This is a genomic window from Klugiella xanthotipulae (genome assembly GCF_006716695.1).
Lineage (GTDB): Bacteria > Actinomycetota > Actinomycetes > Actinomycetales > Microbacteriaceae > Klugiella > Klugiella xanthotipulae.
The window spans coordinates 1-57,671 of sequence record NZ_VFPN01000001.1 but is presented as its reverse complement, the minus strand read 5'-3'; the positions used below and the strand labels follow the sequence as shown (position 1 = coordinate 57,671).

At 58.2% G+C, this 57,671-nt stretch carries 46 protein-coding genes (1 of these 46 running past the window's edge); 21 read left to right on the top strand and 25 right to left on the bottom strand.

The window, feature by feature from the left end:
- The 4 genes from FB466_RS00230 to FB466_RS00215 form a co-directional block, all read right to left on the bottom strand.
- On the bottom strand, nt 1-742 hold the 5' portion of the coding sequence (locus FB466_RS00230) for an ABC transporter ATP-binding protein (protein WP_141914921.1). It extends 86 nt beyond the left edge of the window; 742 of the gene's 828 nt are visible here — the first part of the coding sequence; the start codon lies at nt 740-742; its stop codon lies off the left edge, out of view.
- Between the two features lie 23 nt (nt 743-765).
- Complete coding sequence (locus tag FB466_RS00225; RefSeq protein WP_141916695.1) at nt 766-1,128, bottom strand: DUF1048 domain-containing protein; 363 nt, start codon at nt 1,126-1,128, stop codon at nt 766-768.
- A 2-nt stretch (nt 1,129-1,130) separates the two neighbouring features.
- The gene (locus tag FB466_RS00220; protein ID WP_141914917.1) at nt 1,131-1,496 is read right to left on the bottom strand and encodes a PadR family transcriptional regulator; all 366 of its coding nucleotides are present in this window, start codon (nt 1,494-1,496) and stop codon (nt 1,131-1,133) included.
- Nucleotides 1,497-1,659: 163 nt separating this feature from the next.
- The gene (locus tag FB466_RS00215) at nt 1,660-2,826 is read right to left on the bottom strand and encodes an ROK family transcriptional regulator (RefSeq protein ID WP_141914913.1); all 1,167 of its coding nucleotides are present in this window, start codon (nt 2,824-2,826) and stop codon (nt 1,660-1,662) included.
- A gap of 153 nt (nt 2,827-2,979) precedes the next feature.
- Between FB466_RS00215 and FB466_RS00210 the strand changes: the two genes are divergently transcribed.
- The 4 genes from FB466_RS00210 to FB466_RS00195 are packed head-to-tail and all read left to right on the top strand — an operon-like array spanning nt 2,980 to nt 8,541.
- Complete coding sequence (locus tag FB466_RS00210) at nt 2,980-4,281, top strand: ABC transporter substrate-binding protein (RefSeq protein ID WP_211344722.1); 1,302 nt, start codon at nt 2,980-2,982, stop codon at nt 4,279-4,281.
- Nucleotides 4,281-5,279 (top strand): carbohydrate ABC transporter permease, encoded by a 999-nt coding sequence (locus FB466_RS00205; protein ID WP_141914910.1) that lies wholly within the window; start codon nt 4,281-4,283, stop codon nt 5,277-5,279. The genes FB466_RS00210 and FB466_RS00205 overlap by 1 nt, the downstream gene beginning before the upstream one ends.
- Nucleotides 5,279-6,160 carry a carbohydrate ABC transporter permease gene (locus FB466_RS00200; protein WP_211344721.1) on the top strand — a complete coding sequence of 294 codons (882 nt, stop codon included), beginning with the start codon at nt 5,279-5,281 and terminating at the stop codon, nt 6,158-6,160. Before FB466_RS00205 ends, FB466_RS00200 begins: the two co-directional genes overlap by 1 nt.
- Before the next feature lie 20 nt (nt 6,161-6,180).
- Nucleotides 6,181-8,541 (top strand): beta-xylosidase/alpha-l-arabinosidase, encoded by a 2,361-nt coding sequence (locus tag FB466_RS00195; protein WP_211344720.1) that lies wholly within the window; start codon nt 6,181-6,183, stop codon nt 8,539-8,541.
- On the opposite strand, the gene FB466_RS00190 is transcribed toward FB466_RS00195, so the two are convergent.
- Nucleotides 8,525-9,550, bottom strand: coding sequence for a LacI family DNA-binding transcriptional regulator (locus FB466_RS00190; RefSeq protein WP_141914905.1), 1,026 nt, complete (start codon nt 9,548-9,550; stop codon nt 8,525-8,527). The two genes, FB466_RS00195 and FB466_RS00190, sit on opposite strands and share 17 nt — an antisense overlap.
- Nucleotides 9,551-9,669: 119 nt before the next feature.
- Here FB466_RS00190 and xylA point away from each other — a divergent pair, with 119 nt between their 5' ends.
- Both xylA and xylB read left to right on the top strand, forming a co-directional pair.
- Complete coding sequence (gene xylA, locus FB466_RS00185; protein ID WP_141914903.1) at nt 9,670-10,860, top strand: xylose isomerase; 1,191 nt, start codon at nt 9,670-9,672, stop codon at nt 10,858-10,860.
- 6 nt (nt 10,861-10,866) lie between these two features.
- On the top strand, nt 10,867-12,276 hold the full coding sequence (xylB, locus tag FB466_RS00180; protein WP_141914901.1) for a xylulokinase: 1,410 nt from the start codon (nt 10,867-10,869) through the stop codon (nt 12,274-12,276).
- 125 nt (nt 12,277-12,401) lie between these two features.
- Here the strand turns inward: xylB and FB466_RS00175 are convergent, their stop codons facing one another.
- Together FB466_RS00175 and FB466_RS00170 are read right to left on the bottom strand one after the other, a co-directional pair.
- Nucleotides 12,402-12,998 carry a DUF2510 domain-containing protein gene (locus FB466_RS00175; protein ID WP_141914899.1) on the bottom strand — a complete coding sequence of 199 codons (597 nt, stop codon included), beginning with the start codon at nt 12,996-12,998 and terminating at the stop codon, nt 12,402-12,404.
- Nucleotides 12,999-13,264: 266 nt separating this feature from the next.
- Nucleotides 13,265-14,158, bottom strand: a complete 894-nt coding sequence (locus FB466_RS00170) for an AraC family transcriptional regulator (RefSeq protein ID WP_141914897.1) — start codon at nt 14,156-14,158, stop codon at nt 13,265-13,267.
- A gap of 253 nt (nt 14,159-14,411) precedes the next feature.
- On the opposite strand from FB466_RS00170, the gene FB466_RS00165 reads away from it, so the two are divergent.
- Nucleotides 14,412-15,634, top strand: a protein-coding gene (locus FB466_RS00165; protein ID WP_141914895.1) for an IS3 family transposase whose coding sequence is annotated in 2 segments (ribosomal slippage) — nt 14,412-14,697 and nt 14,697-15,634 — 1,224 coding nt in all. Because the reading frame shifts where the segments join, the coding sequence is not laid out codon by codon here.
- Between the two features lie 221 nt (nt 15,635-15,855).
- Here the strand turns inward: FB466_RS00165 and FB466_RS00160 are convergent.
- From FB466_RS00160 to FB466_RS00140, 5 genes are all read right to left on the bottom strand, one after another.
- Nucleotides 15,856-16,308 carry a restriction endonuclease gene (locus FB466_RS00160; protein WP_141914892.1) on the bottom strand — a complete coding sequence of 151 codons (453 nt, stop codon included), beginning with the start codon at nt 16,306-16,308 and terminating at the stop codon, nt 15,856-15,858.
- A complete protein-coding gene (locus FB466_RS00155; RefSeq protein WP_141914889.1) occupies nt 16,301-19,360 on the bottom strand; it encodes a type I restriction endonuclease subunit R in 3,060 nt (1,019 codons plus the stop codon). Before FB466_RS00155 ends, FB466_RS00160 begins: the two co-directional genes overlap by 8 nt.
- Nucleotides 19,357-20,520, bottom strand: a complete 1,164-nt coding sequence (locus tag FB466_RS00150; protein ID WP_141914887.1) for a restriction endonuclease subunit S — start codon at nt 20,518-20,520, stop codon at nt 19,357-19,359. Before FB466_RS00150 ends, FB466_RS00155 begins: the two co-directional genes overlap by 4 nt.
- Nucleotides 20,517-21,440, bottom strand: a complete 924-nt coding sequence (locus tag FB466_RS00145; RefSeq protein ID WP_141914884.1) for a restriction endonuclease — start codon at nt 21,438-21,440, stop codon at nt 20,517-20,519. Before FB466_RS00145 ends, FB466_RS00150 begins: the two co-directional genes overlap by 4 nt.
- A 184-nt stretch (nt 21,441-21,624) precedes the next feature.
- Complete coding sequence (locus FB466_RS00140; RefSeq protein ID WP_141914881.1) at nt 21,625-23,193, bottom strand: type I restriction-modification system subunit M; 1,569 nt, start codon at nt 23,191-23,193, stop codon at nt 21,625-21,627.
- 371 nt (nt 23,194-23,564) lie between these two features.
- Between FB466_RS00140 and FB466_RS00135 the strand changes: the two genes are divergently transcribed.
- Nucleotides 23,565-23,846: a helix-turn-helix domain-containing protein gene (locus FB466_RS00135; RefSeq protein ID WP_141914878.1), complete on the top strand. Its 282-nt coding sequence runs from the start codon at nt 23,565-23,567 to the stop codon at nt 23,844-23,846.
- Nucleotides 23,847-23,914: 68 nt separating this feature from the next.
- Here the strand turns inward: FB466_RS00135 and FB466_RS00130 are convergent, their stop codons facing one another.
- The 6 genes from FB466_RS00130 to FB466_RS00105 all read right to left on the bottom strand — a co-directional run bounded on the left by FB466_RS00130 (nt 23,915) and on the right by FB466_RS00105 (nt 36,738).
- Nucleotides 23,915-26,080 carry an AAA family ATPase gene (locus FB466_RS00130; protein ID WP_141914876.1) on the bottom strand — a complete coding sequence of 722 codons (2,166 nt, stop codon included), beginning with the start codon at nt 26,078-26,080 and terminating at the stop codon, nt 23,915-23,917.
- A complete protein-coding gene (locus tag FB466_RS00125) occupies nt 26,077-29,103 on the bottom strand; it encodes a restriction endonuclease (RefSeq protein WP_141914874.1) in 3,027 nt (1,008 codons plus the stop codon). Before FB466_RS00125 ends, FB466_RS00130 begins: the two co-directional genes overlap by 4 nt.
- 6 nt (nt 29,104-29,109) lie before the next feature.
- The gene (locus tag FB466_RS00120) at nt 29,110-31,077 is read right to left on the bottom strand and encodes a site-specific DNA-methyltransferase (RefSeq protein ID WP_170205957.1); all 1,968 of its coding nucleotides are present in this window, start codon (nt 31,075-31,077) and stop codon (nt 29,110-29,112) included.
- 54 nt (nt 31,078-31,131) lie between these two features.
- A complete protein-coding gene (locus tag FB466_RS00115; RefSeq protein WP_141914871.1) occupies nt 31,132-34,014 on the bottom strand; it encodes an SNF2-related protein in 2,883 nt (960 codons plus the stop codon).
- Between the two features lie 564 nt (nt 34,015-34,578).
- Complete coding sequence (locus FB466_RS00110; RefSeq protein WP_141914853.1) at nt 34,579-35,445, bottom strand: CPBP family glutamic-type intramembrane protease; 867 nt, start codon at nt 35,443-35,445, stop codon at nt 34,579-34,581.
- 306 nt (nt 35,446-35,751) lie between these two features.
- The gene (locus FB466_RS00105; protein ID WP_211344719.1) at nt 35,752-36,738 is read right to left on the bottom strand and encodes a hypothetical protein; all 987 of its coding nucleotides are present in this window, start codon (nt 36,736-36,738) and stop codon (nt 35,752-35,754) included.
- Nucleotides 36,739-36,885: 147 nt separating this feature from the next.
- Here FB466_RS00105 and FB466_RS00100 point away from each other — a divergent pair, with 147 nt between their 5' ends.
- The 11 genes from FB466_RS00100 (at nt 36,886) to FB466_RS00050 (ending at nt 46,122) form a co-directional block, all read left to right on the top strand.
- Nucleotides 36,886-37,257: a hypothetical protein gene (locus FB466_RS00100; RefSeq protein WP_141914849.1), complete on the top strand. Its 372-nt coding sequence runs from the start codon at nt 36,886-36,888 to the stop codon at nt 37,255-37,257.
- 2 nt (nt 37,258-37,259) lie between these two features.
- On the top strand, nt 37,260-37,550 hold the full coding sequence (locus tag FB466_RS00095) for a hypothetical protein (protein ID WP_141914848.1): 291 nt from the start codon (nt 37,260-37,262) through the stop codon (nt 37,548-37,550).
- 260 nt (nt 37,551-37,810) lie between these two features.
- Nucleotides 37,811-38,521 (top strand): MT-A70 family methyltransferase, encoded by a 711-nt coding sequence (locus tag FB466_RS00090; RefSeq protein WP_141914846.1) that lies wholly within the window; start codon nt 37,811-37,813, stop codon nt 38,519-38,521.
- Nucleotides 38,522-38,536: 15 nt separating this feature from the next.
- Complete coding sequence (locus tag FB466_RS00085) at nt 38,537-38,734, top strand: hypothetical protein (RefSeq protein WP_141914844.1); 198 nt, start codon at nt 38,537-38,539, stop codon at nt 38,732-38,734.
- A 22-nt stretch (nt 38,735-38,756) separates the two neighbouring features.
- Complete coding sequence (locus FB466_RS00080; protein ID WP_141914842.1) at nt 38,757-38,981, top strand: hypothetical protein; 225 nt, start codon at nt 38,757-38,759, stop codon at nt 38,979-38,981.
- On the top strand, nt 38,965-41,157 hold the full coding sequence (locus FB466_RS00075; protein ID WP_170205956.1) for a type IV secretory system conjugative DNA transfer family protein: 2,193 nt from the start codon (nt 38,965-38,967) through the stop codon (nt 41,155-41,157). Before FB466_RS00080 ends, FB466_RS00075 begins: the two co-directional genes overlap by 17 nt.
- A gap of 220 nt (nt 41,158-41,377) precedes the next feature.
- Complete coding sequence (locus FB466_RS00070; protein ID WP_141914839.1) at nt 41,378-42,196, top strand: replication-relaxation family protein; 819 nt, start codon at nt 41,378-41,380, stop codon at nt 42,194-42,196.
- 86 nt (nt 42,197-42,282) lie between these two features.
- Entirely contained in the window at nt 42,283-42,738 is a 456-nt protein-coding gene (locus FB466_RS00065; RefSeq protein ID WP_141914838.1) for a hypothetical protein, read from the top strand.
- A 175-nt stretch (nt 42,739-42,913) separates the two neighbouring features.
- Nucleotides 42,914-43,798, top strand: a complete 885-nt coding sequence (locus FB466_RS00060; protein ID WP_141914836.1) for a hypothetical protein — start codon at nt 42,914-42,916, stop codon at nt 43,796-43,798.
- Between the two features lie 40 nt (nt 43,799-43,838).
- Nucleotides 43,839-44,258: a hypothetical protein gene (locus tag FB466_RS00055; RefSeq protein WP_141914834.1), complete on the top strand. Its 420-nt coding sequence runs from the start codon at nt 43,839-43,841 to the stop codon at nt 44,256-44,258.
- Nucleotides 44,242-46,122 carry a recombinase family protein gene (locus FB466_RS00050; protein WP_170205955.1) on the top strand — a complete coding sequence of 627 codons (1,881 nt, stop codon included), beginning with the start codon at nt 44,242-44,244 and terminating at the stop codon, nt 46,120-46,122. Before FB466_RS00055 ends, FB466_RS00050 begins: the two co-directional genes overlap by 17 nt.
- Nucleotides 46,123-46,390: 268 nt before the next feature.
- On the opposite strand, the gene FB466_RS00045 is transcribed toward FB466_RS00050, so the two are convergent.
- From FB466_RS00045 to FB466_RS00020, 6 genes are all read right to left on the bottom strand, one after another.
- Nucleotides 46,391-48,247: a hypothetical protein gene (locus tag FB466_RS00045; RefSeq protein ID WP_141914831.1), complete on the bottom strand. Its 1,857-nt coding sequence runs from the start codon at nt 48,245-48,247 to the stop codon at nt 46,391-46,393.
- Nucleotides 48,247-50,814 carry a sensor histidine kinase gene (locus FB466_RS00040; protein WP_141914829.1) on the bottom strand — a complete coding sequence of 856 codons (2,568 nt, stop codon included), beginning with the start codon at nt 50,812-50,814 and terminating at the stop codon, nt 48,247-48,249. The genes FB466_RS00045 and FB466_RS00040 overlap by 1 nt, the downstream gene beginning before the upstream one ends.
- Nucleotides 50,811-52,178 (bottom strand): TRM11 family methyltransferase, encoded by a 1,368-nt coding sequence (locus FB466_RS00035; protein WP_141914828.1) that lies wholly within the window; start codon nt 52,176-52,178, stop codon nt 50,811-50,813. The genes FB466_RS00040 and FB466_RS00035 overlap by 4 nt, the downstream gene beginning before the upstream one ends.
- On the bottom strand, nt 52,175-52,810 hold the full coding sequence (locus tag FB466_RS00030; RefSeq protein WP_141914826.1) for a DUF1643 domain-containing protein: 636 nt from the start codon (nt 52,808-52,810) through the stop codon (nt 52,175-52,177). The genes FB466_RS00035 and FB466_RS00030 overlap by 4 nt, the downstream gene beginning before the upstream one ends.
- Nucleotides 52,807-53,076, bottom strand: coding sequence for a helix-turn-helix domain-containing protein (locus FB466_RS00025; protein WP_141914824.1), 270 nt, complete (start codon nt 53,074-53,076; stop codon nt 52,807-52,809). Before FB466_RS00025 ends, FB466_RS00030 begins: the two co-directional genes overlap by 4 nt.
- Nucleotides 53,077-53,238: 162 nt before the next feature.
- The gene (locus tag FB466_RS00020) at nt 53,239-53,577 is read right to left on the bottom strand and encodes a sulfate permease (protein WP_141914822.1); all 339 of its coding nucleotides are present in this window, start codon (nt 53,575-53,577) and stop codon (nt 53,239-53,241) included.
- A 201-nt stretch (nt 53,578-53,778) separates the two neighbouring features.
- Between FB466_RS00020 and dprA the strand changes: the two genes are divergently transcribed.
- Both dprA and FB466_RS00010 read left to right on the top strand, forming a co-directional pair.
- The gene (gene dprA / locus FB466_RS00015; RefSeq protein WP_246054467.1) at nt 53,779-54,789 is read left to right on the top strand and encodes a DNA-processing protein DprA; all 1,011 of its coding nucleotides are present in this window, start codon (nt 53,779-53,781) and stop codon (nt 54,787-54,789) included.
- A 90-nt stretch (nt 54,790-54,879) separates the two neighbouring features.
- Nucleotides 54,880-55,257 (top strand): DUF6907 domain-containing protein, encoded by a 378-nt coding sequence (locus FB466_RS00010; protein ID WP_141914820.1) that lies wholly within the window; start codon nt 54,880-54,882, stop codon nt 55,255-55,257.
- A 30-nt stretch (nt 55,258-55,287) separates the two neighbouring features.
- Here the strand turns inward: FB466_RS00010 and FB466_RS00005 are convergent.
- The coding region (locus FB466_RS00005; RefSeq protein WP_141914818.1) for an ATP-dependent DNA helicase at nt 55,288-57,671 on the bottom strand (2,384 nt) is incomplete at its 5' end.

The window sequence follows — 57,671 nt, the reverse complement described above, 5'->3', positions numbered from 1 at the left end:
AGACGTCCTCTAACGAGGGCTGTTTCTCGACGTACTCGACGGTGGCCGAGGGGAGAAGCTGCTTCAGCTCGGCGAGGGTGCCATTCTGGATGATCGTGCCCCGGTGCAGGATCGCGATGCGGTCGGCGAGCTGCTCGGCCTCATCAAGGTACTGCGTGGTCAGCAGCACCGTCGTGCCGCCCTGGGCGAGTTGTCTGACCGTCTGCCACACCTCGATGCGAGCCTGTGGGTCAAGCCCGGTTGTGGGCTCGTCGAGGAAGATGACCGGTGGATTGCCAATGAGGCTCATCGCGATATCGAGCCTGCGGCGCATCCCGCCCGAGTAGGTGGCTGCCCGGCGATTGCCCGCCTCGGTGAGTGAGAAGCGCGCGAGCAACTCGTCCGCAATTGTGCCCGGATTTTTCAGGTGGCGTAGCCTTGCGATGAGTACGAGGTTCTCTCGTCCGGTGAGGATGTCGTCAACCGCGGCGAATTGACCGGTGAGGCTGATCGACTCGCGCACCTCACCGCGCTGTGTGGCAATGTCAAAGTCGTGCACCGAGGCGGTGCCGGTATCCGCTCTGAGGAGGGTTGAGAGGATCCGCACCAGCGTGGTCTTGCCGGAACCGTTTGAGCCGAGCAGTGCGAAGATGCTGCCCGCTTTCACGTCGAAGGTGACGCCCCGCAGCACGTACAGGTCCGCGAAGGATTTTGTGATGCCCTGCACCCGGATGGCGGGTTCGGGGGTCGGGGTGGTTGTCATGGTTGGTTCCTCCGGTTCGGGTGCTAGGCCTGGTCAGCGGCTCTGTCGATGGCGTCGGTCAGGCGTTTGCGTTCCTTGTTGATCCACTGACCGTCCGCGTAGTTGGCGATGAAGGTGTCCGCGAACTCCACGGGGTCCTCCCCGACAATGGTGCGGATGGGGGTGCCATCGGCCGCGGCGCGTTCGATCAGGTCGGCGAGATCCTCAAGCATCCGCATCATGACATCGCCTTTGACGATGGACCCGGCGTACATGAAGTAGCGCTCTATTCCGTCAATTGCGGTGCGATAGCTAACGGGTAGCTGCTCCTTGCGGGCCTTGTACCGGCGCCAGCGCTTCTTGTCGTCGAACGAGCCGGTGAGCTGTTCGATCCATCCTGCGGCCATCATTATGCTCCCTCTTCTCTCGGTGTTTCTTCGGGTGAGTTTTCGATGCGTTGGTGGAGCTGTGCGATTCGTTCGGCGAGGAAGCTCCACGTTCCCCAGAACTCGGCGAGATACTCGCTGCCCTGTGCGTTGAGTGTGTAGACCTTGCGTGGTGGTCCCTTCTCGGAGGGGACCTTCTCGACGTCCACCAGCCCGCGCTGCTCGATTCTGACGAGCAGCGCGTAGATGGTGCCCTCGGCAAGGTCGGAGAAACCCTGCTCGCGCAGCTGCGTGGTGATGTCGTATCCGTAGGCTGGCCGTGCGGCCAGGATCGCGAGGACGATGCCTTCCAGAGTTCCCTTGAGCATCTCTGTCATCTGTTTGCCCATACGCTCTCCTTCGCTACTTGGCGTCGCTAAGTACTGGTATATAGTACCACTGAGTAGCGAGTGTGTGTGGATATACGTGACGACCTGCGGAAGGTCGTGAGCCTCGATCCTTCGATTTTTCCCGTTGTGAAACAATCGCTCGCTGATCAGCGGATGCGCGACTTTAGACGCCCACCGGGTCCGCAAGTAAAGCGGCAAAGGCCGCTTCTGCCGCCCCGATGAGGAGTCGGTCCCGGCCGAGGGCGGCGGCGCTGATCGTGATATTTTCCGCGGAGGAGGTGAGTGCCCGTGCCTGGACGTCGGCGAGTAGGCCCTCCGGGTCTCGCTCGTGCAGGATCGCGAGGAATCCACCGAGGACGATCATGGACGGGTTGAGTACATTGATTGCGTTGGCGAGCACAACGGCAAGAATCCGACGCTGGCGGTCGATCTCTGCGAGCGCCCGGGGGTCTTCCGAGGCGGCGAGCGTCGCCGCCAGCGCACTATGGTCAACCGGGCCGAGTCCCGCGGCCTGGAGGAGGCGGGTCTGATTAACCTCGTCCTCGAGCGTCCCGGACGGGGTGCGGCGGTCGCTTTCCCGGTCAATGCCGGGGTGAATATGACCCCACTCGCCGGCGTAGCCGTCGGCCCCCTCAATAACGACGCCCTGCAGGATGAGCCCCCCGCCGATGCCGCTTGCGCCGCCATTGAGGTATACGACGTTGTGATGGGTGCGGGCGGCTCCGAATAGGTGTTCGGCCTGTGCGCCCAGGGTGGCGTCGTTTCCCACGACAACGGATAGCTCCGTTGCGAGAGAGATAGCGTGACCAAAGTTTTCGTCGCGCCATCCCAGATGCGGTGCGAGGCGGACGAGGCCGGTGTCGGCCCGAACCAGTCCGGGTAGTGCGACGCCGAGCCCGATCATCCGGCACTCGGCCAGGGGGGTGGTGCGCCAGCCGGTGACGATGCGCGCTACCGCTGCAACGGTGTCGGCGGCGCTTGGTGGCTGGGTGAAGGTCTCGCGGACGCGTTCCCGGACTCGTCCGCCCAGGGTCACCGCGCCCACTTCCAGTGCGTCGATTTCGGGATTGATTGCAATCGCAACCACGTCGTCGCTTGCGGCAACGATAGGTGAGGGGCGCCCGACGCGGCGGGTGGGGTCGGGGTCGCGCTCGGTAACGAGGCCGCTCAGGGCCAGTTCGGAAACCAGGTCGGATACCGTTGAGCGGTTCAGGCCGGTTTCGGTCGTCAGTGCTGCCCGTGACTGCGGGCCGTTGAGGTGGACACATCGGAGGATCTTGCCTAGGTTGGTGCGGCGCACGCCGTCCACGCGAGATGGGCGCTCAACCATGGGTGCTCCTCTGCTCCGTGAATTTGTTGCCCTTGACACCATATCAATTTCCTCTCTACGATAGAAGCATTCGAAGAGTTTCGGTGATAGTTACGAAACTTTCGATTCCCCCAGAGAAACCTGAGTAGTCTGTTCGACGAAGAGGACGGTTCAATGATGAACAGCAGAAGTATGAAGCGTGTGGGTGTGGCCGTTGTTACCGCTGCGCTCACCGCCGCAGCACTGGCCGGATGTTCCGGCAGCACAGACGGAAACAACACGGGCGGCGGCGGAGACGTCACCCTTACCTGGTGGCACAATGCCACCTCCGGCCCCATCCCTGCCGTATGGGAAGACGTGGCTGCAGAGTTCGAAGACGCGCATCCGGGCGTCACCGTTGAACAGACCGGATATCAGAACGAAGAGCTCCAGCGCACACTGATCCCCAACGCGCTGGCAGCCGGTGACCCGCCAGACCTGTTCCAGGTGTGGCCCGGCGGTGAGCTGCGCGATCAGGTGGACAACGGTTATCTGATGCCACTGGATGATTCGATTGGTGACACTATCGCCAGCGTGGGAACCACCGTGACCCCGTGGCAGGTCGATGGGGTCACCTACGGTGTCCCCTTCACCTTCGGCATTGAGGGTTTCTGGTACAACACCGACCAGTTTGCCGAAGCCGGTGTTGAGATTCCCCAGACATTCGACGATCTCATCGACGCCGTCGATAAGCTACGCGACGCGGGCTTTACCCCCATCGCCGTCGGTGCCGGAGACGGGTGGCCCGCAGCGCATTGGTGGTACCAATTTGCGCTCAAGTCATGCTCGCCCGAGACGTTGGCTCAGGCGGAGAAGGACTTCGACTTCAGTGATGGGTGCTGGGTGGAAGCCGGTGAACGGTTACAAGACTTTATTGGCATTGAGCCGTTCCAGGAGGGCTTCCTGGGCACGCCAGCCCAACAGGGCGCGGGGAGTTCCGCCGGTATGGTGGCGAACGGCCAGGCCTCGATGGAGCTCATGGGCCACTGGAATGCGGGAACCATCGGCGGTCTGACCGCGGACCAGAAAGTTCCCCCGTTCCTGGGATGGTTCCCCGTCCCCGGTATCACGGGTGCCGACGGCGACCCGAAGGCTGCCCTCGGTGGCGGTGACGGTTTCGGATGCTCCGCATCGGCACCACCAGAGTGCGCCGAATTACTGGCCTACATCATGAGTGAAGACGTTCAGAAGCGATTCGCCGCCAGCGGGTCCGGAATCCCAACAGTTTCCGCCGCTGTCTCGTCACTCGATGACCCAAATCTCACGATGGTGGCCGATGGCCTCGCGGCCTCCTCATCCGTTCAGCTGTGGTTTGATACGGCCTTCGGAACAACGGTCGGCAACGCCATGAATGAGGGAATCGTGAACCTTTTTGCCGGTGCCGGTAGCCCGAAAGATATTGTTACCAAGATGCAGGATGCGGCGGAGACGCAGTAATGACCGCCGTCGTTTCGTCTGGCCCGGCGGTTTCCGCGGGGCCAGACCCGCATCCCGCATCCCGCCCACCGAGCCGCACGGGTGTTGTCCGCAAACGGTTCGAGATTGCCCTGTTCACCGCTCCAGCCCTGGTGCTCTTCATCGGGTTTGTGATTCTGCCCGTCGTGTTGGCAGCCGTCTACAGTTTTTATAATCTCCCCGCCGGGTTTCGATGGGATAACCTCGCGGACCCGGACCGTTTTGTCGGCTTTGACAACTATGTGCGTGCCCTCTCGACCCCCGAATTTCAGCGTGCCATCGGAAATACTTTCCTCATCCTCGTGATGTCACTGCTCATACAGGGCCCGCTCGCGATCGGGATCGCTCTGCTACTGAACCGCAAATTGCGCGGGCGCGGGGTGTTCCGCCTGCTCATCTTTGTGCCCTACGTGCTGGCCGAGGTGATCGCCGGTCTCGCCTGGAAGCTTCTTCTTCAACCTGGTGGTGGTGTGAACGCGATGCTTGAGGCCTGTGGTCTCGGGTTTCTGCGCCACAACTGGCTGGCCGATCCGGACATCGCGCTGTGGACGATCTTCCTGATTCTCAGTTGGAAGTACATCGGTTTCGCCATCCTGCTGATGCTCGCCGGACTCCAGGGGGTGCCGGATGAGCTTGCAGAGGCGGCTCAGATTGATGGTGCGACCTGGTGGCAGACCCAGCGCTACATCACCCTGCCGCTTCTGGCCCCCACGGTTCGTATTTGGGCGTTTCTATCGATCATCGGTGCCCTTCAGGTATTCGACATGGTGTGGGTCACTGTTGCCCCGGCGGTGCGCAGGATTTCAACCGAGACCATGGCCACCTACATGGTCCAGCAGGGTCAATTCGGCGGACAACCCGGATATGGAAGCGCAATCGCCGTCATCCTTTTTGTTATCTCGCTCATCATTGCGCTCGTCTATCAGCGCCTCGCACTGCGCCGTGATCTCACCGGTGCCATTACCCGGGGAGTTCAATAATGTCCACCATGACAGCCAGTACCGGCGAGGCCGCCGCGCGGGAGCGCCGCAGGTTCGACTGGAGTCAACCGTTCGTCTACGTTGTGGCACTCGCCGTTGCTGCCGTTGCCATCGGACCCGTGCTTTACGTCTTTGTGGGCGGGTTTCGGACGACGGCTGACCTCAATGCGAACCCGGCGGGTCTGCCCGATCCGTGGGTGTTCACGAACTGGATCACGGTGGCGACGAGCCCGCGGTTCTGGGGCAACGTGACCGCCAGCCTGATCCTCGCGGGTTCGACAACCGTGGGTGTGGTGATTGCCGGACTCATGGCCGCCTTCGTGATCGCCCGCTACAATTTCCGTGGGCGCGAGGGGTTGTACACCCTGTTTGCCGCGGGGCTGATGTTCCCTCTGACGGTTGCAGCGTTACCGCTTACTCTCCTCCTGCGCACCATGGGGCTGCATGGAACGTATCTTGGTGTCATCATTCCCGGTATTGCGTTCGCTCTCCCCACGACGATCATTATTCTTGTGCCGTTTTTGCGCGCGATTCCTGACGAACTTGAGGAAGCAGCCCGCATTGACGGGGCCACGCGCGTTGGTTTCTTCTGGCGCATTCTGCTGCCACTGTCCAAACCCGGACTTGTGACGGTGGGAATTCTTGCCTTTGTGGCCAGCTGGAATGGCTACCTATTACCACTGCTCGTTATCAGCACCGGCACGCTGCCACAGGAATGGTGGCCGCTTCCCTTGGGCGTTACACAATTTTCGACGCAGTACTCCCAGGATACGGGGGCAGTACTCGCATACACCTCACTGGCAATGATCCCGGCAATGGTCTTCTTCCTGCTTGCTGAAAAACGCATTGTGGGCGGACTGACCGGAGCGGTAAAAGGATGAACGAAACGGAGACACCCTCAATGCCCGATACACCGCCCTGGCGCGACAGCACGCGCAGCACGAACGAGCGAGTGGAAGCGCTGCTGAGCGAATTGACACTTGAGGAAAAGTGCGCCCAGCTCTACGGGGTCTGGATTGCCGCCTCCGCTGAGGGAGGTGAAGTTGCGCCACATCAGCACGATATGAGCGACGCGGTTGATCTGGATGCCCTCCTTTCCCGGGGACTGGGCCAGCTGACCCGCCCATTCGGTACCCAGCCCGTTGACCCTGCCATGGGTGCGCTGTCTCTCGCCCGCACACAGCGGCGTATTGTTGCGGAGAGTCGATTGGGAATCCCCGCCGTCGCTCACGACGAGTGCCTTGCCGGTTTCGCGGCGTGGGGGGCCACCGCGTATCCGGTGCCGCTGGCGTGGGGGGCAACGTTCTCACCCGAGCTGATTGAGCGGGTGGGGGCACGTATTGGTGCTGATATGCGATCAGTGGGGGTCCACCAGGGCCTCTCTCCGGTACTCGACGTGGTGCGCGATGCTCGCTGGGGGCGGATCGAAGAGACGATCGGTGAGGACCCTTACCTGGTGGGTACTATCGCGAGCTCATACATCCGCGGGCTTGAGGGTGCCGGTGTTGTGGCTACTCTGAAGCACTTTGTCGGGTACTCGGCTTCGCGAGCCGGACGCAACCTTGCTCCGGTATCCGTTGGGCCTCGTGAGCTTGCCGATGTGCTGCTGCCTCCATTCGAGATGGCAATCCGGGAGTCGGGTGTACGCAGCGTGATGAACTCTTACTCCGATATCGACGGTGTCCCCTCCGCCGGGGACGAGTACCTGTTGACGACGCTGTTGCGAGACACCTGGGGGTTCACCGGAACGGTTGTGGCGGACTACTTCGCCGTCGGGTTCCTTCATCGGCTGCACGGCACGGCCGCAGATTGGGCGGAAGCCGCGGGCCAGGCGTTGCGGGCCGGCATTGACGTTGAACTGCCCACGGTTACTGCGTACGGTGATGAGCTCATCGCGGCGGTTCGGGAGGGGAGGGTCGAGGAGAATCTCGTGGACCGCGCTCTCCGCCGTGTGCTCGCCCAGAAGATAGAACTTGGCCTGCTCGATACGGACTATGACCCCACGCCTGAGGCGTTGCGTGGACACGATATTGATTCGGTAGATGCCGAAACACTTCGTGGCTCCGTCTCTTTCGATACCGCCGGTAATCGTGAGCTTGCCCGTGATATTGCGGAACGATCGATTGTGCTGCTGACGAATAACGGCACACTACCGTTTATGAATCCTCGCAGGATTGCCGTTATCGGTCCGAATGCTGACGACCCGTACGCGGTCCTGGGCTGCTACTCCTTTCCCGCCCATGTGGGGGTGAAGCATCCCAATCTGCCGATCGGTATCGACCTCCCCACGCTGCGTGACAGCGTTCGGATGGAGTTCCCGGATGCTGAGGTCGTCCACGCGTCTGGAACGTCGGTGAGTGGAGGGGAGACGGAGGGCATCGCCGCCGCTGCCGAACTTGCCCGTAGCGCTGACGTGGTTGTGCTCGCCCTGGGAGACCGTGCAGGCCTCTTCGGGCGCGGCACGAGTGGGGAGGGGTGTGACGCTGAGAACTTGGCGTTGCCCGGTGCCCAGCAGATGCTGGTCGATGCGATTCTCGACACGGGTACGCCCACAAGTCTTGTGCTTCTAGCCGGGCGCCCCTATTTTTTGGGTTCTGCGCCGCAGCGCGCGGGGGCGATTGTGGCGGCCTTCTTCGCGGGGGAGGAGGGGACAGGGGCGATTGCCGGTGTGCTGAGCGGTCGAGTTAATCCGTCTGGACGTCTGCCGGTGAGCGTTCCGGCTCATGCGGGTGCGCAGCCTTCCACCTACCTGGCGGCACCTCTGGGGCAGCGCAGTGGCGTCTCGAATATTGATCCCACGCCCGCTTTCTGGTTTGGCCACGGGCTGGGATACTCGTCCTTCGCCTGGACGGAGGCGCAGATTTCTTCGGCCGAGTTCTCCAACGAGGTGGAGGTTGCTGTCACGGTCACAAACACGGGTAAGCGTTCCGGGTCTGATGTCGTTCAGGTGTACCTGAGCGATCCCGTTGCCTCTGTGGTGCGCCCCGTCCGTCGTCTGATCGCCTACCACCGGCTGGAACTGAACGCGGGGGCTTCCGCCAGGGTCCGTTTTCTTCTCTCGGCCGACCTCACCTCATTTACCGCCAGGGATGGTCGCCGGATCGTTGAGCCGGGGGAGATGGTGTTTGGGTGTGGCCGCTCTGCCGGTGCGATGGAGGCCGAGCTATCCGCCGTTCTGACCGGCGAGGCGCGTGTTGTCGATCACCGCAGGGCGTTGCACGCCAGCGTGTGTGTTGAGGAGGTCCCTATTCGGGTGATGTAACGGCTCGGGGTGAGGTGGTCGATTCGCGTACGACAAGCTGTGTGGCGAGGTCCATTCGTGGGGTGTCCTGCACCTCACCCTTCGCGAGCCCCACGGCAATGTGTACGGCCTGGCGGCCCATCTCAGCGAGGGGCTGATTGATGGTCGTCATTCGGGGGCTCACCCACTGCGCCAGGGGGATGTCGTCGTAACCGACGACGGAGAGGTCTTCCGGCACCCGCAGGCCGCGTTCCCTGGCGGCGTCGTATACGCCAAGGGCCTGCAGGTCGCTTCCGGCAAAGATGGCGGTTGGCGTGTGCTGGAGTGCGAGCAGCTTTCGTCCGTTGGTTAACCCACCTTCACTGGTGAAGTCGCCATACAGAATCCACTCATCGCGAATCGGCAGATCGGCTGCGGTCATCGCCGCGCGGTATCCGTCAATGCGTGCGTGTGAGCACATCATGTCGGACGGGCCGCTGACCGCGGCAATGCGCTCGTGTCCGAGCCCGATCAGGTGGCGCACGGCGGCGAGTCCACCGGCCCAGTTTGCTGAACCTACGGCGGGAACGTCCGGTTCCGGATCGCCTGCGGGATCTATCACGACGAAGGGTGTGGATCGCGCTGCGAGGGTTTCTCTCATGGCGGGCGGTACCTCGGAAAAAACGAGGACAACCGCGAGCGGGCGACGGCGGATGACTCCGTCGAGCCACTCGGTTCCGGGTGAGTGCCGTGAGCCGCTTTTGGTGAGAACCACGCCGAGACCGTAGTCTTCTGCGGCCTCTTGGACGCCGCGGATGACCTCCATTGACCACGTGCTGTGGAGTTCGTGGAAAACCAACTCGATGAGGGGGGCGTGAGAGTGCCCTCCGGCTCGTTTGCGGTAGTTGTGGGCGGTCAGTAACTCTTCCACACGCTTCCTGGTTCCCGGTGCGACATCCGTCCGACCGTTAAGTACTTTCGAAATTGTCGCAAGGGACACCCCTGCCGCGTCGGCGATGTGAGCGAGAGTGGCGCGGGATGTGGATGACATGTTTCGACGATACCTTCGAAATTATCGGATTTCACCATATCTCCTTGCTCATTCTCAACTTCGTGATAAGTTGTTAACCACAACAATTCACCATTGACGCTGAAAGTGACCCCGTACCTATGTCCCTTACTCCCACCCGTGATGACAAATTCTCTTTTGGCCTCTGGACGGTCGGCTACAACGGAACCGATCCCTTCGGCGGGCCTACTCGCCCCGCTCTCGACGTGGTGCACGCCGTGGAGAGGTTGTCAGAGCTTGGTGCCTACGGTCTCACCTTCCACGACGATGACCTCTTCGCCTTCGGGTCATCTGAGGCGGAGCGTGAGACTCAGATCAACCGGCTCAGGGGGGCCCTCGCCGACACGGGGCTGATCGTGCCCATGGTGACGACCAACCTGTTCTCGGCTCCCGTCTTCAAAGATGGTGGATTCACCTCCAACGATCGGCGGGTGCGACGTTTTGCGCTTCGTAAGGTGCTGCGGAATGTTGATCTCGCCGCAGAGTTGGGCGCAAAAACCTTCGTCATGTGGGGTGGCCGTGAGGGTGCCGAGTATGACTCCGCAAAAGACGTGCGGCAGGCCCTGGAGCGCTACCGTGAAGCGGTGAATCTGCTGGGTGACTACGTGACCGACAGGGGGTACGACATGCGATTCGCGATCGAACCGAAGCCCAACGAGCCACGCGGCGACATCCTCCTGCCCACGCTCGGCCACGCCCTCGCGTTTATCGAGTCCCTCGAGCGTCCCGAACTCGTGGGGGTGAACCCCGAGGTGGGTCACGAGCAGATGGCGGGGCTCAATTTTGCAGCGGGTATCGCCCAGGCGCTCTACCACGGCAAGCTCTACCACATTGACCTCAACGGTCAGCGGGGCATCAAGTATGACCAGGACCTCGTGTTTGGTCACGGTGACCTTCACAACGCCTTTGCGCTCGTTGATCTGCTCGAAAACGGTGGCCCCGGGGGAGTGCCCGCCTACAATGGCCCCCGCCACTTTGACTACAAGCCCAGCCGCACCGAGGATGAGAGCGGCGTGTGGGACTCTGCTGCGGCCAATATGCGCACCTACCTGCTGCTGAAGGAGCGGGCGGCAGCGTTCCGAGCCGACCCCGAGGTGCAGGCGGCGCTCGAAGCTTCGAAAGTCGGGGAGCTCGCGGTGCCGACGCTGAACCCCGGCGAGTCCTACGAGACTCTGCTCTCGGACCGGTCAGCCTTCGAGGAGTTTGACGCCGACGCCTACTTTGGCGGCCGCGGCTTCGGGTTTGTTCGTCTCCAGCAACTCGCTACCGAGCATCTGCTCGGGGCTCGATAGCCTGTCATGTCGCTGGTTCTTGGCGTTGACTCGTCAACTCAGTCCTGCAAGGTCGTCATCGTGGATACGGTGACGGGAACCGTTGTGCGTTCCGGCCGAGCCGCCCACCCCGCCGGTACGGAGGTTGATCCTGAGGCCTGGTTGCAGGCGTTGCGCCGTGCTGTCGCGGATGCCGGGGGCATGGAGGACGTTTCTGCGATAAGTATCGCCGGCCAGCAGCACGGTCTTGTCGCCCTCGACGCCTCCGGTGCGGTCATCCGGCACGCACTCCTCTGGAACGATACCCGCTCCGCCCCTGCCGCAGCGGATCTTGTTGCGGAACGAGGTACTGAGGAATACGCTCGGCGCACGGGTTCCGTTCCGGTTGCGTCGTTCACGGCTGCCAAGCTGCGCTGGCTCGCGGATGCCGAGCCGGAGAACGCCGTCCGCGTTGCCGCCGTCGCGTTGCCGCACGACTGGCTGACGTGGCGTCTGCGTGGGTACGGGCCAGATGCCCCGCATGGCGGGGTGCTCGACGAACTTGTCACCGACCGCTCTGAGGCGAGTGGAACGTCATACTTTGATTCGGTGCGCGGCGAGTATGATCGTGAACTGCTGACGCAGGCCTTGCGCCGCGACACCGCAGATATTGTGCTTCCCCGCGTGCTTGGAGTAGCCGATAGCGTTGCCGGTCCGGGCGACACGATTGTTGCCGCCGGAGCGGGGGATAACGCCGCCGCCGCCCTGGGCCTCGGGGCGGCCCTGGGCGACGTTGTTGTCTCTCTCGGCACGAGCGGCACAGTGTTCGCGGTAACGGATGTGCCCGTCCACGACGCCGACGGAATCGTGGCGGGGTTTGCCGATGCCTCCGGGCTCTATCTGCCGATTGTGACGACGCTCAACGCCGCCCGGGTGTTCGACGCCACCGCCGCCCTGCTGGGCGTTGACCAGGCCGAGTTTTCGCGGCTCGCCCTGAGCGCCCCGGCCGGCGCTGACGGGCTCGTACTGCAACCCTGGTTTGAGGGTGAACGCACACCAAACCTCCCGGATGCCACGGCGACACTCTTCGGCCTGACCCTCGGCTCGACAACGCGAGAGAACCTCGCACGAGCCGCAATCGAGGGTGTGCTGTGCGGGTTAGCCGAGGGTCTTGACGCGATTCGCGTTCGTGGCGTGGCGGTTCGGCGTGTGCTTCTCATCGGTGGAGCTGCGAGGAGCGCGGCGGTGGCGGGAATTGCGGCCCAGGTGTTTGATGCACCGGTTGTTGTGCCCAAACCGGGGGAGTATGTTGCCCTCGGCGCTGCCGTCCAGGCTGCCTGGGCGCTGTCCGGGGAACGCCCCACCTGGCCGGTGCCGGTCGCGACGGTGCCGGTCCCGGATACTCGTCCGATTATCCGGGACCGGTACGCCTCGCATCGCCGCCAGCCAGACCAATGAACGAGGGCTCGGCCTTCCGTGCCGCCAACCTAACGGCTCACGACCCAGCTGGTGCTGATCGCGTCCCGAAAACCACGGTCTCATCAACGATCCACCCCCTGCTCCACCCTCGCTCGTCGAGAGCTTTAGATCGCCCTGATTTCTTCCGGGGTAAGGGCCAGGTACGTGAAGGTCTGCTGACCGGTGAGAGTGGAGTTAAACGCTTCGCGGTCTCTAGACCAATCAGGCCAGGCATCGTAGCCGGCGGGATGAAGCTCGATGATGACCGTCGTGTCTGTCTCGAGCAGGGGCGCAATCGCGCGCACAGCGGTTGTGAAATCGGCATCGCTAAAATCGCGTGTGATTGTTATTGAGACCGTATACGTCATGCAGAGCCTTTCGCACGAGGACGACCAATCGTAGCTCGCGTATGAACCCTCCGTGACATGTGGTGAGCTTCTGATGGCCTCCTCCACGGCGTGCAGCTCTGCTTCGTGCGGCCCGCCAATCCACCCTTGACCCTTCCCGATCAGCAGGACAACGCCGAAAACGAGCAGTGAAAAAGCGAGTAACGAAGCCGTCACCGCCACGGTCACAGTCTTCCGTGAACGCGGGTTCCTCGGCATCTGCCGCTGGGCGGGTGGGCGCTCCGCCATCGCAGACGTCCAGGCGGAGCCATCCCACCAGCGCAGCAGATGCGTTTCACCGTTGTACGGTGAGGGGTAATATCCGGGTTGGCTCATTGCTTATTTCTCGTTCCTCGGGCGTTGTTCCTGGACCCGGGCCTCCTGGATGGTCCCCGGTCTGCGGCATCCGAGCGAGGAATGCCGACACTCGCGGTTGTCCTGGCGAGCCCACCGACAGTACCGCCGACCTGTCGTCAACACGTTACGTGCACGGAAGCCCTGCGAGCCGTTTCCGGGTCCACTTGTCCAATATCCCGTTCAGTATAGTGTGAGGTCAATGGCCAGCGGAGACCCCTTGGTAACATCATGGTTGGCGGGCTGTCTCATCGAGGCTTTGTGCTGCGGCGCGTGGACAGCGGCAGCAGGAGTTCTGTCGTGATATCGGTGGGGGAACTCTCCTTCGGATGTGTGACGTAGCGCTCCAGGATCGGATCGTCGCTCAGCTGGCGCTGTGAGTGTGGAACCCAGCAGCCGAGGAGCCAGGCGTAGCTGTCCGGCATGTCAGCGTAGGCTCCGACGTGGGTGAGTACCGCATAGGGGCCGCCCCGCAGCGTGAACCGTTCGGGAGTCGCCGCGTCGTGAGAGAGTGGCCGTGGCTCGGCGGTGAATCCCCGGGGCACGGTGGTACAAGCGAGCGACTCGAGTTGTTCCTCGGGCGTGCTCGACGGGTCCGACAGATAGACACCGTACATCTGCTCCTCCTCCGGGTTCAGCCCCTGCGCGAGCTGCCACAGTCGCAGGTCATGGAAGGCCCGGTCAATCTCGAGAAAGGACCCTCGGTGCCGCATCGCGATGCACCTGATGGGTGGTGCCTCGATCTCGTGCACGTTGAAGCGCTGCGGATCACCCGTGATTCGGGCGATCCGCAACTCGATATGTCCGCCGTCCTCGCGGTAGGCGGCGGGTGTGACCCCGACGGCTGAACGAAACGCACGGGTGAATGATGAGACATCCGGGTAGCCACAAACCGAGGCAATCCGACGTATCGGCAGTTCGCCGGTGAGGAGAGTGAGGGCGCGCTGAATCCGCACCCGCTTGACGAGAGAGGCCAACGACTCACCGAACGCGGCGGTGAACACCCGGTGCCAGTGCCGAGGCGACATGCCAGCGATGCGGGCGAGCCGGATCAGGTCGAGCGGCTCGTCAAGGTGCTCGTAGATATGGTCGAGTACGATATCGAAGCTCTCCTCATAGGAGACCCAATCCTGCGCGCGCATCCCCGCCGTCCGTTCCTGTCGATCGCTGGGACCAGGCTAGCCGGTCCTCCTGCGTTTCGAGGTGAGAGCCAGTTCGATCATGACTCGTAACTCCGCCCGGGGGAGCGGCCCCTCAGCGGGCAGGAGCACGGCGCGTTTCCCCTCGAACTCCAGGTGCCCCACCACTGCTCGATACTCGGAGATGAGCGAGGTTCCGCAGTGAACTGGTTTGGCCTGGGTTTAGTTCCGTACTTTCAACAAGGATAGGAACACCATGGCAAACAAATATGAACCAGAATTCCGTGAACGCGCGCTGCGTATGCTCACCGAAGCGCTCCCCGAGCATACGAGCCTCAACGCAGCCAGCAACCAGGTCGGCAAGCTCCTCGGTGTCTCACCAGACACGCTGCGTATCTGGCATCGTCAAACGCTGATCGATACTGGCCAAAAACCCGGCGTGACCACTGATATGAACGAGGAGAACCGGCGACTGCGCCGCGAAGTCGCTGAACTCAAGAAAGCAAACGAAGTCTTGCGAGCTGCGAGCATATTTTTCGCCAAGGAACTCGACCCCCCACGAACGAAATGATCCAATTCATCGATACCTATCGTGATCGTTTCGGGGTTGAGTTCCTGTGCCGTGTGCTGGGCTCGGCAATTCGTGGGTTTCTGACGTCCCGAGGATATCGGGCAGCGAAACACAGACTCCCGTCGGTCAGGAAACTACGCGACGAGATTCTCGTCACCGAGATCCGTCAACTCCACAAACAGCACTACAGCGTCTACGGGCGCCGCAAGATGCACGCCCTCCTCACCAGAGCAGGGTGGGTCATCGGACGCGACCAAACCGAGCGTCTGATGAAAATCGCCGGAGTGCGTGGGGTACGTCGTTCGAAGAGAGCCTTCACAACAACGAGTGACGTCAGGGATCAGCTGCCGGGTGATCTCGTCGAACGCCAGTTCGTGGCCGACGGGCCAATGAAGTTGTTGGTGTGTGACATCACTTACGTTGCTACGTGGGCTGGGTTCGCATACACCGCGTTCATTATTGATGTCTTTGATCGTAAGATCGTTGGCTGGAACGTTGCCTCAACACTGAAAGCTGAGATACTGCCGCTGCAGGCGCTTGAGATGGCGGCCTGGCAATCAGGTGGAACGCTCGACGGGGCCGTGCATCACAGCGACCACGGATCGAACTACATGTCGATGGTCTACTCCAACCGCGTCAGAGAACTGGGGGCGATTCCTTCAACGGGGACCGTAGGTGACAGCTACGATAATGCCCTGGCCGAGTCAGTGAACGCGCTCTACAAAGCAGAACTCATCCGCAGGCGTGGCCCCTGGAAAACAGTTGAGGAAGTCGAACTCGCCACCCTGGAGTATGTGTGGTGGTGGAACAATGAGCGCCTCCACGGCGAGCTAGGCAGGCGAACCCCGGTCGAGGTTGAGACGGCGTACTATGCTGAGGCGCAGTCACTCGTGACAACCGTCGAGTGATGAACAAAATAGTCGGAACTAAACCCAGGCCAAACCATTGCTCTCGCCTTGCATGGAGATCAGCAACAGCCTTTTTTACGGCAGGAACTGTGCGAGATAGGTCTGCCCCTCGTCGTGACTCCCGCTCCGCGAGAGCTTTGAAGCTCCGGACCGAATAGGGTACTGTTGCCATTAGGCGCTATGACCTCCCGCATTAACGAACTTCCTAAGGTTTTCTATCCTCATAGATTCCAGCCTTCCGGGGATGACTTTGCGTAGTCGATATTCAGGGCCTTGAAGTGTTCGGTTGCGGCATTGATCTTGGCTTTTTCGGTGGGGCGGAGCAGTTCTACGTTCGAAGTGCTCTTGGTCTCGCGGATCATGTAGATGCGGTCAGCGCCGTCCTCGTGCTTCACGATCGCCCAGTCTGGGTTGTATGGCCCGACGGGGGTGTCGATCTTGAACTTCGCCGGGAGCTTCATGAATATCTTGATATCTTCGCGAGCATCAAGCTTCTTCGCGAACGTCTCTTCGGTGCCAGAGTCAAACAGCACGTAGTCGAAGTCGGTCTTCTCCTGGTTTTGCACCTTGTAGAGCTGGTCAAAGAAGCGATTTGAATCGTCTTGACTGTCTCTGTGAAGCTCGCGTACTTCGTAAACACCACCCCCGAAGCTCGCGTATTCGACATTAGGCATTGCTGCCTCCTCCGCCCAACCCACTAAACCGTTCAAAGAACGCCTGCAGCAACTCAACCACGCGCTGCTTTTTCTCACCGTGACCACCGCTGCGGGCGAAGCGCGACACGGGCGGCAGCACGCGGGTGATCTCGACACCACTCGTACGCAAAACCCCATCGCGGAACGCCGCCGCCATAAACCGCTCAGTCTCTTCCTCGCGCAGCGACTCTGCCGCGATAATCGCCGCCAGCTCCCGCTCACGCTCAGTCGCGACATACGCTCGCCACTCAGCATCGATCTCGCCGGTCACCGACACCGAGTCCACGAAGTTCTCGATCAGATCCTTCTTGTTGCGTAGGGTAGGGCTCGAGTCGATCGCCCGCGAAATGCCAGCGCGCAGCTCAACATCGTCGCCGTCGCCGCGTTCGTCGCGGTACTTTTGCACGAGCATCAAAATGTAGTCAACGTTGATCTCAACCTGTTTGATCAGCTCAATCTCAAACACCACGTCATCGGCGATGCTTTCCTTTTCACTCCCGGCGGCTTTCTTCCGCTCGTTCCAGAGATCAAGATACGTCGACTGGAAGTCTTGCCGGTCACGCTCCGTGAGTATTTCATCGGCGGCGAAGTCATCAAACGACGTCAGAATGTTCCGCAGCCGCAAGATATCGCCGTACAACCTGGCGAACGCCCGCTGCTCATCCTCACCGACAATCAATTCACCCGGCACATATTGGGCCAGCAGGGCAGTGACTTTCTCCGAATACTCCTCGAAGTAGTCGCGGTACGGTTTCAGCAGCACGATCCCGGTGGCGTGCTTGTTCCCAAACAGAGCGATCGCGTCATTCGTTGCAGCCTCAAGATCACGGAACGCGACAATATTTCCGTAGGTCTTAACGGAGTTCAGGATCCGGTTGGTGCGGGAGTACGCCTGGATCAGGCCGTGACTCTTCAGGTTCTTATCCACCCACAGCGTGTTCATCGTCGTCGCGTCAAACCCGGTCAAGAACATATTCACGACAATCACGAGATCAAGTTCACGGGTCTTAAGCCGCTGAGACAGGTCTTTGTAGTAGTTCTGAAACCCGTCAGCACTCGTGTCGTAGCTGACACCAAACATCGCGTTGTAGTCCGCGATCGCACCCTCAAGGAATGCCCGCGCATCGCCAGTCAGCGCATCCGTCTCAAAGCCTTCCTCATCCAGCATCCCGTCTTCGGTGTCCGGGTTCGCCGCGTACGAGAAGATCGTCGCAACCTTCAACCGCTGATCCGGCACAAGCCCAGCTTGCTGCCGCTGAAACTCGAGGTAGTAGCTACGCGCGGCGGTGATCGAAGCCGTCGCGAACAACGAGTTGAAGCCACGCACCCGCCGCTCACCGAGCGCGTACCCCTCGCTGCGTTTTGTCTTCTGATCGAAGTGCTCCCGAATGTACGAGACCACCTGCGATACGCGTACGGGGGCGAGCAGTGCGGTCTCGGTGTCAATCGCCGAGACTTGTTTGTCGCCGACGTTGCCGACCTTGATGGTGTTGACGTAGTCGATGCGGAACGGCAGCACGTTCTTGTCCGTGATCGCATCCACAATCGTGTACGTGTGCAGCTTGTCACCGAACGCCTGCTCTGTGGTCCGCAATTGCGGGTTGCCACCACCTGAGGAGTTCTCGGCAAAGATCGGCGTGCCGGTAAACCCAAACAGGTTGTACCGTTTGAACGCTTTCGTGATCGCGGTGTGCATGTCACCAAACTGCGAACGGTGACACTCATCAAAGATCAGCACCACATGCCCGCCATACACCTCATGCTGCTTGTTGCCCGCGATGAAGGTAGAGAGCTTCTGAATCGTCGTAATAATGATCTTCTTCGACGGGTCTTCCAACTGCCGCTTCAGCACCGCCGTTGACGTGTTCGAGTTCGCAGCTCCCTTTTCGAAGCGGTCATACTCTTTCATCGTCTGGTAGTCGAGGTCTTTACGATCCACCACAAAAATGACCTTGTCGACGCTGTCGAGACGGGAGGCGAGCTGCGCGGTTTTGAAACTGGTGAGTGTCTTTCCGGATCCGGTGGTATGCCACACATACCCGCCCGCGGCGATACTCCCCAGGGTGTTGTAGTTGGTGGAGATGTCGATTTTCTGCAGAATCTTTTCGGTCGCGACGATCTGGTACGGGCGCATGACGAGCAGCAACCGGTCGCTCGTGAGTACGCAGTAGCGGGTGAGAATGCTGAGCAGGGAGTGTTTCGCGAAGAACGTTTTCGCGAACGCGGTCAGATCAAGAATGGGGGTGTTCTTTGCGTCAGCCCACCACGAGGTGAATTCGAACGAGTTGGACGTCTTCTTTGAACGCCTCGCCCCGGTCTGGTCGTTGATGTGCTGGCGGCGGGTGGTGTTGGAGTAGTACTTCGTCTGGGTGCCGTTTGAGCTGACGAACAGTTGCACGTAATCGAAAAGGCCACTGCCTGCCCAGAAGCTGTCGCGCTGGTAGCGGTCGATCTGGTTGAACGCCTCACGAATCGGCACCCCGCGACGTTTGAGCTCGATGTGCACCATCGGCAGGCCGTTGACGAGCACGGTCACGTCGTACCGGTTTGAGTAGTTCGCTCCGCCACTGTGCCCAGTTTCCCCATGCCCGCGATCTACGGCGTACTGGTTGATGACCTGCAGGCGGTTGCTGTGGATGTGCTGCTTATCGATCAGCGAAATGTTCTTCGTCGTGCCGTCGTCTCGGGTGAGGAGCTGCACGTGGTCTTCTTGCATGCGCACGGTCTTTTCGACGATCCCGTCACCGGCACTCGCGATTCGCGTCTCAAAGAACTGCTTCCACTCGGTGTCGCTGAACTGGTAGTCGTTGAGCGCTTCGAGCTGCACCCGCAGGTTCGCGACAAGTTCAGCTTCGCTCGTGATGTTCACGTACTCATACGCTTGGGTTTGCAGCTGCTTGATGAACTCAGCTTCGAGTTGCGCCTCGGACTGATAGCTCGCTTGATCACGCGGATCCGGTGTGTACTCGACGACAACGGTCTGCTCACCACCGAACGCGACAATGTCGTAGTTTTTGGGATGCTGATTCATGCTGCCACCTCCAGTTCTTTGAACGTGAGCAACCGGTCACGGTAATGCTCGTACTGCTGCCGCCGCGAGGCAAGCTCCGCCGGAAGCCCCACCGACAAGTCATTCACCAACGAATCAAACTTGTCCAAAATCGCGACGATGCGCCGCTGCTCCTCAATCGAAGGTAGCGGGACAGGGCAGGTCAGGAACATTGGCCGCCTCAGTGACGTCACGGACGCATGCACAGAAGTGCGTTCAAGGTACCGTGCAAAACTTGATACGAGATAGTGATAGATGTAGCGAGGCTCGATACCAACGTTCGGCACGATTCGATACGCACGTTGGTGCAGCGCGTACTTCCCGCTGACATAGTGGAACACCTTGCCGACACCTACACCATCTCCGGCAGTAATGACCGCGGTGTCTTCGAAGTCAAACGAGTTCAGGCGAAGAGGCTCGCGGCCACGCGCAAAGAAGGCATACGCCCCTTCATTGATCGCATCTTTTGTGTCGTGACTGCCCGTACCGATCGTTGCGATCTCCCCGAGCGGCACCTGCTCAACGTCGTCGCCGAAATCGAGCAACGATCCACGATAGTGCTCGTACTGTTGTTTGCGGGCTTCCAGCTCCGCTTCCAGCTCCGCTTCCAGCTCCGCTTCCAGCTCCGTGAACATATCAAGAATTCGCACGATCTCCCGCTGCACCGCAAGCGGCGGCACCGGCACCCGATAATTCATAATCGCTTCTTTGTTACCGCGCGGCATCTTTGCGCCTTTCGCGTTCTGCATGTTGTACGCGAAGAAGCCATCCGAGGAGAGTATGTAGAACAAAAATCCTGAGTCAAGCCGCTCGCTGAAATCCTGAACGATACGAATAGCCAAGACATCGCCGCTACAGCCGCCGCTTCCCGTGGCAAGCCAGATCTTCTTGAGATAAGGGCGTATGTTTCCGATGAGCACGTCACCTGAGACGTACGCGGTCAATCGAGCGGTATTGGGAAGATACGTGGCAGAGACTTTCCCGGCTTTGTTGGGCAGGAGGTTATCAACACCAACAAAACTTGTCTCGTCGAGTTCTTCTGCATCCACCCTTGTGGTGGAGTACTTTACGACAGTGCCCAGCACAAAGTGTTCCACCCCGTCAGGGCAGTGCTGCGCGATCAACTCGTCAATGCGGCTCATGCGAAGAAGTCCTCGTCGATCTCGACGACCTTGTAGGTTTCTTTGACCTGCACGCCAACACCGTAGCGAATCATGAGGCTTGTGAGTCGCTTGCCATCGATGAGAATGATACGTGTCGGAACCGTATGCACGTACCTGCTCGCATGCTCCGAGAAATGGCTCGTCGTGATGAATACACCGCTGTCTGCCTTGCCAGCGAGAGCCCCCACAAACGCCTGCAGATCCGGACGCCCCACCGCATTACCCTCGGCGTAACGCTTGGCCTGAATGTAAACGCGATTGAGTCCGAGAATGTCTTGATCAATCACGCCGTCGATGCCGCCATCGTTGCTGAGCTGCGTAACACTACCCGCCCCGGTGGTTCCGCCATAACCCATAGCGAGCAAAAGGTCGACGACCGCGTGTTCGAAGAAGCCAGGCTCCTTGCCGCGGAGGCGTTCCAACAGCTCAGTCGCCACTTCCTCATGGATGCGTTCGATACCACTCTGCACTTGCTCAATCGGCGTCAACGATGATTCTTCAACTTCGACGGTCTCCTGACTGGCCTTTGTGCGCGGCCCAGTGGACTGGTAAATGCGGATCGGCGAGTTCGAGTCTGCACCGAGCGCTTTGATGTCGCGTTCCAGAACGCCATTGGGAAAGCGCGCAAGCAATTCCTTCCCAGCTTCCGTGATCTGGTAGTGTCCCCGCTTCGGGCGTTCGAGAGCACCTACATTCGTCAGAAACGAAACACCCCAGCCGATGCGGTTCTGGTACTTAAGCTGATTGCCAGATGGCAGCATCTCAGTCTTTTGCTCTGGGGTGAGCTTTGCTGCGTCAGCGACAAGAGGCTGAAACTCACGCCAGTGCCGAACAACACCATCGCTGAGCACACGCAGCGTCGGAGTCATGAACCATTCCCAAGTCGGCATTTCTGTCATGAGCAAATCTCTCTCTGCTGAACCTGTCGGGATTTCCCACACCTTGCCCCAGTACCAACGGTCAAGGAATTCTTGACAGTTCGGTTGACCTCAGCTCGAACTGTTCGGAGATTCCGAACAGTTGCCCTTCGCGCGAGTTTGCCAGTAGCTCGGCCGAGAACAGCTCCCTGATCTGAGGCGTTCGTCATTTCGTACCTCCCTCAAGATCGGCGACGATCGCGTCGATCGAGGTGCGCAGCTCGGACTGGCGGGCGACGATCTGCTCGATACGCGCGTTCAACTCGGTGATGTCGATCACCTCGCGAGTGTCCTCCTGCTCGACGTAGCTCGACACCGCAATGTTGTAGTCGTTCTCGGCGATCGCGCTGTTCTTCACGATCTGGGCGAAGTGGTCTTGCGGTGCACGCTCGTCAAGTGCGTTAAGAATGTTGTCGAGGTTCGCTTGCGACAGTTTGTTCTTGTTGCCTGTACGCACAAACTCCGCCGACGCGTCAACGAAGATCACATCGTCTGTGTGCTTCGACTTCTTCAACACAATGATGCAGGTGCCGATCGTCGTGCCGAAGAACAGATCAGACGGGAGCTGGATCACAGCCTCAACATAGTTATTGTCGATCAGATACTTGCGGATCTTCCGCTCCGCGCCACCCCGATACAGAACTCCGGGGAACTCAACGATCGCAGCGGTGCCGTCGGTCGCTAGCCAGTGCAGCATGTGCATCGTGAACGCCAGATCGGCCTTCGATTTCGGGGCGAGCACACCGGCAGGCGCAAACCGTGGGTCGTTGATGAGGAGCGGGTTCGCGTCACCCTCCCACTTAATCGAGTAGGGCGGGTTGGAGACGATTGCTTCGAACGGTTCGTCGTCCCAGTGCGCGGGTTCTGTGAGTGTGTCGCCGAGAGCAATGTCGAACTTCTCATAGTTCACGTCGTGCAAGAACATGTTGATGCGCGCGAGGTTGTAGGTCGTGAGGTTGATCTCTTGCCCGTAGAACCCGCCCACGTTTTCCTTGCCGAGTACCTTCGCAAACTTCAACAGCAGTGATCCAGAGCCTGCTGCCGGATCGTAGACCTTGTTGATGCGCTTCTTGCCGCGCGTCGTGATGAACGCCAGAAGTTCTGACACCTCTTGCGGGGTGTAGTATTCACCGCCAGACTTGCCAGCGCTTGACGCATACATCTGCATCAAGAACTCGTATGCGTCACCAAATAGATCGATCGAGTTGTCGGCGAAATCACCGAGCGGGAGCCTGCCGATCTCGGCAAGCAGTTTCACGAGCTTCTCGTTGCGTTTCGCGACCGTGTTGCCGAGCTTCGTGCTGTTGACGTTCAAGTCATCGAAGAGGCCTTTGAGATCGCCTTCACTCGCACTGCCTACGGCGGACGCTTCGATGTTGCGGAACACTGTCTCGAGTGTTTCGTTGAGGTTTTCGTCTTGTGCGGCCCGTGCCCGAACGTTTTCGAATAGCTCGGAGGGGAGAATGAAGAAGCCTTTTTCGTGCACGATGTCTGCGCGAGCGAATTCGCCGTCGCTGTCCGAAAGCTTCGCGAAATCAAAGCCGGTGTTGCCCGTTTCGTGTTCACCTTTGTTGATGTAGTTGCTCAGGTTTTCGGAAATGAAGCGGTAGAACAGCATGCCGAGAATGTACGTCTTGAAGTCCCACCCATCGACTGAACCGCGCAGGTCGTTTGCGACCTGCCAGATGGTCTTGTGTAGTTGGGCTCGTTGGGCTTCTTTGGACGTTGGTGCCATGTGTCTTCTCCTGCGCATCAAAGTGCGCTAAATGTTCGTTTGCTCGATGGGATCCACGCTACCGGTGACGACAGACGCTGAACTGCTGCCGCGCCGCACGCCGAAGCGTGATGGGCGATGCAACAGGGAATAGGTCACTTCACGACCATGTGCTGCAATCTAGGGATACCGGCCAAAGGGGGTTCGGACAGTTCTGCAGAAACAACAAAACCCCGGAACTCCGTTGATATTTCAACGATGTTCCGGGGCATTCTGTCGGGCTGTTCTCGTCCCATGCAGAAAAAATAGAACAGGGGTGGAAGTTGCTTGAATTCGCTCCCGCTGCCCCAAAACTTAGCACACCAGCACCTAAGACCCGCACACTCAGGCGAGTGACACCGGAACGACTCAAACTGATGATCGCCGACTACGACGCAGGGATGTCAGCCCGCGAAATAGGGAAGCGCTACGGTCATGGCCGCGACACCATCATGAAGCACCTTGCCGCGGCAGGCATCGAATCTCGAGTTGCTGTGCCAAGCGACGAAGAAATTGCGACCTGGAGACAGCTCCACGCTGAAGGGCTCGGGTTCAAGACCATCGCCAAGCGGGTGGGGCGGAATCACAAGACGGTGAGGAAGCACATCAGCGAGAGAACCGTCCATGGCGGGTAAATTCAGATCTCCATAAATAGTCGTTGGCGTCCCCGGCCACACGGATGACTGCCGTCCTCGAAGATACGCTAGTCAACTATGATAGGCCGGTGTGAATCAATCAGTGCCTCGCATTCCTTGACAATGTGCTCAGGAACCGCGTCAAACTTCCGCGGGTCCAGTTGCATGAGGTATTCGTTTTCGATATGGAACGACTCGTTCACGAACTTTTGAAATGGTGAGCTCGCCTTCACTTGGACAGAGGGGAGTTCTGAAAAAATCCTGAAGAGCTGAACCTTCTCGTACCCAGCGGATGCCGCATCAAATCGAGCGATCAAGTCCCCTTCGGCGCGTAGGTCGGCAACAGTTGAACTGTAGTCAAATTCAGGCAGGTTCAAGCATGAACGCACCAGCTCTGTGCTCTCATGTATTTGGTCAGGAGTCAGATCTATCTGCCTACCATCCAGTTCCTGGCGGGTAGGTACTTCTCTCAGGTGAAGGAGGCTTGACAACAGTTGGTATCCAAGCCCGTAGTCACCGCTCACTTCTAATCGTCGTCGAAGATATATACACTTGATAGCGATGTCCGACGCCTCTGAGATGTTGCGGTCACAGATCTGAGCAAATGTTTTTACGTCATCGCGTAGTATCCTATTTTCCTCGAGGACGCCGTCAAAAGACCGCAGGAAATGTGCGACTGCTTGATCTCCCATACCTTTGCGCAGAGGGCCACTCACCAGCATGTCAATTACGGGTTCGATGTCGTGCGTCAGGAAAAGTGTGGTGAATTGACGAATCCCATCATCGTTATGGAAGAGTTTATGCAGAATCGCAAACTTCTTCGTCTTATCAAAGCTAGAGACCGGGTCATCAAGAATTACAAGATCGGGTTTTATTTGTTTGACCTGATGCATAAATAGCACCAATGCAAAGGCGTTCTTCTCGCCATAGCTTAAGTGTTGCCCTGCTTTTCCTAAGTGCCCTGCAGAATCTTGATGCTCAAGTATCATCTTAAACGTGTCGCCATCGGGGATGATTCTAACCGAGTACTTGTAACCCGCAGATCTCAGGAAGTCATTGATTGATTCCTGGTTTGATTCAACGAGTTTCTTTACGCGCCCTTTTTGCCTGTCGACTGTTACGGCAACCTCGGCAATCTTCTCAGCGACTTCATCGAGCTTTGTGTTGATCGCGTCCGTAACCTCTTTTGTCTTCGGTGATGCCAGGGTTGAGAGTAACGGTAAGTCAATTTTTAGCTTCGCAAGCTTTTCCTTGATATTTCGATCTTCCTGAAACGCGAAGAAAGATACATCCCTGACCTCTGTAAGTTTGGCTAGAAGGGTAGTGATATGTGCCTGAATTGTCGAAAGAAACGTTAACTGCTCAGGTGTCAGGCCGTCGATCACTGTTGTAATCTCCTGTAACTGCGCGAGATTCGATGGCTCGACGTAGTCTCCCAGTTGATCAACCACTGAGCGGATGGCATTGAGATTTTTCACGGCGGCAGACTCGTACTCGGTTGAAACCCTTTCGGCAACCGCTCTATTTAGGTTTGGAACCGAGCAGAATGGGCAATTGTCCGAGTGGTCCAAGAAAGCTTTCCCCTTGGACTGCCAGCTGATCCAGCCTCCAGGATCGGCTCCCTCTAGAAATCCCTGAAAACCCTGAAGCTCGTTCGGGATCTTGTGGAGTTTTCCTACCATTGACAGCGCTTTGAAGCCACTACTCGTCTTCGAAATTGCTCCGGCTTTGGTAACTCCGAAAACATCTCGGAGCCGCGTGAAACCTGCGATTGCCTCCTCGAGGTGGGGGTCCTGCGAGAACGTATCCTTCAAGGACTCAAAAAGCTTTGCAATGTCAGCGAGGCCCTGTCTGTATTCCTCCGTATTGATGAACACCTCAAAGCTATCCTTGAGAACCTCGGTGGGTTGAAAAACAAACGCAGAAACATAGTCCTCATCGAAGACGAGTGCGCTTTTGATATCGTCAGCCCCGAGAACAGAAGGTCGTGCGCCTTTCGCATCGTCTTTGTGTTTGAATGGCGTGTATTGTTCTAGTTCTTTTTCACCTTTCGTGCGCGAGTCGAGAACTCGAGCAATTGTGCTTTTCCCAGTTCCGTTTGGGCCGTACTTCACGTTGAGCTTACCCTTGAACAGCTGGATTCGACCGCGGTCGATGCTGTTGCAATTCTCCAAGGAGATGTCGTGAACTGAATCCGTCGTCGCCAGTGATTTGTCAAGCAGGTGTTCGGTCATAGGTTCCAGCCTTCCGGGGATGACTTTGCGTAGTCGATGTCTAGGGCCTTGAAGTGTTCGGTTGCGGCTTCGATCTTGGCTTTTTCGGTAGGGCGGAGTAGCTCTACGTTTGAGGTGCTCTTGGTCTCGCGGATCATGTAGATGCGGTCAGCGCCGTCTTCGTGCTTCACGATCGCCCAGTCTGGGTTGTATGGCCCGACGGGGGTGTCGATCTTGAACTTCGCCGGGAGCTTCATGAACATCTTGATATCTTCGCGAGTATCAAGCTTCTTCGCGAACGCCTCTTCGACGCCAGAGTCAAACAGCACGTAGTCGAAGTCGGTCTTCTCTTGGTTTTGCACCTTGTAGAGCTGGTCAAGGAAGCGATCTGCATCGTCCTGACTGTCCTTCTGAAGCTCCCGCAATTCGTAGATACTGCCCGCGATCTTCTCGTACTCCACACCCTTCACGACAATCTTCGCCAGCTCAGCCTTGATCACTCGTTTCGCCATCGCGATGAAATCATTCGGGTTTCCGATGAACTCATCAAGACGCTCACTCTTAGTCAAAATGTCTATAATGGTTCGACGCGTGAGCTTAGTCTCGTCTTGCAGCTCGGTAATGATGTCAGGGAGGTCGTAGCTTCCGCGCAGCTCCGCAGTTCGTACGCCGCGCTCTTCCGCTTTCGCACCGCCGCGCTCAATCTTCAAGCCTGCCTTTGTGATCTGAATGCGGAGAGGTGCAATGCGAGGGTTAGCAACCAGGTCACGCAAATTCTCGACAGACTTTTGGATCAGCTCGTCGCGATCAACCTTCACTCGGTACGTGGTCTTGCGGCTGATCGCGTACCAGAACTCTTCAAACTCTTCAGACCAGTACAGCTCCTTGTTGAGCGTGCGGAGTTCTTTATCCTTCTTCCGCTTGACGAGCTTGTCTAGCTTGCACTTGTCAATCAGCTCAATGACCACTGGTGAGGCCCAGGTGATGTCGACCGGCAAACCAAGGTCGAAGCCGATGACATTCGGCGTGAATGTCTCGAGTACACGGCCTTCTTTGTCCAAGAAGCCGTTCTGCATCAACGTCTCCCAAATGCGTACTGAGGCATGGTAACCAAGTGGGGTTTCGTTCTCGCCATCAACGAGCGGAATCTGCGCGAACTCACCTCGGCGCACGAACCCGAGCTGCACGCCAGCCTTCTTGTACTCGTCTTGCAGGCTCTTCGCGAACTCTGCATAGGACTCGTTCGCAATCACCGTCAGCTGGGCAACGCTCGAGTCGGCTACTCGCTCATAGTTGCGGTTCACTGGAAGGCGGAGACCCCGGCCAATGGTCTGCCGTCGCTCGGTTTCTCCACCCATTTCGCGCAGCGTACAGATCTGGAATACGTTCGGATTGTCCCAGCCTTCGCGAAGCGCTGAGTGGCTGAAAATGAAGCGGGTGGGGGTATCTTCACTGAGCAGACGGACCTTGTCTTTCATGATCAGGTCGTAGGCATCATCGTCTTTGGCTGTGGTACCTTCACCCTTCGAATCCACAAACTCCAGGTGAGCAGCTTTGCCGGTGCCTTTCTTCATCTGCGCGAAATAGGCCTTGCGGTAGTCTGCCGGGTCGCCGGGAAGTAGCTCCTTGTAGGCGGGGAAGCGATCTCGTTCTTCGCGGAACAGTTCGTCGAACCACTTCACATATTGACCGTCAGAGTCATCGTTGTTCGTACCGTTGCCGAGGAAGTTGGCAACCTTGTCGATAAAGAACAAGCTCAGCACTTTGATGCCTTGCGGGCGCAGCTGTGCTTCTTTGCGAAGGTGCTCCTTGATTGTCTCGCGGATCATCTCACGGTAGATCTCCTGAGAGTTGCCACCGATCTCCTCACCCTGATTCAACAACGAGTGCTTCGTCAGCTCGACGAAAGGTAGCCCCGAACCATCAGGCGATTCGAACCCCATATTCATAATGCGCCAACCCTCGTAGACCGGGTTATCGGAGACAGACTTGGCAGACAACTCTTGATCTTGTTTGACCTTCTTGGTCATTCGCTGCATTGATCCGTCGGCCTTGCGACATACGAGTTCGAGCTTCGCTGCCCACGGATTACTCAGGACATCGACAAGTCGAATAAACGGGGCAGCATCGGCACCCTGCTGGCGCGCTTCGGCAACGACGATCTGTTTCACGAGACCCTTGTCGTGAGCATCGACAGGGTCAAGCCGGTACACCACGTTGCGCGTCTTGCGGTGGGTCGCACTGTAGCGCAGTGTGCAAGTCGGAGCGAGGTCTTCGACCGCACTCTGGGAGAGCTTGGATTCCATATTCTGCGGTTCATCCATGATGACTACGGGGCGCGTGGCTTTTAGGTAGTCAATTGGTCGAAGCCCCTGGAGCTTGTCGCGGGTCTGATGAATGATGCGCGAGTTCGCATCACCCCGGATCGAGTCGATTGTCATCACCAAGATCTGGACGTTTGTCGACGTCGCAAATGATTGCACTTCTTCAGCGGCCTTGCCGCTATACACCGAGGAGTTAAATGGTAGAGCAGGGTAGAGATCACGGAAGTGTTGCCGCATTAGCTCGATACTTGTATTCACGCCCTCACGGATCGCCACGCTTGGAACGAGGATAATGAACTTTGTGAAGTTGTACTTCTGCGCAAGCTCAAAAATGGTGCGGAGGTACACGTACGTCTTGCCGGTACCGGTCTCCATCTCGATATCAAAGCCGAACCCTTCGTCAGCAAGCATCGCGCTCGGTTCAAGCCCATTTCGACCTTGCACCAGCCGGAGGTTTTCGAGAATCGTGTCACTCTCGACAATGAGGTTGTTGCCAATCGCACCGATCTCTGCTGCAATCTCTGCTTCACGCGCAGCGTGCTCAGCGATGCCTGGGAGTTCTGCGCTACCTGTTTCCGTGACTTTCACTGACCCGCGGAGGCGGGTAATGAGCAAGTCGGCGTCTTTCGGCTGTCCGTCGAAGAGGTCAGTGACCGCTGCGATGGCATCGAGTTGAAACTGCTGCTTATCGTCAAACTTGAAGGTCTGTGTGTTCGACATGATGCCCTATGCCGTCCACAGTTCAATGCCGTTGGTCTTGCATAGCTGGGCAAGGTTGGTCTTTAGTTCGTCATCGCCGTGGAACGCGTCTTCAAGAACAATGATCTTTCCGCCTGGGATCTCAGCTACCATCGCGCGGAGCTGCTCGAGCGTCGGTTTGACGTGCTCATTCAGGTACGCAAGTACTGCAAGGTCACCATCGGACTGAAGTACAGCGCGCAGGTCAATACCTGCGACCTCACGAGGCTCAATTCGTTCAGTTAGCGAGAACCCTTGCTTGAGCAGGATCTCTGTAAAGAGGTCGTCTGGCGTCGCATCGTCATCGGCGCTGTCGCGAAGACTCAGCAATTGCTGCTCCAGCTCAGGAGCATCGACATCGCTTGCTGCCCGCCACTTTGAGAAGTTCGTTTCCGCAAGCCCGAAAGCGCGGAAACCAACGTCAAGCTGCCCGATGGAATCTGTCTTGAGTTGGTTGCTTTTTGTGTTGGCGAGCATCTCACCGGCCTTCGAGATGCGTATTCGAGCGAGGTCGGCAAGTGTAGATTCTGCAGGCTCGCTTGCAGGTTCCGGTAGCTGCACTTGGAGGAACCTTCTGTTCCCGTCGTCACGCAGATTAGCCTGCATTGTGGCATGTGCCGTAGTTGCGGAGCCAGCGAAAAAATCAAGAATTAGCGCGTTCTCGCTGGGGCGTGTGAATACAGTAATAAGGTACTCAATGAGCCCAACTGGTTTTGGGTAGGAGAATCTTAGTCCCCATGATGCAAGCAGTGAGCTGTTTTGCTTAGTAGTGCCGAGGTTGCGCAAAACTGACAATACATGCCCTTGATCTTGGGCGCGGCGCTTCAGCATGTAGATGGCGCCAGTTTCACGGAGTTCGAACCAAGTTTCACGCCCGTCGGAATCCTCAATAGGTGCACACCCGTTGCGTATGAATAGGTCGAGCAGATTCCTTGAGCTCCATCCGCTTTGAACCCGAGCAGGTGCCGACACCTTCCCGCTCTGGACCAATATTTCATCTAGTATGTGCGGGAAGGTATCGTTGCGTGAAACGATACGGCCAGAGTCGAAGCTCGTGGGGAATCCGACAGGCAGCTCAACTATAGACGGGGGATTTGCTGCTCCGTTCTTTGTGATTGAGTTCTCGATCAGATCGCGATAGAGCTTACTGTCTTCGGAAATATTCGGATCAATAACTGATGGCCTAGCCAGCTTCTCGGTGTCTCGGGCGTAGGCCAAAACGTACTCGTGAACACCTTTGATCTTGCTCTGTTGGTCAACATTTCCTTCGTTCAGCCATACGAACTGCTCGATCAGGTTGTTTTCCCCGAAGATCTCATCGCAGAGCCGACGTAACTGAGCTTGCTCGGCCTCACTTATCGAAATGAGTATGACACCATCGTCGGTAAGTAGATTCCTGGCCAGTTTGAGTCGGGGGTACATCATGCTTAGCCACGCTGAATGGTAGTGTGGGTTGTCCGTAGTGTTCCGAGCATTAGAACTTTTCGCCTTGCCATTTGCGTCAAGCTGGCCCGTGTACTCCAGGTATGTTTGAAGCCCATCGCGGTAGTTGTCAGAGTAGACGAAGTCCTTACCGGTGTTGTAGGGCGGGTCAATGTAGATCATCTTGATCTTGCCGTGGTAGTGACGCTGCAAGATCTTGAGCACCTCGAGGTTGTCGCCCTCAATGAAGACGTTCTGCGTGGTGTCCCAGTCTTTCGAATTCTCGAAGTCGGGCTTCAGCGTCGCGGTGGTTGGCTCCTGTGCCACACGAAGCGCACCCTTCTTGCCCGGCCAGAACAGGCCAAAGTGTTCGTTACCATCGGCTGCGTCTCCGTCGAGAAGCTCCTGGAGCTTGACAACGTCCACCTTGCCGTCAGCAATAGCCTCGGGAACAAGCTCAGCCAACTGAGCTGCAAGCTCCGTGCGGAAGTTAGGAGTTGATGAAGGTGTCTCGTGGATATCGTCGTTGCTCATATTCATTTCCTCTAGTTATAACATTCTTTGAAGTTGCTGGGAACTACTCGCTGCTTATGTGACGACCCGCCACCGTATCGAAAACAGATGCTGCGTCTCTTTGGTGCCTGTGAGTGCCTGCAAAATTAGCTCGAGCATGTCATCGGCCTCATCGCGCAGTTTGCGTCGCATCGCACGGTACTCGTCCTCCGCGTCATCGACGCGGCGATCCCACTTCGATGCCTCTTTCTTGAGCCGCAACTCCTCAAGCGGATTGTCGGCATTGCGCGCAGCCTTGCGGGCCTCGCTCTGTTTCTTGCGGTACTCACGAATGGCCGCTTCGTGTTCAGCGCGGCGATCCTTCATGTTCCTATCGAGAATCTCTTCCTGCTGGTTGTAATACATCGCGTTGCGGCCTTGAACCTCACGCTCATACGCAAGCTTCTGCGCGCTCAGTCGCTCTGCGAAACGCGCGCCATCAATCGGGGTAGACGGAGCCTGTTCGATGCAGGTGAGTTCCATGAGGTCGGCCACCAACTCTTCATCGATCCAGTCGCCGCTGTCGGTGTAGCCGCCCGCCAGCATGTACGACTCCGAGATATCATCATGCTTCGCGGTCATTTTGAACGTCACCAGATCGACCGTAAGTTCACCGCTCGTGCCCTCAACCGCCTTCACTGCAGCGCCAGCGCGCGGCGATGCACCAAGGCTAAATGTCAGCTCTTGGGTAGGGGTAGCTCGCTGTTTTGAGGTGTCGATCACATACTCAGCGAGCGGGCTTGCGTACCGGTACTGGTGCGCGTGGGGCTGCGGCTTTGACTTAAAGAAGTATCGCCCAGTTGGCGTGTCTCGTACCGGGGTTCGGTTGAGCGTGAAACCATGCCCGTCTTCTTCAAACTCAGCAAACGAAGACAGCTCGTGCCTGGTGACCGCAAGTAGGAGTCGCTCAAACTTATTGAGCACCTCGCCAGACTGAGCATCATACGACTTCAAGCGGTCTTGCACATTCGGGTCGAGATTGTCGAACACCTTCGACTTAGCCTGTGCCATCTCAGACGAGATTTCTTCAGAATACTGATCTTCGAGCTTCTTGAACGCAAGATCAATCTCATCGGCGGTCTTGCAACTATTGAGAATATTCGAGATGTTCTTCTCAAAATCTAGACCATCTTCGATAGCGCCGAGCACCTGATCCGACGCACCAAAAACACTCTCAAACAAGTGAAACTTCTCGGTGAGTAGCTCCAGAATGCGTTGCTCCGCGAGGTTGCCCTTATTGGAGAAGTTCACCACAATCACGTTGTGCTTTTGCCCGAACCGGTGGATGCGGCCAATGCGCTGCTCAACGCGCTGCGGATTCCACGGGAGGTCATAATTGACGAGCATGGCGCAGAACTGCAGATTGATCCCCTCCGCTGCCGCCTCGGTCGCAATCATAATCTTGCCCTGATCGCGGAAGTAATCAACCAGAGCCTTGCGTCGATCCACCGCCGGAATGCCCGTAATCAGGTCGCTGCCCTGATTCTGCGTTAGCCAGCCTTTGTAGATCTGCGTCGCACCCGGGCTGTCATTCGTGCCGTTGAAGAGCACCAAGCCCTCGCCGCGACCGGCTTCTTCAAGGGTGCGCGCGATGTACTGCTGAGTCTTGGTGGAGTCAGTGAAGATGATCGCCTTCTCAGGTGCGCCAATCTCACGAAGCCGCTCGAACCCTTGATCGAGGGCCTCGCTTAACTTCACAGCCTTCTGGTTCTCGCGGATCGAGCCGGCGAATGCCGCATACTCCCTGAGTTCAGATACCTCGGCCTTGATCCGCTCATGCAGCGAAGGATCGCCGAAGTGCACAGGGGCATCGGGTATCTCATCAATCTCTTCGAGTTCATCACTCGTGAGGTCACCATCGACCACCAACGAGCCGCGCCCATCGCGCCTGCGCCCCTCCGCGAGTTCAGCCGCAAGGCGGTTTGCGATGTTCTCGAGTGTGCTCGCAACGGCATATGTTGAGGAGCCGAGCCGCTTACGGATGATCAACGCGGAAAGGTGACGCTGACTGCCAGCGAAAGCGAACAGTTCGTCGCGCTGCAGATAGTCATTGACGAGATCGTAGAGCCGAATCTCATCAGGGGAAGGCGTGAACTCCATCGTGAGCGGGGAGCGCTTTGTGAAGCGGATGTATTTGTCGGCGTCACGGCGCAGGGTGCGTTTTGAGATCGTGGCGACCCGGTCGACAAGGTCGTCATCGCCGGTAAGGTCGCGATTCTTGACGTAGCGCTCTCGGAACGCCTCGAGCGAATGAAAATAGGTGGGGTCAAAAACAGACACTAGGCCGAAGAGTTCATCGAGACGGTTCTGAAGCGGGGTTGCGGTCAACAGCACTGTCTTCGCTGCGTGCCGAACAACCCGGGACACTGCCGATGGCATCTTGGCGCGGTCGCCATTCCAGAAGTTGCGCAATCGGTGAGCCTCATCTGCGATGATGAGATCCCACTCGCGCGACAATGCCGCTTCGTGGCGGAGCACAAACTCGTACGAGCAGATCAGCACCTGCGCCTTTTGAGAATCCTGCGCCTGAAGGATCCGATCCTTCGACTTAGAATCGATAAGCGCGGAGGGGATCAGGAACTTCTCGTGCAGCTCCTGCTGCCACTGCTGGCGGAGACTCGACGGGGCAATGATGAGTACGCGGCGCTTCCGCTCCGCCCAGTACTGACTGATGACGATCCCGGCCTCGATGGTCTTGCCGAGACCCACCTCGTCGGCAAGAATCACACCCGGCAGAAACGGGGTTTGGAGTGCGAAGAGAGCCGCATCGATCTGGTGAGGCTTAGGTTCAACCTGCGCGTCAAACAGGAGGCCAGCGAGTTTGCCGACGTGATCGTTCGCGTAACTACGCTGCAGCTCGTAGGCGAAGTACTTCGCCTGGTGATCTGTCAGCTTCGCGGTGAGCGGGTGGGGTGCCATGTGGTGCAGTCTCCTACGCCACGGGGGCGTGATTCAGTTATCGTTCCATTCTTCAATTCACAGTACTAGCCACCACCGACAATCGCAGGGAGAATGTATGCGGAGGAACGTACGTGTCGCACTGTGCAACCTAGTTGGTCTGCTGTAATTGTCTCATGAACTGGGGTTTTTGGTAAGAAGGCACGGAGTTAGCGAGCGAGGCATCCGGCGACCTGTGACACTGAGCGCCTGGCCCGCCACGCTGAAGCACCACGAACAACGAACAATGAAACGGTTGAGACGTGTCATGTATGATCAAGTACTGCAATTTGCACTGATCTGCTGGCTGTGATCCGTCCATGCGAACTAGAGGACTTCCCGGACTTACCGGCCATCAATCTCCATGTTCATAGCTGAGCTGAGCTGAGCTGAGCTGAGGCCGAGAATTGAGCAGTGTCGCCCAGAAATCGAACGCTAGATGTTGACCATGGGTCATTTACGAATTGCTCTCCCAACTCTTCCTCGCCTCCGCATACACTTCAAGGTGGGAAGAAACGACATGAATGTTCTAATACGTGAGTACATTTAAGAACAATCGTCGCCACCAGCTGCGCCTTTGGGTAGCTTGCTGTGAAGCGGGACTTTCTTGTTCTTCGACTCACTGACCCCCCAAATCACAACACAAACAAACAATGCGCAGGTGGCTGCTTCTAGAGCTGAAGAGCCGAATGAGTAAACTAATGCATTGTTCAAAAGGTGAAGGAAAAAGAGAAGCAACCATCTGCCTGTCATTGCAACAAGGAGTGCCGCGCAGGCCCCCCAGACAAAAAGTCCTATCGATTCCCAACCTTGGAAAACATGGAAAATGCCGCGCAACACACCTCCGCCGAGGATAACACCGATGAATTTTGCTCTCGGGTGCTCGGTCATCAGAAGCATCCAGATGGATATCACTGCCGCAAACCAAACCTCCTCTATCGGGCCACCCAATTGATAAAGGCTGAATAAAGGTATGCGTTCCGACGATGTCACGCAAGGCGTTTCGGGAACCCAAGTTGCAATTAACCTTGTAAAGAAAATTGGTAGTGCCCAAGCGAACCCGACATATGTCAATTCACTCCACTGGTACCTCTTGCGAGGAAATGATGCGGTGAATCTCCCTGAAGCATATTTGAGTACAGCAAGAGACAAAATGGCCACGACAACGGGCACATATGCCGATGTTGCTAGATCGTCAACCCAGCGCCCTTGTGGAGGGGTTCCGTCCGCGAGGCATCTAAATGCCCTCTCAATAGACAAGCCCCAGTTGAGTAGGTATAGCCCAAGTAGCAGAATTAGCGATCCAAGAAGCCAATTCTTCTTGTCTTTAAGATTGTCACCAACTAGCCACTCAGGGTTTGTGAAGCTTTTGCGCAGTTTTTTTAGGGTCAACGCGTCTAAGTCCTCACGCACCTAAATCGATCCCCCTACTTTTCCGTTCCAAATTCTGGGATTACACGTCCAATTGATTATACGAGTGTCGTTCCAGGTGTAATACTCCACCCTTGGAACCTGACCAACTTAATTGCGGAGAGCTCGTGAATTGCGTTGGGGTGAGAAATAATTTTTCTACTCTCTCAAATGTTTTCTGAACTCAACCCCCTTCCGTTTCACTGATGTAATTCCTTGCGGTTTCTGTACACAGGGGTACGGGACAAGGGGCCATGCGATCACTTTGACTGAGATAGGTTGATGATTATAGTTACGAGGGTATTCTCGCTACCCCTCACCCCATTCCCACCCGAATCCGCTGAATAGGCCGCCGTACACATCTCGCATTCGGAAGGTGAGGGCCTGATGGGCATCGAGACTGCAGGTGTTGTATTCATCTGCACTACTGGGGATCGCGAACTGGCTGACTCGCTCGTATCTCCAAAACGATCTTGGGATTTCACCGTCGAATTTCACTTGGAGCGAAAACAGCAGTGCACGTTCGTGGAGAGCGCGGCAGGCACGCGTGATCGATTGTGTCGAAGTGGAGTCGTCAGGGTCGGGGGCCATTGCAAATCTGAGGTCGTATGCCCCTTCTCGCAGCATCGGTTCCGTTGCTGTGTGGGCTGCGTTAAGGTGCCAGAAATGGTCGTTCCAATTGGTACCACCGGTGACGTTCCGCGTGTTGACTTTGAAATCACCGCCCGGTGGCGTGGTCACGAGCGCCGGATACGATCTTGAAATGGTGACGAAATCGAGTTCATCGACCATGTTGACAAAGCGATACCGTTCCCAGGTGCCTGCCCATTGTCGGTTGACGACTCTGACGCGTACGGCGACGTGTTCATAGATGATGCCGCCGTGCATTTCTGGGACGTGAAGTACGAGTGGAGATTGTGCATATTGGCCTTGCACAAGCCTGGTGTGGAGGTGATTGAGCGCGGCGTCTTCACGTGCGGCAACCGTTTCAATGCTCCGGTTGATCCGCCTGCCATGAATCTCGCGTCGTTGTTTCAACGTCGGAACGCCCTGCGTTTCGCTGCTGAGCGCAAAGATGTCGAGGAGCAGTGTCGCTTCATCAACATCGAGCGTGTGAATCGCAGAGATGAAACGATGCTGGAGCCGTTCGTAACTGTCGGTCAGTGCACCCCGAAGCACCTCGTCTACGACCGGTGTGCGGGCGAGGCGACGTGGGATGAACCCTTCGTTTTTGCGAAGCAATGCAAGCTCCCCGTGGAGGGATTCTGTGGTGTCATCGTCGATCAGGTTCTCCACGATGCCTCCGCAACGTACTTGTCAACAGCTCTGCGTGTTTCTCCAACTTTATTCCAACTTTCAAACCGCTGTTGACGCGGCTCTTACCGTTGAAGTATCTCGTCATTCCGGCGGGGTGTTTCTCTCTCAAACGGAAATGAGTTGATCATGTCAAACGATATCTCTCTCTTCGGAGGCGGCGGGGCGCTCACGCCCCCCGCTCAACCGCTCAGCGCAGCGGTATCCCGACAACTACGTCGGGATCTTGAGCAAGTACAAGTCGGCGCTCACGTCGCAATTGCACAGGTTGCCGCCCGCCATCAGGTGCAGCAGGCCGAGCTTGCGTCGCAGACGGCACTGCGTGCCGCTCAGGAACACGCACAGAGTTACCTCACCGCGACGGCACTCAGCAACACGGCAGCGCTCGTGTCTCAGGCGAAGTCACACGCGAAAGTCACGCCCGAGGCTGGGCCGTTCCTCGAAGCTATTGTCACCGGCTATGTGCAGGGCACGGTGCAGCGTCTGAACAAGGGGCTCTGATCATGAACGCCCCAGCCATACTTCATGAGTCTCTGCAGGCTCTCGCGGCTTGCTTAATCATGTTCACCGTCGCCCTGATAGTCGCAATCTTCCTCGAGGCCATCGCCGAATGGTGGGAGGAGCGCCGCCGGGCACGCATCGCTCGGATCGAGGCTGAGCTTGACCAGGCCTCCGCCGAACTCTCACAGGCAGTTTTTTCGCTCGCCAAGGAGCTTGCATCGGATCGCGATCGTGCCCTCGGAGACATGGATCAGATCGCCGAAATCGTCTCACCCAGGCCGCGCACGCGGTAGTCGCTGTAAATCAAACAACGGTTACTTTCGTAACACCATAAAACGAGTTCCGCCTCTGTTAGAGCGGTGTCGCGTCGGCTGGAGTTCGTGAGTTGCGAACTCTTCACACCGCCACCGCAGTGGGGTACAACTACCCTCAGACGCCGCACCCCGGCCTCACCTCGCGACGTTCAGATCGTGTCGGGGCCATGGGTGCCGAGCGAGTCATTATCGTCAGCCTCCCCGCGCCAGGCGGGCGAGTCAGAAAAGGAGTATTTGTCATGCCAGAAAACAACCGCCTCGACCACAACCGTGTGCCCAAACCCGGAACCTACCGGGTGATTCTTGCTGATCCTCCATGGGGCTTGCATCAGCGGCGGAGCGGAAAAAGTAAGGGCTACGCTGCCGCCGAGGATCACTACCCGGTCATGAGCGACAAACGTATCCTCGGGATGGGTGAAGCGATCCGCGAGATCGCTGCAGAGCAGAGCTTCTGCTTTCTGTGGGTGACCGCGGCCACGCTGCCACTTGGCATCCAGGTGTTGACAGCTTGGGGCTACCGGTACGTCAACTTCTATTTCTGGGCGAAGCCACGGTTTACGCTCGGGAACACCTACCGCAATGCTGGTGAGTTGCTGCTCTTGGGGGTTCGAGGGCGCGGCATCAGCGTGGCGTTCAAGTCGCAGCCCAATTGGGGCTTTCATGCACTGCAATCGCATTCCAGGAAGCCAGAGGAAATCCACCTCATGATCGAGCGTCTTGTCGGCGCTGATGAGAACACGAAGATGCTGGAGCTGTTCGCTCGGAGGCCTGCGCCGAGTCGTCTGAACTGGAATGTCTGGGGAAATGAAATCCCGTCGAGTGAGCCGTCACTCATTTCGCTGGCTCCGTGGGGCTACCCGGTACCTGGGGATCACCCGGCAGGCGCAGCCCTTCCGACTCAGTACCCGGAGACTCCGCACGGTGGAGCGCTGGGCGAGGATACGAAGTAATGAGAGGTGTCAAGCATGTCAAGCGATGGAAGTCCGCCGCCATGGACGACGAGATTACTGAGAGGGAGTTTCTACCTGTTCGCCGCCGTCGTGCTGCTGCATCTGACATTGGCGTTGCTGCGGGAGATCTGGTGGCTCCTTGTGATCGCTGCCATCATCACCGCCGTAGTGATGGCGTGGCGGTGGTGGAACCAGTCCCGCGACGGCTGGTAGTAACCAGAAAACGGAGGCGACGATGAGCGCGAACACTCCGAAACGCGGTCGGGGCAGACCCAAAGGCAGCAGCTACCACGGGCACCGCATCACCCCGGTGTGGAAGGCAGACTTCGACCAGGCCGCGTACGCGAAAGCCCTCATTCTGCTGGCGATCCATCTTGACGAAACGAAGCAAACCCGTCACAAAAGACGCAAACAAGGCAACGAACATGAGGGAGGTGAGGATCATGACGAAACCAACTAAACCAGCCAGGCCACAAGCCGTCGCTGACAAGGTGCGTCGGGTAACCCTGCGGCGAGGCGCGGAGATCGAATGGCGAGAACTGAGCTGGCACGACACCCTCACACCCGAGCAGCTCATGAACTTGCTCGAGCGGTGCGCGACCGCGCCGGAGCTGGGGACACTCGTGCTGGAGTTCCGCGTCGACCATTCCGGTGCGCGCTGGCTCATCGGCAGCAGGCCCGGGCGGATTGCGGCGGTGAAGGAGGTGCTCTGTTCGCATCTGCCGGTGCGCGTCACGAAGCCTCGACGAGTACGAACCGCGATGGAGGAGGCGTGCCAGATCAGGGTTCGAGGCGGCCACCGCCTGAGCAGTGCGCCAGATCGGGTGTCGGCGGCGGTGCGAGCACTCTATGGCACCGCCACGCAACTCGGTGATGGGGAACGGCTGAGCGTCCAGCTCCTGCTCGGGCGGCGGCTTCCGGCGAGTGCTTGGTATCCGCCCCGGCACCGCGCCTGGCTCGAACAACTCATCGGAGGCCGCACACTCCCCGCCACCGCCACCCGACCAAGCGCTGGGCAGCGTGAACGGCACGGGTTCCTCTGCCTGATACGCGTCGGGGCGACCGGCACCCGGGCGCGAACCGGGTTTCTGATCCGGCAGGCGTTCGGTGCGATGCGGGCAGTCGAGACCAGCGAAGCCCACCTGCACCTCGTACCAGATAGTCCGGTGAAGTTTCATGAGGTGCGGCTGCCGTGGCGTTGGCCACTCGCGCTGCGCTCTCACGAACTCGCCCCCTTCACCGCATGGCCAGCAGGCGACCCACCACTGCCACTCATTGGGTCGCTCCACCCGCGCCTACTCGCCCCGAAACGTGAACTCGTGGCCGACACCCGGCGCATCGGGGTGTGCGCGGCTCCCGGGATGAGTGACCCGGTGGCGATCCCGATCCGTGACGCCAGCCACGCGGTCCTAACTGGACCGACGGGGAGTGCCAAGTCTACGGTGATGCTTGGCCTCATCGAAGACGCTGTTCGTGCCGGGCGGGGCATTGTTGTGTTTGATCCGAAAGGGGATCTCGCAACCGACGTCCTCGCCCGCATCCCAGCCTCCCGCCAGGCCGACGTCGTGGTAATCGACCCAACCAGTTCCACCCCGGTCGGTTTCAACCCGCTCAAAGGCTCGGCGCGGCTGGCGCACGTTACCAGTGACACCTTGCTTGCGATCTTCGAGTCAGTATTCAAGGAGCACTGGGGAATCCGCACGGCTGACGTCCTCTCCGCAGCCTTTCTGAGCCTCGCCCGTATACCCGACGCGAATCTGTTGTGGCTGCAGCCGCTGCTCACGAACCCGCAGTTTCGAAGACGCGTCCTGGCAGGGCAGCATGACCCGCTTGGTACGGAAGCGTTCTGGCAGCAGTACGACGCGAAGAAACCAGAAGCGCAGGCGGTGGAGATCGCGCCGGTACTCAACAAGCTGCGGCAGGTGATCTTGCGCCCGGGGCTGCGAGCCATGTTGGGGCAGAGTAGCCCGGCGTTTGATCTTGAAGACGTGTTCACAAAGCGACGCATTGTGGTGGTGAATCTCAACCGGGGACTCCTCGGAAAAGAAGCCGCCAAGTTCGTCGGCACGCTCATGCTGGGGCAGTTATGGTCGAGGCTTCTCGCGCAGCAATCTGTGTCAAAAGACCGTCGCAGGATTGTCGAGATCTTCATCGACGAGGTGCACGACTTCCTCGCCGGGATCCCCGGTGACCTCAGCGACGCCCTCGCTCAAGCACGGTCGCTCGGAGGTGCCTTCACGATGGCGCACCAGTATTTCGGTCAGCTTGATCCGGCTATGCGTGAGGCGATTGATGTGAATGCGAGGAACAAAATCTACTTCGGCATGAATGGAAAAGACGCGAGCCAAGCAGCAAAGTACGCACCACCTCTGCAGGCGCAGGACTTCATGCAGCTGCCGCAATTCCACGCCTACGTGAACATTCTCCAGCGAGGCGAAAGCACGGGATGGTTCGCGATCCGCACCCGACCACCCAGCCAGCCCTGCGCCGATCCCGCCGCCGTCTACGCCACTTCCCACGAGCGCTACGGGGTGAGTGCTGAAGAAACCGAAGCGCACATTCTCTCGCTCATACAGGATCACACCCCAGACCAGCCCGGAGATGGTTCGGGCGGCATTGGGAGGAGCAAGCGATGAATATGAGCAGAAACCAGGGGCTTGGTGCGAGACGTTTCGGGAGACGTTTCGCTCGCCTCAACGTTGCCCGAACTTGGCGGAATCAGGGCGAAGTGCGGGCAGTAGTGGCGGTGACTGACCCCTATTACAGGGGTCACCACCAAGCCCGACAAGCGAGGCCAGCCACCACCAGCACCACTGCACCCAGCCAGCGGCTCTTTGTTCAGACCGGAGCACCAGCATGACCAGACGATACTCCCCCGAACCACCCTCCGAACTCCCGACCTATGGTGCACAGGCGCACCCGATCCACGACACCTTGTTGGCCCTGATTCAGGAACATCGCTTCGCCACGACGAAGCAGTTGGTGCGGTTCACGCGGCACGAATACTCGAGCACACGTTCAGCGACCAGGCAGACGCTTCGGCACTTGCAGCAGTTGCACCGCCAGTATGTGATCACCAGTTTGGAGCGTCGCGTCGGTGGCTGGCAGGGCGGATCACAGGTCACTATCTGGACGCTCACCACCACAGGGCTCCGGCATGTCGGGCTGGCGGCTCCTGGGCGGAGGCGTCGCCCGCACCATCACTCGACCACGTTTCTGGAGCACCAGCTCGCGGTTACTGAGACCCGCGCTGCGCTCCACGAAGCCAGGCAGGGAGGGCTAGAGATAGAGGTGAGTGGTGAACCTGAGTGCTGGCGGCGCTACCTTGCAGCCGCAGGCACCACCCTCACGTTGAAGCCTGATCTTGCCGTCACCGTGACGAGCAACGACTACGTGGATCGGTACTTCTTCGAGATTGATCGGGCGACAGAAAACCCCGCCCGAGTGATTCGCAAATGCTGGCAGTACGAGCAGTACCGGCGCAGCGGCACCGAGCAACAGCACACTGACGGGGTCTATCCGTTCGTGGTGTGGATCGTGCCACACGCGCCCCGCAAACGACAACTCCTCAGCGCGATTGCAAGCGAGCCGAAGCTCCCGCGTGAACTCTTCGCCGTGATCACTCCGTCTGAACTCACCGCCCTGATTCGTGACGGCCCACCAACCACCAATTGACCAGTTTCCATAGACCGGTGCTCGGCAGCCCTTCACGGCTGTCGCCCCGGAGATCAACCATCAAACCCTGAGAGGAGGGAAGCACCATGAACAATACCAACGAGATCAACGAACTGATCCAAATGAGAGTCGACGATGCCACCAGTATCGCAGCGCAGCTCTTGGAGAAGATCGCAGAACACGACGAGTGGCACAACGTACTCGACACCGGCCTCAAGAAGCACGGTAAGGCATTCACCGCGTTTTTGCTCGTACCGCAAGCCACGGCAAGAAACGTTGAGGACATCGTTGAACTGTTTCAACGAGCCTTCGTTCTTGCCGACTACCGGAACGAACACTACGCCCGCGAAGCGCTGCTGGCCGAACTTGGCTGGGAGCGCGCACGCGAAACCGCGAATCGTGAACTCGGAGATCTGGGGCTTCTCACCTGGGACGAGGCGGAACTCCAGGGAGCAATCGCAGATCGCTACACGTTCATCAGCACCTACGACGGGTGCTACGTGTTCGACCGGCACGTTCTCATTCCAGAGAACGAACGCTAGCACCCGCTAGCACCACCCAAAGGGGTGAGTCGCCACGAGCCACGCGGCGGCTCACCCCACCCACAACACCCCGCTGATACTCAGCGGCACCCGCTCTTCACAGACAAGGAAGGGGGAATACCAGCACCAGGGATGCACTTCGCTGCATCAACGAATACTACGAAAGGACACCAGTATGAACGAACACATCCCACGACCCACATCACCACAAAAACAAGACAACGAGGCCGCGCTCACAACGCCAGAAGCGCTTGCGACTGAACACCCAGTGCGCCCCGTGCTTCAGCGCGTCACACCTGACTGGCGGCGCTTCGAAGTTGCCCGAGATCGGCACCTTGACACCATCGCGGAGGGCATCGCCGAAGCACTCGAACACCGGGACGTCATCAATGCTCAGACTGCGAAATGCATCGCCCACCTGCTCAGCCGCAGCCTCAGCAAAGACACCGAACTTGCCTACTACGCCGCTACCGGTTACGGCGACTACAAAACCCTCCGAGAAGAATACCTCCCGCTCTACCACCACCCAGACGCCCCGGCTAGCGCCCGTGAACTCATCGATTGGTTCGGCACCTGCCATATTCGCCGCATCTATCCTCGGGCCGCGTCCACCGATTACCACGAACCCTATCCGCTCACCCTCGACAAACTCCTCGTACCGACTTCCGTCACCGCTGGCGAATGGTCAGGCACGGTACACGTGACCGGTGATTACGACTCACGCACGATTCACGGACTCGAAGCAGAACTCGTCAACCTTCGCGTCAGCGAAGACCCAGCACTGCAGGCCTACCTATCGCTGGCAAACGTGAACGCCATGAGCGGCGACATCATGGAGGGCTTCCACGATGCCTTCGTCGCGACGTACCGAGACATAGAAGCCGCGATCGACTCAGTGTGCGAGATCGACGAACGTGAGCGGGAAGTCATCGACTTCGTCAACGAAAAAGGTCTCTACTTTGACGTCCTGACACCGAATTACAAGGTGCTCCAGGAGCAGGCAGAGGAAGGGCACGACTTCGTTGAGTGGGGAGGGCGAGTGCATGTCTTCTACAGATAACCGCCCCGCAGATCGCCACTCTCAACGAAAGGACACCATCATGAATGAACGCGACCCAACACCACCAAACACGCCACCAGAACAGCCGACCGCCACCCCGCCGCTCACGCAATCGGCAAAACACGCGGCTGAAGCTACCGAACGTGCGCCCGGTCGCCTCGAGAGCGACTTCGACAGCGCTTTCACCGTGTTTCGCAGCTACTGCTGGAACAAGGAATCAACGATAGATATTGAAGACGCCTTCCATGCCGCGTACTGGGGAGATTTCCCCGACCGCAAAGCTTTCCTCGACAGCTACCTCGATACCCTCGACTGGGAACCTAGCATCGCCCACACCATGAACCGGCTCGGCATCCCCGACGAGGCCCTCCATTGGGACTACATCGCGCTCTACCACCGCGCCACCGAAAACTTCGAATTCTACGATGCAAATGGGGTCGTTCATGTCTTCCTCAAATAACGACAACGCCACCCCCGAAGACACTCCCGAAACAGTGGAAAACTCGCATGATTCCAACGATTTAGGACTGGACTCTTCCTCGCAACAGAGCGTTAATGGAGACATGACTATGCCAACACACACCCAAGCCCGAATACCCACGCAAGCAGCCGATCCTTTCTCGGCACTTACTGAGGCGTTTACGCCCAAACGCGCCGTCTCCTACGTCCGCGTGAGTACCCGTGAGCAAGCCGAACGCGGCGGCAGGGAAGAAGGGTTCTCGATCCCGGCGCAGCGCGACGCCAACAAGAAAAAGGCCACCTCGATGGGTGCGATGATCGTCAAGGAATTCGTTGAGCGCGGCGTCTCCGGCACCTCCACGAACCGGCCAGCGCTTCAGGAGATGCTCCGATACCTTGAAGACGAACGCAATGCGATCGACATGGTCATCGTGCACAAGCTCGACCGACTCGCGCGCAACCGAGCCGACGATGTGAGCCTCAACGCACGCTTTGACGAGCAGGGGATCCGGCTCGTCTCCACCAGCGAAAATATTGACCAAACACCTGGCGGGATGCTCCTCCACGGCATCATGAGTAGTATCGCCGAGTTCTACTCGAAGAATCTCTCCAACGAAGTGAAAAAAGGCATGGGCGAGAAAGTTCGATCTGGCGGGAGTGTTGGTAGAGCGCCGATGGGGTACCTCAACGTCACCCTGATTAATGAAGGCCGTGAAGTGCGAACGGTTGAGGTTGACCCCAAGCGCGCACCCCTCGTCACTTGGGCGTTCGAGCAATACGCGACAGGTGAATACAGTGTGAGATCACTCACGACGGAGCTGATCAAACGGGGTCTCACGACAGCGCAAACGAACCGCTTTCCCGAGCGCCCAGTCGAAACGCGACAGGTGCATCAGATACTGACAAACCCCTACTACCTCGGAGTCGTACTATACAAGGGTGCACAGTTTCCCGGGAATCACACACCGCTTGTCACGCCTCAACTCTTCGAGAGTGTGCAGCAGATTCTCAAAGCGAAAATCAACGGCGAACGAAACCGCGACCACCCTCACTACCTCAAGTCAACGCTCTTTTGTGGGCAGTGTGGGTTCCGTATGATCGTACAGATCAGCAAATCGCGAAGCGGGGAAGAGTACCCGTACTACTCCTGCCTTGGGCGGCATTCGAAGCGCAATAACTGCGACCTGCGATCGATCAACATGCAGCACGCCGAAGACCTCATCCAGCGACTGTATGACCAGCTTGCACTCAAACCTACGCATAGCCAGAACCTCCGCGAAGCGCTCCACGATGAACTCAAGAACATGACCAAAGACGTCGACGAGCAACGCGAATCGCTGTCTTCGCAGAAACTCGACATTGAGCGTAAACAACGCAAACTGCTCGAGGCTCACTACAACGACGCGATCCCGATCGACATGCTTCGGGAAGAACAAAAAAGGCTCGACACCGAACTCAACACGGTCACGCGGCATCTCGACAACCTGAAAACCGACGTCGAAGAAACGCAGCGACTTATCGACATGGCGCTCGAACTTGCCGAGCAAAGCGCGGAAGCCTATCGGAGTGCACCGGAGCAGATTCGACGGCTCTTCAACCAGATATTCTTCGAAAAGATTGAGGTCTATATGGATCAGTTCGACGAGCATCAGGTGCGAGCAGTACTCGCTCCACCGTTCAAAGAAATCTACAGCTCAGCCCGAATCGCATCCGCCATATCGGCATCGGGCCACGATGTCGCCAAACAAGAAAACCCCGCCATTTCTGGCGGGGAAGTCCCGTATTCTCAATCATTTTCTCTTGCTCTTGTTTCTAATAAGAGCACCATGGTCGGGCTGACAGGATTTGAACCTGCGACCCCTTGACCCCCAGGCGTCCAAAGAAGCAATTTGGCCTCGTTTTCCGCGTAGTTCTGCGGCTCAGACCTTCTGGTAGCGGGGCATGGTGTGCATGGGTTGCATGATTCTGGTCCCCTTTTGGTCCCCTCCGAATGGCGCCAACCCACCCGACGGACATCTCATCTCAAGCTCTCAGTCCGTCGAGAGCTCACCGACCGTAGGCTCTAACACGAGTCTCACGTCTGACGCGTTCGGTCAACGCGGCCTCCAGGAACTTCGTTTCAATTTCGAGGTGTCAAATCGTGGCCGGTTCGTCTACAACCAGATTTGCTTCAAATGCAGGCCGACTTCGGTATCGGGCAGCAAGATCAGCAACGCGGCTGGCTGTATCCGATCGGATCCGACCGACTCGAGTGACTCCGTATCGGACCACATCGTTCTCGATGTCAATCTGAACCGTCGGTCCAGTCCTCCAATTTGTCGATCCACAGCCAAGCTCAGCAGCAAGCATCCGTAGAATCATGTCACGATGTCCACCGTCTTGCACTTGGGCCTCAAGTGCCCGGTATTGATTAATTGCCTTCTTGGCCTTCTTCTGAAGAATCTTCTGTCGCTCTAGCCAGCTCTGAGCCATTGGTCGCTGCTCACTGTAGTCCAACGCAATCATGCTTTCTCCGGTCCGACTAAAGACCGTTGCGTCCAAAATATCAATCGAAACAACAATCTCGTATGCGGCACGAAGGTCGACGACCCATCGTTGATCGGAGTGCGATTCCAAGTAACCCAGACTGTGCTTGGTGGCCCCCGTACCAGGGAGAAGTTCAGGCATAACGCGATGAAGGATAACGGTGCGCAAGTCAGGGGTTCGGGTACCTTTCCCTCGCACCGAGAGATCGCAAGCTTGTCCCAATAGAACGTAGTGGCGCGGTTCTCCGTCTCCGAAGACGGACTCGAATTTGAACACATCACCAATTTCAAGGGAGAGGCCTAATTCGTTAATGTGCCCGTCAGGCTCGAAGATGTCTGCTCGACGGAGCTCGCGCACCTGGGCATGATCGGTATCAGCGTTCCGAAATGCTCCGACCGATCCGTTGCGGAGAATTTCTAGATTATCGCGAGCGAACAAATCACTTCGAACCTCACGAGCAAGCGCATGGGCGAATAATCTCTGAGCTAAGCGAAGTGGATGCTCCAGCTCGAACGTGCCTTCCTCCTGAGCGGCGGCGATTGCCTCAACAATCGCGTAGTCGCTCAAAAGCTCGAATTGTTCCGATGCTGATTCGCCTGCGGTACTGAGCGCGCCTTTTGCAAGCTCGCGGTACGCGTTGAGTTCTCGCACGAGGAGCAATGCACGCAGCCCGGCTGGAAGCAAAGCGATTGACGTGGTGCGAAATTTACCGATAGCGGCGACTCTGTTGGCTTGATCAGGGTGCTTTTCACGTAGCGCTTTAGTAAGGTCACGTTCACCGTCTTCATCACGCGCATGCCTAGTGAAGAGCCCGGCCCAGACGCTATCGAGCTGCGCACTAAGCAGTTCGCCGAGTATCTCATCACCCGTTTCTTCACCGCCATGTTGCTCACGGTTAAATGTCCGATCGATCAGAACGAGATACTTTCGATCGTCAGCCAGAAGTTCGCGCCATCCAGCATTCCATTCCGTCATAGACATCTGCATAAATTCAACGACACCGTCGAACACGGCACGGAGAGCACCTTGCGCTTTGACGTCGTGCGCGATCTCGCTCTCCTCGACATTCTCTTCCCTATCTCTCTGAAGAGTCCGCACCGCTCCAAGTAACTGGTTTCGAAGATGTGCCGAAAATCCTGTCCAGTTGACATTGATAAAATCAGATACCGCTGACGGGTCAGTTTCATCGACGGATTCGAAATTAAGATGTGTGGCATCGAGGCGAAGTAGCTCAACGATCGAACTAAGCAGGTCTGGCGCACCAGCCATAGATTCGGTTATCTCGGCTGAGTTTCCCTCACCCCCGGAATAATGAATGTCATCAACGGCGATCACAACCTCAATGCCAAGCGCGCCAAGGAGTTTTGATACTCGATCCCGTGTCTTTGTCTGAGTCTCGTCGGCGATTGCATCTTCGAAAGAATCGACGCCGACAGAATCAGCCTCACCGACCTTCTCGATCATCAATTTTGGCCGCCATTCACAGTTTCGGCGTCGGCTAACAAGGCACGAAGGTCGATCTCAAAAGTGTCCCGCCTTCCATTAAAGTTCCGATGATCCGAAAGTCCAAGTGTGGCACCCTCAGAATCCAGAAGCTGTCCGACCACGAATAGCCCAAGCCCCCGCCCTTCTGCTGAGGGCTTCATCGTGACGAATGCGTCGAATAGAGAATCTTCAATTACCGGCTGAACCCCTGGCCCGTTGTCTCTTACACGCACGCGCGGTAGATCGACGGTGATCACAATTTCCCCTTTGCTAAGCGACTTCTGCTTGATATCGCGGTCGACCCAGTACTCACTGTTTCTGATCAAGTTGTCAATCATTTGCATAAACTTGCCCTCGTTGATGCGAATGGCGAAGTCTCGCTCCTCCATCAGAGTGATTTCGATGTTTTTTTGCGCGAGCCTTGGGCCGTGGTAGTCAATCGCAGAAGCAACGAGGGCAGATACCCTGTGGGTCGACTTGGTATCGCGCCGAAAGCGGAGCGCGGGATTCAATCGCGACACCTGTCGCACAAGTTCGGCAGCCGAAGCACGTACATGCTCGGCATACGCCATGGTCCGGGTATCAACAGGGTTTTGCTTGCGCAAGTAGTCAAGTATCTGATGACTTCGCCCACGAAGACGGTCCGAAATTTGATCGACCTCATGGGCTAGAACTTCCGCGCTCAGACCGAGGGCGACAGAATCCCACGCATCACTGACCCGCTCGTCGGCAACCTCAACTTTCTCTTGCAAGAGCGCAGCAGCTCCCTCAAGGTCTCGAACAGTCGCCATGATTTCGTCGAGATTGGCGAGAGTTGTCGTGAGCTTTGATTGCACATCCCGGATTTCTGAAGTTGCCTTTTCGACTGCCGCTTGCAGCTTTGGGTCAGCCCAGACTGCCTGAGAGGAGTCGTGCTGCGACTCTTCAAGCGACGCTATGGTTCCTTCAAGCTCAACAAGCGCTTTCTTGACCTCTGCACTTCGACCTTTCGCAAGGCTCACCTGAGAGGCACGGTCAGCAATGTGCTTACTGATCACCGAAGGAGACGCTGTCTCATCAATTTCCGTAGGGGTGTTCTGCTCCCGAACGTAAGTATTCCAGTTTCGGCGGACGAGTTCCTGCGTCTCGCGAGCAAAACGGACGACCTGCTGCATCAGGTCATGGAAACCGCGCCAAGCAGGAGTGTCACGAAATGCTTCCCTGCTCGAAGTTTCTTCGAGTGCTGCGTTTTCTCGCGCAGTGATGTTGACATATCCAGCAGAGTTCAGAGGTCGAAGTCCGTAATATGAAGATGCGGTCGTTTGCTGCTGAGACAAGCCTAGCCAGTCATCGTCCAGTCGGATGCCGAAACCATCCCGAAAAACACGAATACCCGCAATCGCTCTCGCGAATTCCCGCAGCTCGCTCGAGCTGTCAAGAGCAGAATCTTCGGTGCGGTTGTAGTTAAAGGAACTGATCTCGCCAGCGAATGGTCCAGGGTCCCCTGCTAGATGCCCCACCTCAACTGCTTCGTTAAAGGTTAACGTGCGCGAAAATCTAATGAAGTACTTATCGTCACCGAGTTCAGCGCCAACGGCACGAGACCGCGAAGCTCGCTCTCGGAGTAGCCACTCAGCAAACGCAAACCCATTGTCTGGAGCGAGAATCCTGCGATAATTAGATTGCTCCTCCGACGAACGTCCGCGCAATGCTGAAACCTGTGTTCGCCCTTCTATCCGAAATACTCCATTTTCGTATGTGAAGCTCAGAATGGTTGGGGCCGCTTCGAGTAGTCTCTTTGCCTCTCTGCGAGTGTCGATTTCAGCATGGTTGATCTTGATAAAGACCCGCAGGCCCGCCGCGTTTTCATATGGTGAGAGAATCGCCGCAAGTTGTTTTTGCAGGTCGAGGTCGCCTTTACCCTCCCAATACGCCAGGTTCGCGAGCCCCAGAACGGTAATTGTCGTCCCCGGTTCACTCACTCCCGCCGCCAAGCTGGAAACCGGCAACGAGACAGAGGTGAGGTTATCCGCGTGAGCAAATTTCGTCCAGTCGATGTGCACTTCGTGGCGCACTTGCCCGCCCGGTTGACCATTTGGAACAGTCGACAAGCTGACAATCCCACCCAATCTCTGTACTCCGAGGCGGCCAAGTCCCTTGTCCCCGAGGGGAGTTCGTCCTGCGCTGGTTTTATGTCCCGCTAATTTGAAGGCACGTTTGCGGCTGTTGGATACCGTAAGCCATCCATCTCGAATAGCGTCTAAGTCCATCCCGTGGCCGTCATCGCGTACGGTAAGCCGACCTCTGACGGCACCGTCGTGGGTCTCAGCCCCGGGCGCGACGAGCTCTCCTGTAACCCGGTCAAACCAATTCTCAGTGTCAATCTCAATGCGCACCGTTTGAGCATCGGCATCGTAGGCGTTTTTCACTAACTCGACGAGCGCTTGGGCATCGTCCGTGATCAAATCTTCCCCGAGTTTGAAGAGCACGGATGGGTGCACTTCAAAGTGCATCATTCGGTCAGCGCGATACTTCAAATCAATCTCCTCCGGCAAAAGTTCACTCATGAACTAACCGCGTCCTTCCGTGCCTCTGTCACAAGAATCCACTCGGTGGCCATAGTCGCCCCTTCGCTGTTCTTTGACGCCATACGCTTTCGGCCTGCGGGAAGGACTCGCTCAATCACGGTCACGACGTCATGGCCTTCAGCTTCGAGAAGCTGTTTCGTGATTTCCACGAGTGGAAATACCTGCTTGCCGACTCGGCGTTCCCCCAAGGTGAAAAAACAAAACGCACCGGGCTTGAGCCTGGCACTTACCAACGTTAAAGAGTTCTGATAGTCCCGACAAAAGGAAAGAACCTTTTTCCGCAGAGCCGGAACATCTTGGATCTTGAGGAGAAAATCAGCGAGTGCGGGCGAGTCCTGTTCAAGTCCTTCTCGTGCAACGTCTGCCATCTTCAAAGAACCACCAAGGCTCATCGTGTCGATTCGTGATGTAGAATCCAGAAGGCCAGGATCGAATCCGCCCGGGATGTCATTTGCATCCAACCACCGCAGTGGGAGGTAGCTGTGCTGCCCGTAGGGCACCGTAGTCTTGTTGTCGCCGTAAGGGGGCGACGTCATCAAAATGTCGGCCTGACGAGGTGCTGTCCATGGGTTCGAGACTGCACCAGGGAGCAGGAGCGCTTGCGCTGTGCCGCCTTGGCGAGGAGCCTGCTCTATCCGAGTCCAGTGTTTTGCCACTCGAGCGGCGTTTAGAGTCGCAACACCCTCGAAGACTTTGATCGCGTCAGTTACTCGTTTCGCGATGTCTTCTGCTGTGTAGGTGTGAAGCTTGAACGTCGAGATTCGGGAGTTCGATACCAGCCTGATGGTCTCGGCTAGACAGATCCAAAGGAATCGGCGTGTATCAAGATCAGCTTGCTTCTTGATTGCCTCGCGTAGGCGAGCTAACCCCGCCTTAATCTCGGGCTTGAACCATTTGTCGATTCCCGGGAATTCTGGGATCTCAACTTCCGAATCAGTCTTAGCGAGATCAAGGATGATTTGAACTGCCGCGAGCGCATCATCTTGCGATGGGGGCGCCGCTTTCACTTGACAAAGAAGTATCGCCAATGGGTTGATGTCACTCCCGTGAAAGTCGAGCCCTCTGTAGAGGCTCTCCAGCATCACCGTTCCTGAGCCAGCAAACGGGTCATAGACGAGTTTCGCGTCTGTCTGCACTTCGAGAACGTCATCAAGCAATGCACCCTGTAGCTCGGGAACCATCATCGCGGGATACTGGAAAAGTGCGTGGTTTCCAGACCTGCTGCCGAGCTCATTGAAAGCCCAGAAATTCGGGTCGTCGTGGGTACGCTGTTTGAGTCTTGTTCGAAGTTGCTCGGCCCGAGACTCTGACGGTGTTGATGCAGCGAGAGGTGTGAGAGTCAACTCATCCCTCCTTTATTTACTGGTAGATCCGTGTCTTCATTGTTGATTGACGCTTGTCTCATCATTGCTGGGGCCTCTGACACGCGGCTTCCGCCTAGACCACACACTTCTTCAATCGGGTGTGGGTTCAGCACCTTGCGAAATCGATCTTCAAGAGTGTCGCCCGTCACGCGCATCTTCTGGGGTCCGACATATTGTCTCCACCGCGACGGATGACGCGGGCTCCCGTTCATCAGCAGAACCTCGGTATGTCCGGCACGAACGGTCTGCTGAATTGTCCACTCGACCTGTTCGTCCTTGTGTCGATTAGCTTGGCCAGCGAGACGTGAGGCCCCCCAGGCGAAGACCACTTCATCGGCGGAGTTGAGTGATTGGCAAATCTCAGGACGCGATACCAGCCATGGTTCTTGATCGATCGCCTTCTGTGCGAGCTCTTTTGAATTCCGACTCTGGACTTGAATGAGATTAACGATGTGAAATGAATCGAACCCGAGTGAAGCTGCTGCCACTCCAAGGTTTGAATAGCTGACTGAATTCTCAGCGTTGAAACTAGGGTTCAGCAATACAGCGCAGAGCGTTCCTCTATTCGACGTCCGTACTCGGTTCTCATGATCTGGTCTAGATATGGTCAACTTCGTCGCCCTGCCTGCCTAACCTCGATGGCATCGCGTATCTGGTCGAGCCCGAGGCCCAGAGCGGAAGCGATGTGGGCAACGGTGAAGAATGAAGGAGCTTTGATTCGTCCCGTCTCGATACTTCGAACTGTGTCGATGCTCAGCGAGCTGGCCTCGGCGACCTGCTGCGCAGACAGCTTCGCGCTGGTCCGAACATCGCGAAGGTACTCACCTAGATGCTGACCGAACTCGCGATCAGCATCACTCACTCGGGAACGCGCCATAGGGTCAAGTCTACAAGTATTTATCTACAGCCACCAGGTGAGAGTTCTCCTCTTCCGCGCCAAAGGGATTGACATGCACCATTGTTGGGCACGTCATCTGCGGACGACAGTCAAACACCACATATCCTCAACGACGTACGCGACAACGTTCTGTCCGCCTCGTTAGGGGGTGCGGCCTGCCTGGATTGCGTGGCTCTGCCCGGCTTCTATGGCCCGGGCACGAATCAGCAGTACGAGGCTAACGGGGCCGATCCAGATCATCTTCATGGCGTTCCAGATGAACAGCAGCACGAGCAGGTAGAGCCAGCCGGGCCCGCCTCCGTCGATGACGACGGTGCAGAGGTAGGCGGCGTAGAGGTAGGGCACTGCAAGGAGCATCACCGGGATACCCCATTTCAGGCCCCGGCGAGTACGGATCGCATCGCTGAGGATGTTGGTGGGCGCGAACCGGTGTAGCGCGTTCCGAACGTGAACGCTGAGGTTCCAGAGGAGACGGAGCATAATCATAGTCCTTTCTCGGTTCGGCGACGAAGAACCTTGAAGGACTGCCATGCGGGCGGCCATGCCATCGTGTCTGAGAACGAACCTGAGAAGAATCGCCGTCCTTCCAACATACACCTGACCTTTTCAGCGAGGAACATCAATTTCGTCGATAACCGCCTGCCGTCATCCCTCCCGCGCACCTGTCTGTCAACTCGATGGATGGAGCACAGCATGGTCACGATCGCTTCTCTCGCCAAAGACGAACGAGCCGCGAGGATCGTTCTCGCCGCGACGACGGAACCAGGCGACACTCGAACGGGAAGGCTCGTCACCGCGATCGGTGCGGTGGAAACGGTGCGGTTGGCAGCGGACGAAGGGACGCTGCCCGAGATTCTTGATGCGGTTGAGGGCGAGTTGTGGAGTCGCCAAGTCGCACCCCGCCTGCTTGCGTCTGTGGCGAAGCTCGCGATGCGGGAGACCGACCAGCTGGGGCTGGAAGTCCTAGTTCCCGGTGATGCATCGTGGCCTGCTGGGCTGAACGGTTTACAGGATCGGGAACCGCTCGCGCTGTGGATGCGCGGTGCGACTTCGTTTCTCTCGGTGCCGCTTCGTGATCGGGTGACCTTTACCGGCGCGCGAGCGGCAACTTCCTATGGCGTGCATGTCACGACCGAGTTGGCATCCGACCTCGCCAAAGAGGAACGCATCATTGTCTCCGGCGGTTCCTACGGCATCGATGCTACTGCGCATCGGGCTGCGATGGCAGCCGGTGGAAGCACGATCGCGGTATTGCCGGGCGGTCTGGATCGCCCCTATCCTGCGGGCAACCGTAACCTGCTGCGACAGGTTGGTGATGTTGGTTTGCTCGTAAGTGAGCTCCCGCCAGGCACCGCGCCGACAAGGTGGCGGTTCTTAGCGAGGAACCGTCTTCTCGCGGCTCTGTCTTCGGTAACCATCGTGCCCGAGGCAGGGTATCGTTCCGGTGCTCTCGGCGTCGTCCACGAGGCTCATCTTCTGGGCCGTGAGGTCGGCGCGGTTCCAGGCCCGATCACCTCTGTCACGAGCGCGGGAACTCACCGCCTCATGCGGGAGGGCATCGCCCGCCTGGTGACGAACACACAAGACGTTGACGACCTGATCGAGGCAGCCAGTGGAAAGACAGCTCAGGTCGTCGGCCGCTCGGGTGTCAATCAGCACCGCCGGGTGCAGGTGCCTCCACGTTCGCTCTGAGCTACGCGCTCGGGGCGATAGCCCAGGTACGGACGGCTGTATGGGTATTCAGTTCGGTGCAGTGTGCGCGGGCTGGAAGGGAGAACACTCATGAACGAGCAGCCCACAACGCTTGGACGCCCAGAGTGGCTGACGGAGCCGTGCCCGGAGTGGTGCGAGGGCGATCACACAGGTCAGGAGCATCCTGTGGATCGGAGGCATTTCAACGATGAGATGGTGGTCGCGGTTGTCGCTCCAGATGATCTGTGCGACGCAGTCCCCGGTCAGCCGGCACCGTCGTACCCCGATGAACTGGTTGTGAGTGTGTTCCGCCGGGTTGGTGTTTGGGAGACCTGGGTTGTGTTGTCGACGGGACGCCGCAGCCTCGTGGTGTCGGTGGAGAGCGCCCGGCGACTCTACGATTCCCTCGGAGTGGTGCTCGGCACAGTTGCTGGTGAGTTTTCTTCGCCTCATGATGTCGCCGTGTAGGCGCGACACCCCTCCCGCTGATCCTTGGTGTTAGAGCGTGGGGCCTCGCCGTGCAAGGGTCGGGTGCGGCATCCTGTCGGGCGTCTTCTGGTTGGCGAGAGTTCGGGCGCGGTCGAGCGCTGCTTGGGCTCTGGCTGCGTCGATCTTCTGCGTGTTAGTTTCGGGTGTGCTGCGAAGGGGCTGATACGTGGTGACGTTGTAGCGGTCCCGGTACGCAGCGACCGTCCGTAGGCAACGTCTCCACGTCTGTGCGAGTTTGTCGTCCGTCGGAGGTCTCCCGGCCGCGGTAACCCAGGCTGCGCCGTTCGTGAGCGCAGCATCGACCAAAGCTTCCGCTCGTTGCTCGATCAGGCGCTGCCGCTCGGTGAGCGCCTGCCGCATGTCTGTACTTATCGCGCCGACGGCTTCCGGAATGAGACCGGCAATGAGTTTTGGGGGCTTTTGTGTGCGCCCGGACCCGGCGGGCCTATTGGTGGCGCGGGCGAGACGGGAGTGAAGGATCGCGGCGAGGTCGTCTGCATCCTCGAATCCGCGTGCCCGCACCAAGCGCGGCATCAGCGCGTCGAGGTCGTGGTGGTTGGCTTCGGCTCGGCGGAGTTCAGCGGTGAGCGCGCCGAAAGCGTCGGATGTGCTGGCCGTTTCGGTTTCGTTCTCGGTGAGGCCCGATGCGTTCAGGAGCGCGACCCAGCGGTCGTGCTGGGCGGCGGCGGCGATGGTCTCGTATTCAGCGGCAAGTTGGGCGATGTTCCCCCATACCTCCTGCTCGGCGGTGATGGTTTCGTGGGCGGAGAGTTCGGCTCCGACGTGCTGGAGCACGCCGAAGAGCACGCTGCGGGCGGTGGCGTCGAGGTTGTCGCCGGGATGCGGGCCGTCATGGGCGGGGTCGGGTTTATCGACCGCGACGTAGGCGCGGTTGGTCTCTTTGCCGCGGGTGAGGGCGACATACAGATTCTCGTGGGTCATCGCCGAATCTACGAGGACGTGTGCGGTGTCGGTGGTGATGCCCTGTGCCCGGAACGAGGTCACCGCGTAGCCCAGGTCGAGGTGTTCCGTCACGTACTCAGTAGGGAGCACGATTGACCCCCATTTCTTTCCGGCCCGGCGCACGGTCACCGACCCGTCTTCCCGCACGTCGGTGACCGTCCAGCGGTCACCGTTGCGCACCCACGACCGGCCCGCGCGTAGGCGCCGGTCGTTGCGGCGGGTGAGGACCGTATCGCCGATGGCGGCGCGGGCACCGTCGCGAAGGTCGGCTTCCCGTTCGCCATGCACGGTCCCGTCGAGGATCAGCGCGTTGCGGGCGCGAGCGTTCAGGTCAGCGACAGCTTCGTTCGAGTCCGATACCAACACACTCGCCCGCCCCGCGAGGATGTCTGTACGCCATGCCGTGTAGGCGGCGTCGATCATCTCGTCTGTTTCGCCGCCTTCGATGCGGTCGTACTCAATGTAGGTATCGATGACCTCGGTGCGTCCGTGCCGGAGGGCGAGGGAGGCGGTCTTCTCCCACGGGTTGACGAACCGATGTACGTCGACCAGTTCCGGGGTGTCGTCCCGGTCATGAACGAGGAGGGAGAATGCTCCGCCGGCGTCGATGGATTGCAGTTGTGCGTAGTCACCAACGAGCAGCACTTTTGCTCCGGCGTCGGAGGCGAGCGCAGTAAGCCGGTCCAGTGAGAGTGTTCCTGCGAGTGAGGCTTCGTCCACGATCACGAGTTGCCCGGTGGTGAAGGTCTCGCCGGTGGTGAGGTGGTTCTGCCACCACTTCGACGTGTTCTCCGTCGCGATATCGAGGTCGTCGGCGAGGACCTGCGCCGCGACCGCCGATGGGGCAAGCCCGACCACGGAGCCGGGGCCGTGCGTGGTCTCCCATGCTCGCCGCAGCGCGAACATGGCCGTCGTCTTCCCGGCCCCTGCGGGACCGACAAGCACGTCAACGATGCGACCGGAGATGGCGATCTTGGCGAGCGCACTGGCTTGATCGCCGCCGAGTCGGCGTCCTTCCTGGTCCGGTTTCGCGGTGATCTTCTCTACCGTCACTAGCGGCACGGTCGGACCGCTCGTGGTGCGAGCGCGCTCGAGAAGTCGGTCCTCGGCCGCAAGCAGGTGTTCGGAGGAGAACACGCTGGAGTGCTTCGGACGAAACACCGATGTGCCATCCGGACGCTGGAACACCGCCGGGGATGAAGCGAGATCCGGTGGTGTCAGACGCAGAGACACGGCCTCGGCGGCATCCACCACGAGACCGACTACGGCTTCCCTGTCCGAGGTGGATGCGAACCGGTAGCTCATCGTCTGCCGGGCCGCTTCCGCGGTCAGGTTCCAGCGTCGCCAGGTCGAACGCTTCTCGCCAACGGTCTCGACCACGGATCGCCCGAGTTCCGCGATCACGTCCAACGGCACGTCATCGGCGCGCA

Bases quoted from the DNA above. Each gene is read 5' to 3' on its own strand.
- FB466_RS00025 (WP_141914824.1), bottom strand. From the start codon at position 53,076: ATGGCGCGTTCCCGAGTGAGTGATGCTGATCGCGAGTTCGGTCAGCAT.
- FB466_RS00210 (WP_211344722.1), top strand. From the start codon at position 2,980: ATGATGAACAGCAGAAGTATGAAGCGTGTGGGTGTGGCCGTTGTTACC.
- FB466_RS00175 (WP_141914899.1), bottom strand. From the start codon at position 12,998: ATGAGCCAACCCGGATATTACCCCTCACCGTACAACGGTGAAACGCAT.
- FB466_RS00150 (WP_141914887.1), bottom strand. From the start codon at position 20,520: ATGAGCCGCATTGACGAGTTGATCGCGCAGCACTGCCCTGACGGGGTG.
- FB466_RS00205 (WP_141914910.1), top strand. From the start codon at position 4,281: ATGACCGCCGTCGTTTCGTCTGGCCCGGCGGTTTCCGCGGGGCCAGAC.
- FB466_RS00195 (WP_211344720.1), top strand. From the start codon at position 6,181: ATGCCCGATACACCGCCCTGGCGCGACAGCACGCGCAGCACGAACGAG.
- FB466_RS00190 (WP_141914905.1), bottom strand. From the start codon at position 9,550: ATGTCATCCACATCCCGCGCCACTCTCGCTCACATCGCCGACGCGGCA.
- FB466_RS00090 (WP_141914846.1), top strand. From the start codon at position 37,811: ATGCCAGAAAACAACCGCCTCGACCACAACCGTGTGCCCAAACCCGGA.
- FB466_RS00050 (WP_170205955.1), top strand. From the start codon at position 44,242: ATGTCTTCCTCAAATAACGACAACGCCACCCCCGAAGACACTCCCGAA.
- FB466_RS00140 (WP_141914881.1), bottom strand. From the start codon at position 23,193: ATGGCACCAACGTCCAAAGAAGCCCAACGAGCCCAACTACACAAGACC.
- FB466_RS00170 (WP_141914897.1), bottom strand. From the start codon at position 14,158: ATGCGCGCGCAGGATTGGGTCTCCTATGAGGAGAGCTTCGATATCGTA.
- dprA (WP_246054467.1), top strand. From the start codon at position 53,779: ATGGAGCACAGCATGGTCACGATCGCTTCTCTCGCCAAAGACGAACGA.
- FB466_RS00120 (WP_170205957.1), bottom strand. From the start codon at position 31,077: ATGAGCAACGACGATATCCACGAGACACCTTCATCAACTCCTAACTTC.
- FB466_RS00010 (WP_141914820.1), top strand. From the start codon at position 54,880: ATGAACGAGCAGCCCACAACGCTTGGACGCCCAGAGTGGCTGACGGAG.
- FB466_RS00130 (WP_141914876.1), bottom strand. From the start codon at position 26,080: ATGACCGAACACCTGCTTGACAAATCACTGGCGACGACGGATTCAGTT.
- FB466_RS00060 (WP_141914836.1), top strand. From the start codon at position 42,914: ATGAACGAACACATCCCACGACCCACATCACCACAAAAACAAGACAAC.
- FB466_RS00220 (WP_141914917.1), bottom strand. From the start codon at position 1,496: ATGGGCAAACAGATGACAGAGATGCTCAAGGGAACTCTGGAAGGCATC.
- FB466_RS00020 (WP_141914822.1), bottom strand. From the start codon at position 53,577: ATGCTCCGTCTCCTCTGGAACCTCAGCGTTCACGTTCGGAACGCGCTA.
- FB466_RS00045 (WP_141914831.1), bottom strand. From the start codon at position 48,247: ATGATCGAGAAGGTCGGTGAGGCTGATTCTGTCGGCGTCGATTCTTTC.
- FB466_RS00115 (WP_141914871.1), bottom strand. From the start codon at position 34,014: ATGGCACCCCACCCGCTCACCGCGAAGCTGACAGATCACCAGGCGAAG.
- FB466_RS00155 (WP_141914889.1), bottom strand. From the start codon at position 19,360: ATGAATCAGCATCCCAAAAACTACGACATTGTCGCGTTCGGTGGTGAG.
- xylB (WP_141914901.1), top strand. From the start codon at position 10,867: ATGTCGCTGGTTCTTGGCGTTGACTCGTCAACTCAGTCCTGCAAGGTC.
- FB466_RS00070 (WP_141914839.1), top strand. From the start codon at position 41,378: ATGACCAGACGATACTCCCCCGAACCACCCTCCGAACTCCCGACCTAT.
- FB466_RS00080 (WP_141914842.1), top strand. From the start codon at position 38,757: ATGAGCGCGAACACTCCGAAACGCGGTCGGGGCAGACCCAAAGGCAGC.
- FB466_RS00125 (WP_141914874.1), bottom strand. From the start codon at position 29,103: ATGTCGAACACACAGACCTTCAAGTTTGACGATAAGCAGCAGTTTCAA.
- FB466_RS00085 (WP_141914844.1), top strand. From the start codon at position 38,537: ATGTCAAGCGATGGAAGTCCGCCGCCATGGACGACGAGATTACTGAGA.
- FB466_RS00215 (WP_141914913.1), bottom strand. From the start codon at position 2,826: ATGGTTGAGCGCCCATCTCGCGTGGACGGCGTGCGCCGCACCAACCTA.
- FB466_RS00160 (WP_141914892.1), bottom strand. From the start codon at position 16,308: ATGCCTAATGTCGAATACGCGAGCTTCGGGGGTGGTGTTTACGAAGTA.
- FB466_RS00055 (WP_141914834.1), top strand. From the start codon at position 43,839: ATGAATGAACGCGACCCAACACCACCAAACACGCCACCAGAACAGCCG.
- FB466_RS00075 (WP_170205956.1), top strand. From the start codon at position 38,965: ATGACGAAACCAACTAAACCAGCCAGGCCACAAGCCGTCGCTGACAAG.
- FB466_RS00145 (WP_141914884.1), bottom strand. From the start codon at position 21,440: ATGACAGAAATGCCGACTTGGGAATGGTTCATGACTCCGACGCTGCGT.
- xylA (WP_141914903.1), top strand. From the start codon at position 9,670: ATGTCCCTTACTCCCACCCGTGATGACAAATTCTCTTTTGGCCTCTGG.
- FB466_RS00095 (WP_141914848.1), top strand. From the start codon at position 37,260: ATGAACGCCCCAGCCATACTTCATGAGTCTCTGCAGGCTCTCGCGGCT.
- FB466_RS00100 (WP_141914849.1), top strand. From the start codon at position 36,886: ATGTCAAACGATATCTCTCTCTTCGGAGGCGGCGGGGCGCTCACGCCC.
- FB466_RS00225 (WP_141916695.1), bottom strand. From the start codon at position 1,128: ATGGCCGCAGGATGGATCGAACAGCTCACCGGCTCGTTCGACGACAAG.
- FB466_RS00065 (WP_141914838.1), top strand. From the start codon at position 42,283: ATGAACAATACCAACGAGATCAACGAACTGATCCAAATGAGAGTCGAC.
- FB466_RS00040 (WP_141914829.1), bottom strand. From the start codon at position 50,814: ATGAGTGAACTTTTGCCGGAGGAGATTGATTTGAAGTATCGCGCTGAC.
- FB466_RS00200 (WP_211344721.1), top strand. From the start codon at position 5,279: ATGTCCACCATGACAGCCAGTACCGGCGAGGCCGCCGCGCGGGAGCGC.